The following is a 57,671-nucleotide window of genomic DNA, read 5'->3' as shown; positions in this document are numbered from 1 at the left end:
AGTTAAAGAAGCTGAAAGTACTCCTGCTCATTTTGTTAGAATGGCAGATAGATATGCTGTTCCATTTACTTTAGCAGCTATTTTAATTTCACTTGCAGCTTGGTTCTTCTCAGGCGATCCCCATCGCCTTGCCGAAGTATTAGTTGTAGCCTCACCTTGTCCTTTAATTCTTGCAGCACCTGTTGCTATGGTTTCAGGTATGAGTCGTGCTTCACGTAATGGTATTGTGGTAAAAACTGGTGATGTTTTAGAAAAACTTGCTACTGCCAAAACTGGTGCTTTTGACAAAACTGGTACAATCACTAGTGGACAATTAACTGTACAAGATGTTGTTACAACCTCTTCTATGAAAGTAGAAGAATTATTACAACTAGCCGCTAGTGCTGAACAAGAATCATCACATATTTTAGCTCGTTCACTTGTTGCATATACTGATAATCAAAATATTGATTTAGCACCTGTTAGTTCTTTAGAGGAAAAAACAGGTAAAGGAATTGAAGCTACTATTAATCATAAAAATGTTAAAGTTGGTAAACTTAAATTTGTTGCTCCAAATTCAGAAATGAAACCTTTAGCAACTACTACTATTTATGTTAGTGTTGATGACGAACTTTGTGGTTATGTTACTTTTACCGATCATGTTCGTCCTGAAGCAAAAGAAACTATGAATACTTTGAAAGCTTTAGGAGTCAAAAAATTAATGATGCTAACTGGGGATCAAGAAAAGATTGCTCAACGAGTTGCTAAAGAAGTAGGAATTGATGAAGTAAAAGCTGATTTGCTACCTCAAGATAAGATCACCGCTTTACAAAATATCCCTAAATCTGGCCACCCTACTTTTATGGTTGGTGACGGTGTAAATGATGCTCCTTCACTTGCAACTGTTGATGTTGGTATTGCTATGGGTGCACATGGTTCTACTGCTGCTAGTGAATCAGCTGATGTTGTTATTTTAAAGGATGATCTATCCCGTGTTTCTAAGGCTGTTACTATTTCACGTGACACCATTAGAGTTGCTCGTCAATCAGTTTTGTTAGGGATTGCAATTTGTACTGCATTAATGTTAATCGCAAGTACTGGTATCATCCCTGCTTTCATCGGTGCTATGTTCCAAGAAGTTGTCGATACTGTTTCAATTTTATGGGCTTTAAAGGCTCGTTATTCCCACGAACAATAGTTAATATATATTCAATCAATAGGCGTATAACAGCGTCTATTGATTTTTTATTTGCATAAATTTTGAAAAATCAATTTTTTATTCTATTATTTTTCTGAAAATTACGCTACAATACTAAAAGTTAAAGAAAATATTAAGGAAGGCTGTGGTAATTTTGCCTGCTAACTTTCTCAGGCGTAAAAATAAGCCACCTTGTTTAAATGATTAATAATATGCATAATATCAATCATTATTAACGAGGAGATTTTAAATGTTAGATCAAAAAAAACATTATATGAGCTGGCCAGTTATCGCTTTGCTCGACTTTGTTACAATTATTAGTTTTGAAAATATTTTCTATCCTTTTCAAAATCAAGGATTATCTGTTGTTATTTCATGGATTTTCTTACTTTTTACTTACGTTATTCCTTATGCATTAATTGCTACACAGTTAGGATTAACTTTTGATAATCAAGATGGTGGACTTGCTTCTTGGATTCGTCGTGGTACTCACAGTGATTTATTTGGATACATTACTTCCTGGATGTACTGGACACAAACAATTCCTTACTTAGTGGACGTTTCAAACTCTGTTATTGTTTCTATAAGTTGGATTATTTTAGGTAATAATACTTTAGGACATCACATGTCTACGTTCACTTTCGGAATGTTAACTTTTGTTATTATTTTATTATTCATTATCTTCGAAAATGTTTTCCGTGATTCCTTAGAAGTACTTTCCATCATTGGTGGTGGTGCGATGTTCTTGATTTCAATGCTTTTTGTTTTCATGACTGTATGGGCATTAACACACGGTGCACATATTGCTACACAACCATTTAATCTTCATGCATTTAAGCCTAACTTTAGTTTACACTACTTCTCTACAACTGGTTTATTGATCTTTGCTATGTCTGGTGCTGAATTAGCTGCTCCATACATTAACAAGATGCGTAACCCTAAGCGAGATTTTCCTAAAGCTATGTGGATGTTAGCTTTGATGACTGCTTTCTTAACCATCTTTGGTACTTTATCATTGGCTGTCTTCTTTAACGCTAACCACATTCCTAATGACTTTAAGATGAATGGTCCATACTATGCATTCAAACTTTTAGGTGAACAAGTTGGTATGGGCAAGAGCTTGATGTATGTCTTTGCTGTAGTTCAATTGATGTTTATGTTAGCTCAATTAGCTATTTTAATTGATGCTGCTAGTCGTGTATTCGCTAGTGATACTGCTGCTAAATACATGCCTAGTTGGCTTATCAAGAAGAATAAAGCTGGACGTCCAGTACACAGTTATACTTTAACTGCTGGAATCAGTTTGTTACTTCTTCTTTTAAGTGGTACTTTACCAAATATAAACTCCATCTATAACTGGTTGTTGAACTTAAATGGTATTGTTTCACCATATAAGACAGCTTTAGTATTCGTTGCATTCCTAGCTATTCGTTGGCAAGAAGAACAATTTAAGTCCGATTACGTTTATATTAAGAATAGAACTGGTGCTTTAATTGTTGGTTTCTGGTGCTTCATCTTCACCTTTGTCTGCGCAACAATGGGATTCATCCCTCAAGATGCTGCTCCTGGAACTAAAGCATTTGATCATCAATTATTTATGAACTTTGTAACTGTTGGATTCTTAGTTGTACTTGGTTTCTTATTACCATGGCTACGCAAGCTAGAATTAAAGAGAGCTGCAAAAAAATAAAACATTAAAATTAATACCCTGTAATTTTTTAGGTAGACTACTTGATTACAGGGTATTTTATTATATATAAAAAGACATAGCTTTGCTTAGTAAACAAAACTATGTCTTTACTTTTATCTAGTCTAAATTACGATGCTTTAAACTTGGAAAAACTATCTTGTCAGCTATCCCTACGATTGGTCCTTGACATAATAAAGCGAATATTGTTCCAACATTTATTGCATATATATGATGTGATACAATTACCGAAATAATAATCGCAACAATTGGCGGAGTAAAGGTTACCAATTGAGCAATTGTAGAACTACCTTTGAAATATTTAAAACGAATAATTTGCATCAAATCATCAACCGGATGCAACATCCAATTTATTCTTTGATAAAGTGATATAGCAATAGCAATTAGGACTACTCCTAAACAATCCAAAAAGATTCGCACAGGTAAATTTAAACTATGAATTCCTAGTTTAACTAATTCTGTTGCAAAAATCCCTACTAAAATTGAAAAAGGAGTCATAAAAATTAGATTACCCAATATTCTTTTTAAATTAACCTTTTTCAAAATTATTAGATTAACGATTATTACAATAAAACCAGAAATAAATAGCATCGCACTCAAAGAAATTGGTGTTATTTTAGCTATATTAACTGCTGCTGCAGTCCACAAAGCACTTCCTAAATTTAAAGATACCGTTAAAGCATTGCCTAAACTATTCAAAAATATCGATAGGATAAAATATCCTAATAACAATCCCATTGAAGTCGTTTCTAAATTTCTATTTTGTGTTACTTTCATTCTCTTCTATCCCTACTATCTCATTATCTGACTGTACATCTGCAAACATTCCTAAAAATGCAATGTTGAATGCCATGTCCCATAAATGATTATCAATTGCAGAACTTAATAAAACTAGGATCAAAGCTATAACTAAATTATAATTTCTTTGTTTAATGTTACTTTCGATACTACTAATTATGTAAAACATCGCAACAACAAAGAATACTAAGCCATACATTAATAACGCCCTTACAAACGATGAATCAATGAAAAAGTATGCTTCCCCTGGCTTAATACTACCATTCCCATTTTGATAAACAAATTGACCAAACAAAGGAATAGCATAATCATGATATGCAACTTGCCCGAAGAATAAACGCGCAGAACTCAAGGTATTTATAATACTCCAAATTCTACTATTTGGATTAAACATCAAAGGCAACATCACATTGATAACTGCGTATATCCACAATCCCCATCTAACTTGTTTTAAACTGAATCTTTGGATAAATTTTACCGCATACTTATATCCCCCTGCACATAGGAGTAGTATCAAAATAATCAAAATTTCATCTAGTTTAGTTGCGGTTAATGTATAGACACATATCAACAAGGCTATTCCTGAGATAATCTCCGGTATATTCCATTTAAATCGTTTAAGTAAAGCATATGCTAACATAAAATAAAAAATATGCGCTGCAGCATCTGATGAAGAATAGTTTCCTAAAGCTATTCTAACCGTATTATCTCCTGGTCTTTGAAGAGTTAAATTCAGTATATAATCATTCAGAGCCAACCAGGCACTTACTATAAAAATTGGAATTCCAAAGGTTAAGTACAATTTAAGAATTTTCCTGAAGTCGACATCTTTGGCACCTATCAAAAATACGGTATAGAATAATGGCTCATAAGCACGAGCCCGATAGCAAATATAGGTTATCAGCATAAAGATTAACAATAATTTTATTGTTAGCTTTCGTGGATATTTATCTAGTAATACTATCTTTCCCATCACTAAAAGTGTTACTGCCTGCTCAATTCGAAGGAAAATCAACTTATTAAAATATGTAATTTGATCCACCATTGTTGTGCCATTAATATAAATAGTTATAAAAAATATTGCCAGACAACATAGATAAAACCATTCTGTTAACTGACGGTACTTTTTCCCGGCATCATCAATTAATTTATTATCTATCGGCATAAAAATATTGCTCCTTCAATATTATTTGACAATTATAATGATATGCTAAATCATTAACTCTGACAAATTAAATATCTTTTACAATTAAAAAAAGTGGACTTTTACATCCACTTTTCTTAATAATTATTTTTCATTAACTGGTTTTTTCCAGAAACTCATAATCAAAGCTGCTACGATAGAGCCAACGATTACAGCTAAGAAGTAACCCCAAATGTTTGTTGCTAGAGGTGATACCCAGAAACCACCGTGAGGAGCAGGAATACCAATTCTCATAGCACCAACAATTGCTCCAGAAACAGCAGAACCAATGATACATGATGGAATTACACGACCTGGATCAGCTGTTGCAAATGGAATAGCACCTTCTGTAATGAATGAGAATCCTAAGATCCAGTTTGTAACACCTGCACGACGTTCATCTTCAGTATACTTGTTCTTGAAGAATGCAGTACCGATAGCTGTTGCAAATGGAGGAACCATACCACCAACCATTACGGCAGCCATCAAAATAGCAGCAGTTGTAGACTTAGGATCGTTAGCAAAAGCACCTGAAGCAAATACATAAGCAGCCTTGTTGAAAGGACCACCCATATCAATAGACATCATACCAGCTAATACTAATGTTAATAGAACTAAGTTTCCAGTACCCATACCATTCAAGAAGTGAGTAATCCATAGGTTGATTGTACTGAAGATTGGGTTAACAATGAAGTACATAATCAAAGCAATGAATAGCAATCCGAATACCGGATAAAGAAGCATTGGTTTCATACCTTCAACTGAACGTGGTAATCCTGCAAACATCTTCTTCATACCTAAAATCAAGTATCCAGCAATAAAACCAGCTGCAATACCACCTAAGAATCCAGCAGGTGAAGTTGAGTTAGCTTGGAAGTTAACATGATATGATCCACCTAAGGAAGCATTAGCGATAGAAGCCATGAATCCACCAACGAAACCAGGCATTAAAGCAGGAGTATCACCGATTGATTCAGCAATGTAAGCTGCCAATACAGGTACCATAAATGCAAATGCTAAATTACCTGCACTATTTAAGAAAATAAATGCTGGAGCTTTGGCACCACCCATATATTGTTCAACAATAAATGAGATCGCCATTAAGATACCACCACCAATAACAAATGGTAGCATATGTGAAATACCATTCATTAATTGTTTATAAATGTTACCCCAAACAGTTCCATCAGATTCAGCAGAAGCACTATTATCATCACCTGTTGCATGATAAATAGCTGCCTTTCCATCCAAAACTTGTTGGATTAATTTTTCTGGTTCTTGGATACCAGATTTAACAGGCTTATTTACAAGTGGCTTGCCATCGAAACGGTTCATTTCAACTTTCTTATCAGCAGCGATAACAACACCGACAGCTCTTGAAATTTCATCTGCTGTTAAACGATGTTTGATACCTTCAGAACCATTTGTTTCAACTTTGATATCAACACCTAATTCTTTAGCTTTCTTCTTTAAGTTTTCTTCAGCCATGTAAGTATGTGCAATACCATTTGGACAAGCAGTAACAGCAACAATATATGGACGATCATTATTACTATTTGCAGCTGCTTTTTCCGCTTCTTCTTCAGCCTTGTTTTCAGCTTCCTTCTTAGCTACAGCTTCTGCAAAAATATCTTGAACCTTGTCAGGTGTATCTGCAGCTTTCAATGCTGTTACAACATCTGGGTTCATCAATACTTGTGATAAAGCAGCTAAGGCTTGCAAGTGAGTATTATCTCCACCTTCTGGAGCTGCAATCATGAAGAATAAGTGAGCTGGCTGGCCGTCCATTGAGTCATAGTCAACACCTGCAACACTTCTAGCAAATTGTACAGCTGGTTTCTTAACTGCAGCGTCATGTGCGTGTGGAATAGCAATTCCATCACCCATACCAGTTGATCCTTCTTCTTCACGTTTGATGATATCTTTCTTATATAGATCTTCATCGTCAATGATTCCATGTTCATAATAGTTATGTACCATTTCATCAATTACTTCAGACTTAGTAGTAGCCTTAAGATCCATAATCATGATATCTTTCATTAACAAACTACGAATATCCATATTAAACCGTTCCTTTCCTAAACAATTCTATTTATATTCATCAATAGTAATTTGAGCATAAATTTCATCGATCTTTTCACGAGTTGCCAAATCTTCAGAAAATGCTGTTGCAGATCCAGAAGCTAATCCATAATGGAAAGCTTCAATTGGATCTTTAGTGCTTGCATAAGTACCAACAAATCCTGCTAGCATAGAATCACCAGCACCAACGGAGTTAATAACAGTTCCCTTAGGAGCTAATGATCTCCATACACCTTCATTGGTAATCATCAAGCCACCATCGCCTGCCATAGAAACTAAAACATTTTGAGCACCCATGTCTAGCAATTTACGACCATATTTAACAATGTCGTCTATTCCGTTAAATTCGACACCAAATAAATCAGCTAATTCATGATTATTTGGTTTAACAACTAATGGCTTTTCAGCTAAGGTCTTACGTAAACTTTCGCCAGTTGTATCAATTACAAATTGAGCTCCTTTTGAACGAATGATCTTAATCAAATCAAAGTAGAAATCATCATTTAAACTAGGTACTAAACTTCCAGCAAAAATAACAACATCATCTGATGTTAAATGGTCAAATTTTTCTGTAAAAGTACTGATCTCTTCTTCAGTCAACTTAGGTCCTTGACCATTGATTTCTGTTTCATTTTGAGCTTTGATTTTAACATTGATACGAGTATCAGCTGCAATTGGAGTGAAATCTGTCTTCAAACCTACTTTTTCAAGTTCCTCTTTTACAAAATTTCCAGTAAATCCTCCAAGAAAGCCCCATGCAATATTGTCATGACCTAATTCCTTTAAGATACGAGAAACGTTAATACCTTTCCCACCTGGAAGCTTGTTATCGTAGTCCATACGATTAACTTCTCCCAAGGTGAGCTTGTCTAGTTGCACGATATAATCAATAGATGGATTGATTGTTACCGTATAAATCATAATATAACCTCCTGTATTGTTGCCTGTGAACTATACTGCTTAGCTACACTAGCAGGTAAAGTACTTGTGATAATTGTTGCATCTGTAACATCTGCAACTTTCACAAAAGACACATAACCAAATTTAGACTTATCAGCGATTACATAACCTTTTTCACTTCTTTCAAGTGCAGTCCTTTTAATCTCAGCTTCATCAGGATCTGGAGTTGTTAGCCCATATTTTTCATGAACACCATTGATTCCTAAAAATGCTTTGTTAAATCTAAATCTTTTCAAATCATTTGCTGCTTCAACACCAATAATTGCTTTAGTAGTATTCTTCAATCTACCACCTAACAAGAAAGTCCTAATATTCTTATCGGCTAATAATGAAGCATGCTCAACTCCATTTGTAACAACAGTTAAATGCTGATCTTCAGATAAATAAGGAATGATTGCTATAGTCGAAGTTCCAGCATCTAAATAAATAACGTCATCATCTTGAATATAACTTGCTGCCTTTGCACCTAAACTTTCTTTTTCTTGAGTATTTTGAGTAGATTTCCCCATTACATCAAGTTCTCGTTGCAAAGGTTGCTTCATCTTAGCACCACCATGGACACGAACTAATAAGCCTAGCTCTTCCAATAGCTGCAAATCTCTTCTTCCTGATGATTCTGAACAATGTGTCCTCTCACAGATATCCTGTAACTTAACTACATTGCGCTCTTTTAACATTTCTAAAATTATTCTATGTCTTTCTTCTGCAAGCACTTTCACAACCTCCTCTAGTATAGTAACACTATTCTCAATTAAATTCAATCATAAATAGTCAAAAAAAGTCATTTTCTTTCATAAAAATCCCAAAATTCACCAAATCTCATTCTTATTTTTATGTTTCCGTTTACATTATTATTAAAAAACCTTTACAATCCTTATACCTTACTTAAATTATATTATTAAAGTTGAAATAATAGTGATAACCCACCAAAATATTGCCTTTACACTCAATAATTTACCATTATCGATCATAAACCGTCAAATTAACTTAATAAAAAAGAATAAAACAGATTTTATTTACCTGCTTTATTCTTAATTTGTCTTAAATATTCATTTCAATCGATAGTATTCTTAAATTATTTTCCTGATTATCCTAAAGAGTATCAGCCATTATCATCCAATTTTAGTTTTTGAAACTATGAACAGGTGCTGGAATAAGTCCACCACGATTAATCATATCTGCTGAAGATACCTTATTAACTGCCATAATTGGAGCATGTCCTAATAAGCCACCAAATTCAACTGTTTCGCCAACATCTTTTCCAGGAACTGGAACAACTCTAACGGCAGTTGTCTTATTATTAATCATTCCAATTGCTGCTTCATCTGCAATCATCGCACTGATTGTTTCAGCTGGGGTATCTCCTGGAATTGCAATCATATCTAATCCTACTGAGCAGACAGCTGTCATTGCTTCTAATTTTTCAATATTAAGTGATCCAGCATTAACTGCATCTATCATGCCAGCGTCTTCAGAAACTGGAATAAATGCACCTGATAAACCACCGACATGACTACATGCCATGATGCCACCCTTTTTAACTGCATCATTTAACATCGCTAAAGCTGCAGTTGTACCATGTGTTCCAACTTGTTCTAAGCCAATTTCTTCCAAAATTTGGGCAACAGAATCACCTACGGCAGGTGTTGGTGCTAAAGATAGGTCAACAATTCCAAATGATACGTTTAATTTTTCTGCGGCAATGCTACCTACTAATTGGCCCATTCTTGTAACTTTAAATGCTGTTTGCTTGATAGTTTCGGCTACTACGTCCATAGAAGCACCTTTAACTTTTTCTAGAGCTGATTTAACAACACCAGGTCCAGAAACACCCACATTAATAACAGCATCTGGTTCACCAACTCCATGGAATCCCCCTGCCATAAACGGATTATCTTCAACTGCATTGCAGAAAATAACCATCTTAGCATTTGTCATAAAATCTAGTTCTGAAGCTGCTTTAACAACTTGCCCCATTTCTTTAACTGCATCCATATTGATTCCACTTCTTGTTGAACCAACATTTACAGAAGCACATACTAGATTTGTTTCAGCTAAAGCCTGAGGTAATGATTTAATTAAAGTACGATCCCCATTTTGATAACCTTTTTGCACCAAAGCCGAGTAACCACCAATAAAATCAATACCTAAAGTTTGCGCTGCTCTATCTAAAGCTTTAGCATATTTAACATAATCTTTATCTTTAGAAGCTGCAGCAATCAAACTAATTGGTGTCACTGAAACTCGTTTATTAATAACTGGAATTCCATATTCTGTTGCAATTTGATTTCCAACTTTCACTAAATCTTTAGCTTTAGTTGTTATCTTGTCATAAATTTTTTGACATGCTTTATCACTGTCACTATCAATACAATCAAGCAAAGAAATTCCCATTGTAATTGTTCTAATATCCAAATTTTCTTCTGAAATCATCTTGATTGTTTCAAGGATTTGCGCTGTATCCATGCTCTATCACCTCATCTTATAGTTGATGCATCGCTTGATATAACTTTTCGTTTCTAATTTTAATTTCTACACCCAACTTTTCACCCAATTCATTGAGTTCTGTTGTGATTTTTTCGAAATCTACTTTTTCATCTGGAATTTCTACCATCATCATCATTGTAAAGTATCCATTCATAATAGTTTGAGATACATCAAGAATATTGATTTGGTTTTTAGCTAAATATGTACTTACGCCGGCAATTATACCTGCCTTATCTGCTCCAATAGTAGTTAAGATTGCTCGCATTTAAAACACCATCCTTAATTTAATTAATCTTATTATAACTTATAAATCTGCTTTTTTATCAACTTTATTAGTTGGTGCTACTTTTTATTTTTGATAAAATATACTTAACATTTCTATTTTGAAAGGACGATAATAATGTATAACATGCTTAATTTCATTCCTGATGATATGGGCGAGGTTCAACAAAAGCTATTTTGGCTCAAGGCTAATGGATATCCTGATGCAACTGAACAAGAAGTTATTGAAAAAACTATCCTTGATGGTGTTCAATATATGTTTGATGACGCATTAGAAGGACCTTACTGGACTGTTATTTGGGATGATACTGATAAAAAATTAGCCGTACGTGGAGCTACAAGCGAAATTGTTGGCTATATCATTCCTAGAGAAAATCATTCTACATTCTCTGATGACTTTAAGGAAGCTTCCCCTCTAACTTGGGAAAATCTATCTAAACAAGTAGAAAAACTTATCGGCTCTGATTAATTAAAAAAAAACGGCAGCAAAGTCTTTAAAACTAGGCTTTGCTGCCATTTTTTTTAATGAAATAATTCTTGTTCTATTTTAGGAATTAATTTAGTTGCTACAACCCTACCACCAGCCTGATTGATATGCATATGGTCACCAAAATCATATGCACTTTGTACGCCACATGGCAACATTTCTAAAAGAAGTGATGTGGGCACTGTTTCAGGAATTGTAGCAAGTTTGCTATTTAATTCTTTTCTAAATTTTTGTGCTTGTAGTTCTTTATCATCTGGCCGACCAGTGTGACTTAGTGTAAAGGGCGGTATATCTAGCAAGATTAATTCACTGTTGCGCTTTTCTAAAATTTCATTCAGCCTTTGAACAGCATTAAAAAAATTATCCTTAGTTATTTTTTGTCTTGCAGCTACTTCACTGATCAATGGTAGCATCAAATCGTTTGCCCCAATTGAAACAATCGTCAATTCAGGTTTAAAGTTACTCCTGTTTCTAACCATTCTACTTAATAAACTCTCTCCAAAGGTTTCATAAATAGGTTGATCATGAGGGGCATCATGAATTAAGCGACTTCCAGAAATAGCAGTATTTAGCACTGTTACTTCGTCAGGATGTACAGTCATCAGATATTGCATTAAAGGAGCTGTTATCATCCCCATTTCCATTAGAGAATCACCTGTAATTTCCAAATACTTAGGAGTTGCTTTCGTCCATACATCTACTTCTTCTAAACAAAACCAACCTTTCCTACTTTGCCAAGTATCACTTAACTTAGGTAAGAAATTAGCACTACGAGCAAAAGAGGCATTGGTTAATGATGTTTCATAAGTACACTTAAAATCACAGTATTCTTGTTCCTGTGAAGACTTCATATAGACATAGATTGTTTGTCCAACTTTAATATCTAAGTCTATTGAATCTGTCCAAATTGCTTCTCCTTGTGGAATTACAATCGTATCCTGATACAAAGCTGTTACTCTTTGTTTTTCTTTCATATCAGCTGTTAGAGCTACATAAATTTCATCAAAAATGAGTTCTTCTTTGCCATAGTAATTGGTTAATTTTAGTCGTAATTCTTTGCCTGATAAAAAAGACGTAATTTTTATTAATTGAGATAATTCTCTCATCTTAAATGGCATCGCCGAAAAATCAATATTTTCATAGTACCAGGCAGCTTGCCAAGCAACCATTCCTTTCACCTACTCTCAAAAAAGCACCAATAAGCTTTAATCTTATTGGTGCCAGTATCTTATTCTTTTTTACATTTCCTTAAATTCAGCATCATAAACTCTATCTTGTTTCAAAAATTTATCTCCAGCTAAATTCCGATAAAATGCAGCCTTTGTTGCGCTCATATATGGAATCAACCAAATATAACCTAATCCAAATGTAAGAATTGACACAATATGCCAGCCAATAAAGCTTAAATCTAATAGGAATAGTTCCCACTTATGTCCATTCATCAATTCTCTACTTAAAGTTACATAATCAGGATATTTGTAATTGGCTTTTGCACCACTAGCTTCAATATCTTTGTAGATAAAATAAGTTTGTGAGTATGAATATCCCTTAATAATCCCAGGAATAATGAAAAGTAATGACCATAGGAATTGTAATACCCATTGGATAATATACATCACTAATACTGGAATAAAATATCTTTTAGAAAACACTTGGAACATACTTCTAAAATTGTTTATACTTTCCACGCTTTTGCCACGAAGCCAATCTAAAAAGGTATATTGAATCCCCAGATTTATCATAATTCCAATAATACTTGAAACAACATTGGTACTATAGGCTCCACCATTTCCAGTTGAATTAGCAGTCGCATCATTCGAAATGTTATTAAACACATCTGAATTATTATGCATTACTAACAATAGTACCTGTAAAAATGCTGAAATCGTAAAAACTGTTATTACTGTGAATACAATTGGTATTATTGATAATCCTATCGCTTTTTTCCAATTTCCACGAAAAGCATCTTTTACTTCATTTTTTAGTTCTGCTCTTGTTGCCATTAGCCCCACACTTCCTTCCCATATACAATAATTAATATACTTACATAGTTATTGTAACATATCAGCCTAGTATAAATAAAACTCGCCAAATCGACGAGTTTTACTTTAATTACTATTGTTGTGTTGAGATTAATTCTTTAACATCTTCAGCATCAATTCCAACAAAATATTTATTCAAGTCAAGCTTACCTAATGTTTCTTTTATAGTTGACACATCATACTTCAACCCACGTAAAGCATCTTCGACATCTTTTACATCACCTGAACCAAAGAAATCTCCGTAAATCTTAATATCTTTAATCTTACCATCTTCAACTAAGAAACGAGCATCAATTGTGCCACTAGTAAAGTGTTTACGACGTTTAACTGTGAATTCTGGAGATTTACCATATACCCAGTCCCAGTTTTTATAAAGTTTTTGTTCAACTTCTTCAATACCTTTTTTATCTTCATCATCTAATTGGTATTCATATTGTTGTGCTTCTTCTAAAGTGTCAACACCCCAAATTAGTTTAATTAGTTCATCTCTAAATTGGAATGTATCAAAGTCTTTATATTCTTCACTAACATATGGTTTTAGGTTTGTAACGCGAGAACGTACTGATTTAATTCCTTTAGATTCAATCTTATCCTTAGGAACACGTAAAGCATCAGCAACTGCATCAGTATCAACATCAAACATTAGTGTACCGTGAGAGAAAGTTTTGCCACCACGCGTATACATTGCATTACCAGAGAATTTCTTACCATCGACCACAATATCATTACGTCCGGTTGTTTCTGCACCTGTTACACCCATCTTATGCAAAGCATCTACAACAGGTTGTACTAAAGATTTAAAGTCACCAAATTTTTGATTTTCTGCTGGTACTACGAAACTAAAGCAAAGGTTACCTAAATCTTGGTACATAGCTCCACCACCTGATAGACGGCGTGTAATAGTAATTCCATGTTCTTCACAATATTTTTGGTTGATTTCTTCCATTGTATTTTGGTTACGACCAACAATAATACATGGCTTTTCAATGTAGAATAACATGAATGGAGGTTTTATTTTATCGCTATTCATTAAATATTGTTCTGTGGCCAGGTTTGTTCTAATATCATCTGTTTTCATTACAACGTATTGCATTTTTTCCATAACTTTCATCTTCCTCTACTAATTACTTTTATACAAAGAACCGATATTCACTAATACCGGTCCTTTATTTTAATTATTAAATATTTGTTGGGAATCCAATAGCAACATCAGCAGTATCCATAACAGCTTCACTTAAGGAAGGATGTGGATGAATTGTTAATGCAATATCTTCAACTGTTGAACCACATTCAATAGCCAAAGTTAATTCACTAATTAAATCACTAGCGTTGCTACCAACCATTTGAGCACCTAATAAGACACCTGTTTCCTTTTCAAATACTAAACGGATAAATCCATCTGTTTCACCCATTGAAATTGCACGACCATTAGCTGCAAATGGGAATTGTGCTTTCTTAGCGTCAAAGCCTTTTTCCTTTGCTTCAGCTAATGTCAAACCTGTTGTTGCAATGGATGTATCTGTATAACATACAGCTGGCATTGCATGGTAATCAATAACTGTTGGTTTGCCAGAAATAGCTTCTGCTGCAACCTTTCCTTCGTAAGAAGCTTTATGAGCCAATGCATATCCCTTTGTTACATCACCAATAGCATAAATGTTAGGAATATTTGAACGACTTTGTGCATCAACAGGAATTAAACCACGTTCATCAACACTTACACCAGCTTGTTCTAAGCCCATATTTGAAGTGTTTGGACGACGACCAACAGAAACAATGACATAATCAGCTGTAATTTTCTTTTCTTCGCCATCTACTTCGAAAGTAACAGTTACATCTTTATCTGTTTGTTCTGCATTCTTAGCCATAGCCTTAGTGTAAATATCTACACCTTGTTCACTGAAGTGATGTTCTACAACTTTAACTAAGTCTTTTTCATAGTTAGCTAAAATCATATCTCCACCTTCAAGGATGGTTACATGAGAGCCTAAGTTAGCGTAAGCAGATGCTAATTCAGAACCAATGTAGCCACCACCTACAACAACTAATTCTTTAGGAACTTCTGTTAAGTTCAAAGCACCTGTAGAATCAAGTACACGTCCTTCAAATTTGAAGTTAGGAATTTCGATTGGATGACTACCTGTTGCAATAATCAAGTTATTGAATGTATATGTTTGAGCCTTATCATCATCAGAAATTACTCGTAAACTATGACTATCTTTCAAATATGCATTTCCCCAGATAACATCAATCTTATGTTTCTTGAATAAGGAAGCAACCCCACCTGTTAGACGAGCTACAACGTTATTCTTCCATTCAATTGTTTTATCGAAGTCTAGCTTAGCAGCCGTAACTTGAAGTCCCATTTCTTGAGAATCCATTGCATGTTGGTAATGATGTGCAGCTTCAATCAAAGCTTTAGAAGGAATACATCCAACATTTAAACATACACCACCAATGTATTCACGTTCAATTACAGTAACTTTTTGACCTAATTCTGCAGCATGAATTGCAGCTACATATCCACCAGGTCCAGCACCTACAACAACTGTATCTAAATCTATTGCAAAATCTCCAACTACCATTAGCCTATCATCCTTCCATTAATAACAATTCTGGGTCACTTAATAATTCTTTCAAGCGATTCATTGCACGTTGAGCTGTTGCACCATCAATTACGCGATGATCAAATGCCAAAGATAACTTCAAGACTTTAGCAATCTTTACTTCACCTTCAACAACAACTGGTTCATCAGTAATACGACCCATACCTAAAATAGCAACTTCTGGCCAGTTAATTACTGGTGTAAAGTGACCACCACCTACTGAACCGATATTTGTAATTGACATACCTGTGTGACTCATATCACCGGCTGTTAATTTACCATCTTTAGCTTTAGCTGTGTTTTCAGTAATTTGTTTAGCAATACCAAATAGGCTTGTGCTATCAGCATGTTTTACATTTGGAACAAATAATCCTCTATCTGTATCTGTAGCAATTCCTACATTGATGTAATCTTTATAAACAATTTCATTCTTATCCATATCTACGGATGAATTGAAGATTGGGAATTCTTTCATAACTACGGCTAATGCTTTTACCATATATGCCATGAATGTTAGACGAACATCGCGTTCTGCAGCAAGTTCCTTGTACTTCTTGCGATGTGCCCATAATTTATCAACAATCACTTCATCAAAGACATGCACATGTGGAATTTGAGATACTGAACGTACCATTGCATTTGCTGTTGCTTTGCGAATGCCTGACATCTTTTCACGTGTTTCAGGCCATTGAGCATCTCCAGCAGGTAACTTAGGAGCTGGTTGTGGTGCTGTTTCTTCCACAGCTGGTGTTCCTTCAGGGGCAGCAGCAACTGCACCACCATTAGCTTTAAAGGCATCAATATCACTTCTTAATACTTGACCATGACGACCAGAACCTGGTACTAACTTCAAGTCAATTCCTTGTTCACGTGCATAGCGACGAACTGCTGGCATTGCAAGAACTGGTAAGCTATGATCTGCAACTTGTGGAGTTGGTTGTGTATTTGGTGCTGGTGCAGCTTCCACTTTTTCTTCTTTTTCAGTTTCTGCAGCAGGAGCATCGTCAGCTACATTGCCTTCTCCTTCTGCAACTTCTAATTCAATCAATGGTTGACCAACCTCAGCAGTTTCGCCTTCTTCAACCAATATTTTTGTTACTGTACCTGAAACTGGAGAAGGAATTTCTTCAACAGATTTATCATTTTCAATTTGAACTAAATCTCCATCAACTTCCACCTTGTCACCAGGCTTAACATGCCATTCGCCAATTGTACCTTCTGCAATACCTTCACCGATATCTGGCAATTTAAATTGATATTTACTCATTATTTCACCCTCCAAATTAGAAGTTCACAACTTCTTTAACTTTCTCTACGATATCTTTTTTATTTGGTAACCATGTACTTTCAGCTTCACTAAATGGATATGGTGTATCAGGTGCACTTACACGACCAATTGGAGCTTCCAATGAAAGAATACCTTTTTCTGCAATTAATGAAGCTACCGCTGGAGAAATTCCTGCTTGTGCTTGTGCTTCTTGAACAAGTACCACACGACCTGTTTTCTTAACAGAAGCTAAAATTGTTTCTTCATCAAGTGGAGATACTGTACGTAAATCAACAACTTCAGCGTTAATTCCTTCTTTAGCTAAATCTTCAGCTGCTTTCAAACTTTCTTGAACCATGTAGCCATATGTTATGATGCTTACATCACTACCTTCGCGCTTAACTGCTGCTTTGTCCAATGGTACGATGTATGCTTCATCTGGAACTTCTTCTTTAACTGAGCGATATAATTTCATATGTTCTAGGAATACAACTGGATCATCTGAACGAATAGCTGAAATTAACAGTCCCTTAGCATCATATGGACCAGATGGAATAACTACGCGTAAACCTGGTGTTTGAGCCATCAAGCCTTCTAAACTATCAGAGTGAAGTTCAGGTGTATGAACCCCACCACCAAATGGAGCTCTAAATGTAACAGGCATCTTACGAGTTGCTCCCATACGATAACGTTCACGGGAGATTTGTCCTGCAATTGAATCCATTACTTCAAAAACAAAACCAAAGAATTGAATTTCAGGAACTGGACGAAAACCAGTGAAGGCTAAACCTGCTGCTAAACCACCAATACCAGATTCAGCAAGTGGTGTATCAAACACTCTATCTTCTCCGTAAATTTCTTGAAGTCCATCAGTTGCACGGAAAACACCACCGTTTTTACCAACGTCTTCCCCAAATACTAAGACCTTGTCATCACGCTTTAATTCTTCATCCATTGCCGCTGTAATAGCTTTAATCATTGTTGTTTTAGCCATGGTTATTCAGCCTCCTTCTTTGTGTATTTATCAATTTGTTCTTGAATAGTTGCAGGTGTATCAACAAAGACATTCTTTAGATATTCGCTAACTTTTTGCTTAGGTGCTTTTTCTGTTAGAACCATTGCTTCATCGATTTCCTTGTTTACTTCTTCTGTCCATGCCTTTTCTTTTTCTTCAGACCATAGACCCTTCTTATCTAAGTAAGTACGCATACGAATTAATGGATCTTTTTCTTTCCATTCTTGTTCTTCTTCAGCTGTACGATAACGCTTAGGATCATCACCAGATAAAGTATGTGGTCCGAAACGATATGTTAATGTTTCAATTAATACTGGACCGTTACCAGCTGCTGCATATTCACGTGCAGCTTTCATTACTGAATACATTGCTAGTGCATCCATTCCATCTACTTGAACAAATGGAATTCCAGCTGCCACACCTTTTTGAGCTAATGTTTTAGCAGCTGTTTGTTTTGCACGAGGAACTGAGATAGCGTATCCATTATTTTGTACTACAAAAATTGCTGGAGCTTTAAATGCACCTGCGAAGTTGATACCTTCGTAGAAATCACCTTGAGAAGTACCACCATCACCTGTGTATGTATAAGCTACATTCTTAGAACCCTTTTTCTTCAAACCTAAAGCAATTCCTGCAGCTTGAACATATTGAGCACCGATAATAATTTGTGGTGGTAGTGCATTGAAGTTTTCAGGATATTTATTTCCATCAACATGACCACGTGACCATAAGAATGCTTTGTATAAAGGCAATCCATGTAATACCAATTGTGGAACATCACGGTATGCTGGAAGGATATAGTCTTCTTTTTCCATTGCAAATTCTGATCCAATTTGAGAAGCTTCTTCACCTGCAGTAGGTGCGAAGAAACCTAGACGTCCTTGACGATTCAATTTAGTTGAACGTTCGTTTAGGACACGAGACCAAACCATTTTCTTAAATAATTCAACAATTTGTTCATCACTTAAATCAGGAAATAGATCCTTGTTAACAACATTTCCATCATTATCGAGAACACGAACTGTTTCAAACTTGTCATCAACGATGTTTTTTAATTTATCAAAATCAATACCAGCCATCTTGAAAACCTCCTTAAAAATTAGCGATATTTTCCGAACTTATTTTTATTTTATATAACGCTTACAATTTTATTATACCTTATTTTTTTAAAATGTTAATTTTGTTTTTTTTTGCACAATAGATTTTATGGCATATAATGCCGACTTATCAATATTTATAACTTTAAATTAAGTTCAAAAAAATTTATGAAGATCTATATTTGTTATTGTTATCACAAAATGATTACAAGCTTAACATGCCTATTTAATCAAATTAAAAAAGACTAACCTATTGTTAATCATCACATAATTTTATTAACTTTGTGATTTTTCCAATAAATTAGTCTTTTATAATTATTTAGTTATCACGTTTATTCTTGCGTTTAAATCCGAATAAACCTGCTAAACTCATTAAGATTAATCCTACTAAACTAGTAGTATTATCTTTTTGATCACCAGTTTGTGGTAATGTTTGACTTGATACTTTAGTATTCACTTTATCTTTAGAGTTAATAGTATTTTTGAAATCATTGGACTTCTTAGTTTTAGTTTCTACTTTACTTTCCTTACCGTTATTATCGTTCTTATCAACTTGGTTTGTATTCTTTGTAGAATCTGTACTATTTTTCTCATATACAAAGGTAATTTCTAAAGTCTTACCAAAAATACCATGAACCAATTTGCTCTCAGAAATTAAGTGGTAACCAGCAATTTCTAAGGCTTGAGTAGTAAACTCATTTCCTTCTTTACCAGATACAGTTCCAGTATCGGCAAGCTTATTTCCCATGTTGTCTTCATAATTAATTACCACATTTACGATATTAGCTTTATATATTACAACTTCTGTCGTATTGCTATCATTAATTGTTACTTCTTTAGCTGTTACGCTTGCCTTATCTGGAGTGTAGCCTGCCTTTTCTGGCGTCTTCACTTCGTCGAAGCTTTGACTTGGGACATCTGTGTTCCAAGTTACTTGGTTTGTTACCAGATCTTTATCGCCTGATTGAGTGAACGTTAGACTTTGACTCTTGGTATCTAGTAGATTACCTTTTTCATCTCGGTACTCTATTGTTCTTGTTACCACGTTGTCTTTAGTAACTGTTTCATGTTTATGCTTCAAATGAATTGTTACCACGTTACTTTCATCAGTGCCATCTTCTGGGAAGGTGTAATCCGTTGGATTTCCTGCTACTTCCTCATAATTATCTGGTACTTCTGGAGTAACCTTTACAGTTTCTCCTGTCTTGCCAGATATGCTACCTTGCTTGACTTTTTGTCCACCGTTGTCATCATCCACATATACTACTCGACCGGTTTGTTCATTTGCCTTATATACTACAGTTTCTGTGTAATCTTTAGTATCAAATGTTACTGTTTCACTTGGAACAATAGCTCTATCTGGTGTGTAGCCTGCTTTTTCTGGTGTCTTCACTTCGTCGAAGCTTTGACTTGGGACATCTGTGCTCCAGATTACTTGATCTGTTACTAGATCTTTGTCGCCTGGTTGGGTGAATGTTAGACTTTGACTCTTGGTATTTAATAGATTACCTTGTTCATCTCGATACTCTATTGTTCTTGTTACCACGTTGTCTCTAGTTACTGCTTCATGTTTATGTTTCAAATGAATTGTTACTACATTACTTTCATCAGTACCATTTTCTGGGAAGGTGTAATCCGTTGGATTTCCTGCCATTTCCTCATAATTCTCTGGCACTTCTGGGGTAACCTTTACGGTTTCTCCTGTCTTACCAGATATACTACCTTGCTTGACTTCTTGGCCGTCTTTATCATCATCCACATACACTACTTTGCCTTTTTGTTCATTTGCTCTATATACTACAGTTTCTGTGTAATCTTCAGTATCAAATGTTACTATCTCACTTGGAACAACAGCTTTATCTGGTGTGTAGCCTGCCTTTTCTGGTGTCTTCACTTCGTCGAAGCTTTGACTTGGGACATCTGTGCTCCAGATTACTTGATCTGTTACTAGATCTTTATCGCCTGGTTGGGTGAACTTTAGACTTTGACTCTTGGTATTTAGTAGATTACCTTTTTCATCTCGGTACTCTATTGTTCTTGTTACTGTATTATCTCTAGTTACTGCTTCATGTTTATGTTTCAAATGAATTGTCACTACGTTACTTTCATCAGTACCATTTTCTGGGAAGGTGTAATCCGTTGGATTTCCTGCCACTTCCTCATAATTCTCTGGCACTTCTGGGGTAACCTTTACGGTTTCTCCTGTCTTGCCAGATATACTACCTTGCTTGACTTCTTGGCCGTCTTTATCATCATCCACATACACTACTTTGCCTTTTTGTTCATTTGCTCTATATACTACAGTTTCTGTGTAATCTTCAGTATCAAATGTTACTGTCTCACTTGGAACAACAGCTTTATCTGGAGTATAGCCTGCCCTTTCTGGCGTCTTCACTTCGTCGAAGCTTTGACTTGGGACATCTGTGTTCCAAACTATTTGGCCTGTTACTAGATCTTTGTCGCCTGGTTGGGTGAATGTTAGACTTTGACTCTTGGTATCTAATAGATTACCTTTTTCGTCTTGATACTCTATTGTTCTTGTTACCGTATTATCTCTAGTTACTGCTTCATGTTTATGTTTCAAATGAATTGTCACTACGTTACTTTCATCAGTACCATTTTCTGGGAAGGTGTAATCCGTTGGATTTCCTGCCACTTCCTCATAATTCTCTGGCACTTCTGGGGTAACCTTTACGGTTTCTCCTGTCTTACCAGATATACTACCTTGCTTGACTTCTTGGCCGTCTTTATCATCATCCACATACACTACTTTGCCTTTTTGTTCATTTGCTCTATATACTACAGTTTCTGTGTAATCTTCAGTATCAAATGTTACTGTCTCACTTGGAACAACAGCTTTATCTGTTGTGTAGCCTGCCTTTTCTGGTGTCTTCACTTCGTCGAAGCTTTGACTTGGGACATCTGTGCTCCAGATTACTTGATCTGTTACTAGATCTTTGTCGCCTGGTTGGGTGAATGTTAGACTTTGACTCTTGGTATTTAATAGATTACCTTGTTCATCTCGATACTCTATTGTTCTTGTTACCACGTTGTCTCTAGTTACTGCTTCATGTTTATGTTTCAAATGAATTGTTACTACATTACTTTCATCAGTACCATTTTCTGGGAAGGTGTAATCCGTTGGATTTCCTGCCATTTCCTCATAATTCTCTGGCACTTCTGGGGTAACCTTTACGGTTTCTCCTGTCTTACCAGATATACTACCTTGCTTGACTTCTTGGCCGTCTTTATCATCATCCACATACACTACTTTGCCTTTTTGTTCATTTGCTCTATATACTACAGTTTCTGTGTAATCTTCAGTATCAAATGTTACTGTCTCACTTGGAACAACAGCTTTATCTGGTGTGTAGCCTGCCTTTTCTGGTGTCTTCACTTCGTCGAAGCTTTGACTTGGGACATCTGTGCTCCAGATTACTTGATCTGTTACTAGATCTTTATCGCCTGGTTGGGTGAACTTTAGACTTTGACTCTTGGTATTTAGTAGATTCCCTTTTTCATCTCGGTACTCTATTGTTCTTGTTACTGTATTATCTCTAGTTACTGCTTTATGTTTATGTTTCAAATGAATTGTCACTACGTTACTTTCATCAGTGCCATCTTCTGGGAAGGTGTAATCCGTTGGATTTCCTGCTACTTCCTCATAATTATCTGGTACTTCTGGAGTAACCTTTACAGTTTCTCCTGTCTTGCCAGATATGCTACCTTGCTTGACTTTTTGTCCACCGTTGTCATCATCCACATATACTACTCGACCGGTTTGTTCATTTGCCTTATATACTACAGTTTCTGTGTAATCTTTAGTATCAAATGTTACTGTTTCACTTGGAACAATAGCTCTATCTGGTGTGTAGCCTGCTTTTTCTGGTGTCTTCACTTCGTCGAAGCTTTGACTTGGGACATCTGTGCTCCAGATTACTTGATCTGTTACTAGATCTTTGTCGCCTGGTTGGGTGAATGTTAGACTTTGACTCTTGGTATTTAATAGATTACCTTGTTCATCTCGATACTCTATTGTTCTTGTTACCACGTTGTCTCTAGTTACTGCTTCATGTTTATGTTTCAAATGAATTGTTACTACATTACTTTCATCAGTACCATTTTCTGGGAAGGTGTAATCCGTTGGATTTCCTGCCATTTCCTCATAATTCTCTGGCACTTCTGGGGTAACCTTTACGGTTTCTCCTGTCTTACCAGATATACTACCTTGCTTGACTTCTTGGCCGTCTTTATCATCATCCACATACACTACTTTGCCTTTTTGTTCATTTGCTCTATATACTACAGTTTCTGTGTAATCTTCAGTATCAAATGTTACTGTCTCACTTGGAACAACAGCTTTATCTGGTGTGTAGCCTGCCTTTTCTGGTGTCTTCACTTCGTCGAAGCTTTGACTTGGGACATCTGTGCTCCAGATTACTTGATCTGTTACTAGATCTTTATCGCCTGGTTGGGTGAACTTTAGACTTTGACTCTTGGTATTTAGTAGATTACCTTTTTCATCTCGGTACTCTATTGTTCTTGTTACTGTATTATCTCTAGTTACTGCTTCATGTTTATGTTTCAAATGAATTGTCACTACGTTACTTTCATCAGTACCATTTTCTGGGAAGGTGTAATCCGTTGGATTTCCTGCCACTTCCTCATAATTCTCTGGCACTTCTGGGATAACCTTTACGGTTTCTCCTGTCTTGCCAGATATACTACCTTGCTTGACTTCTTGGCCGTCTTTATCATCATCCACATACACTACTTTGCCTTTTTGTTCATTTGCTCTATATACTACAGTTTCTGTGTAATCTTCAGTATCAAATGTTACTGTCTCACTTGGAACAACAGCTTTATCTGGAGTGTAGCCTACTTTTTCTGGTGTCTTTACTTCTTCAAAGCTTTGACTTGGAACTTTGTTCCAGCTTACCTGATTTGTTACTAAATCTTTATTTCCACTCTGTGTAAAATTCAAACTTTGGTCTACTTGTTTTAATACTTGGCCACTTTCATCTTGATACTGGATTGTTCTAGTTACCGTCTTATTTCTAGTTACCTTTTTATGCTTATGATTCAAATGAACAGTTATAGCTGGATAGCCATTTGTTCCAAATACAATCTCATTTGGAATTTGATTCTCATTTACTATCTCATACTTATCTTTATCTGGATTAGTAATATTAGTTTCTACACTTTCAAATGTTTTACCTGTAATTTCTCGTATAGAACCAACCACTTTTCCAGATAAATCATCGTCCACGTAAGTAACTGTTGTCTTTTGGTCAGCTGCATCATAATACATCTCGTATGATACAAAATAAGTTGCCGTTGAACCATCATCAGAAATTTTACTAATTTTCCCGCCCAACTTATCATCATTAACTGTAATAGCACCATTCTCAGATATCGAAACCACTTGTGCAGGAATCTCTTCCATACCTTGACGAATTACATATCCCTGAATTTCTGGACTAGAAACAGTATCAAACTTATTATTTTCAACTTTCCAATCATGATTCCAAACGTATTTACCTGTTACCAAGTCCAACGTACCTGTTTGAGTAAATGTCACTCTACTTCCAACATCAGTTATATAATCATCTGCAATAGAATGTTTATCATTGTTATTATCAACATAAATATAAGAAATTTTTTCTCTAACAGAAAGCCCGCCCCCAACAACGGTTTTCTTATGAGATAAATGAATAACAAATTTGTTATTTGCATCATCTGCCTGATATTTAGTTTCCTTATTAAAATTATTTTCAACTTGATAATTTTTAGACTTCAACTCATTAATTTCATTGTCCAATCCATCAAAATTAATGAATGTATCGAATTTACCAGTTGCAGATATTTCAAACATCTTTTTTGGCTTACCATCAACAAGCATATCATCATCTAAAATTATCAAGCTTGCATGTTGATCATTAGGAGTATATACAATATCAAAAGTTGAATCTTCACTTTCCTCAGTTATTCCTTCTACCATTGGGGCTCCTTGTCCAGGAGTATAACCACTTGGTGTTGCAACAACATCTTCTGCTTGTACAGCTTCAAAAGTTGTCCCATTCTTAGGTAACCATGGATCATAAGTAACATTCCCATTTAATTCGTCAACAGTTGCCCAACGTTGGAAAAGCAATTCTTGTTTCTTTTCTCTAGTTGTACCGTCTGGCATATGAACAATTATTGTTCTAGTAACTGTATGGTTCAAATCATCCTTACCAACACCAGCTGGATATGGTCTAATTGAATTATCAGGATCCTCTCCTGTATTTGCTTCATGTGGATCATTTGGATCAACTCTAACCGTTGCATGTTCTATTGGAATTTTAAGTTCTGGCGTTCCATCTGGGGTTAAAGTAATTGTTCCAGGAACCACTTTATCTGGATCATCTGGATACTTATATTTCCAACCCTCTGGAGGTTTGATTGGATTACCCTCTCCATCAGTTACTGGAACAGTCTCGCCTGTTTTACCAGTAATTGGATATTGTGGTTCAACAACATTTCCATCTCCATCTACAAAGACAATTTCAATAGTTCGATCTTCAGCATCATATAATACAGTCAAGTTCTTTGCATTTTGTGGCTTTCCTTGAATATCCTTTATTGGAGTCACTTCAGGTACTATTGGCGTTGAAGCATGATATCCCTTAATCTCAGGCACCGTAAATGAAGCAAAATCACCACTGTCTCCATCTTTAGCTACCCAATTACTATAAGTAACTGCAGTATTAGCTTGATTATTATCAGCTAATTTTACTAAATCTATTGTTGCAGTTCTTACATAAGGAACCTTCTGCACAACATTCTCAATCAAGTTTCCATTATCATCAACTGCTTGCTGTCCACTGACATCTGTACCATTACGGTAAACACCTTGATTGTATTTAAAGTCAACTTCACGACTAACCGTAGTATTTAAATCTTGCTCACTTATACCACTTGGATAATTATGTTGATAGCCGCCATCTGGAGTAGTAAGATTTTCATCACTACTATGTGGATCATCAGCTGTAATTTTTACTTTTTTATGTTTCAATAAAACTGTCCAAGTTTGTGATTTAGATGAATCATAGTATTTATCACCAGTTTGATCGGTGAAACCATCATCAACTAACTCATAGCCTTTTTGTTCTAAAGTCTTAATCTCATCAGTAGTAGTGTAATCAATTTTATCACCATGAGATCCATTCAAAGTTTTAGCAAAAATTACACCATTCGCATTGTCTTGATCCAGATAATTTACCACGACTGAAGTTGTATTTGGCACATAGATTACATATACATCTAAAGTTTTGTCCTGTCTATTTGGTGTCAACGCATCTATGGTAGATTGGACCGGTTTATAATTATCAATTTCTGGAGAAGTTACCGCTGTAAATTGATTGTAATTTGGAGTTATTGTTGTGACTCCATTCTGCGTAGTTTCTGATTTCACAGCTTTCCAAGTTCCCAGATAGTTAATATTACCTGTTACTAAATCAATTTGTGCATCTTGATAATAAGTTATCATCTGAATTGTATCATTAAGTCCATTGACTGGCTTTCTGCTAACGTCTACTCCATCAATTTTAGTTCCTATTGCATATACGTGATGAATAATTCGTTTAACAGTGCTAATACTATCTTCTAAATCATATGAATTCTTAGGATAAACTGGACTATTATCTGTGCTATCTACTTTCTGCCCTTCTTGTGGCTTAGTATTAGGGTTAATATTAGCCCATTGATGTTTATAGAAGACATGTTCTTCAAAATTACTTGTAGTTACTTGCACTGTTCTACCAGTAATTATGGTTAGAGTATTACCATTCATATCAACTGCTGGCTGATATCCATATTTAGTTAAATCATAAGGTGTAACATCTCCAAATTTCGCACTTGTAGTATAAGCACCATTAACCAAAATTTCGAAAGCAGAACTTGCATTAGCTGTATCGCTGGTATATGGAATATAGTCTTCCCCAGCTTTAGGGACTAACTTACCATTGACTGATTCCATCTGACTAGGCTTGTAATAGCCTAGAACATTTCCCGTAACTTGATCAATTACTTTATAACGTGTAAACGTAATTGTATCGGTAGTAGTATCTGGATAAGTATCCTTATTAATATTCGCATTAGCAGTATTAATTAACGCGTTATTCTCATCTTTATCATGATAAGTGATTGTACGTGTAACTACTTTATTTTCTGCACTGTATGATATTGGGTCGCTTACATACAAAGTAATTATATTTTTACTGTTATCACTATTAAAGTTTGCTGGTACTTTTAAAACATAATTTCCTTCAGTTCCAGGTTCATCTGTAAAATCAACAAAGTTACCAGTTGTTACATCATAATAGTTAACTCTATTAAGAATATAAGCACTAGGAATTAAGAAATCATGGATTTTCTTATCAAAAGCATCAATTCCTCCATTAACTGTATCGTCTGTCTTTCCGGTCATAAATGGAATTGGATTATCAGCAATCCACTTCTTTTGTGTCGTATTATACATTCTATATGACAAGTTTTGACTATTTGGTGTGTACGCAATCGTCTTATTTAGATCTATTTCACTTCCAGTATTAGCTAGAAATTGATTATCAATATTAAAATTAGTATTGCTTTTCGCATTAGTTATATCAAGTCCATTTGCTGTATAACCCGACAAACTAGGAATTGCTGTAACTCCTGGAATTACAAAGTTACCGTTACTATCAACCGTTAATGCTTCACCAGTTTCATCGTTTACTACGATATATTCCTTCTTTCCAGAAGCTTGATGAGTTTTACGTGTAACAGTATATGTTACGGTTGTTGGAGAAACTTTCTGCCCATTAACAACAATAACGTTATCAAGGTTGGTACCTCCAACTTGATATTTAGCAGAACTAGAGTCATAGATATAGTAAACATTTTGTGTTACTTTCTTAATTTCTGTAGTTACAATTTCTGATAATTCAAATTGCACAATATCCCCATCAAAATAGTATTTAACTAAACTATCAAATTTTGCTGCATTATTTACATCATCTTTATTTATGATAATTAATTGTGGCGAGCCTGATACCTCGTATCCTTTTGGAATCATATCTGCTGGGACACTACTTGCACTAAAGTCACTACTTTTAAGGGTATCAACATTATCTGAATAAGTTTTTGTCATCGCTGGAATATCAATGTACTTGTCAACCCCATTCTCATCTTGATAATGTAGTCGTGCTGTAACAGTCGATGTTCCTTGAATCTTAATTCCACTATTATTGACAGTAAATGGTGAGAAATTATCTCCAGTAAGAGCAGCTTTAATATACCCTATCTTTCCAGCATCTTCTTTGAAAGTTGGATCTGTCCCTTTAACAATGAAACGTCCTACATAATTTTGGCTAGGAATTGACTCATTAAATACAACCATAATTGATTTAATTTGCGACCAATCTGTTACTTGATCAGCAGGTATATATCCTTCTAAACTTGTTTGTGTACCCTTAACTGAAGAATTTGGTAAGTCTTGTGTATTAGTTGAGTATAAAATAGTATACGCATTTTCTGATAAATTACCATAACTCTTATCGTACACAACTGGTCCTGATAAATGAACATCATAGCTACTTGCCCCATCACTCTTTTGTGGTAAATCTATTAACAATCTAGCTGCACTAAGATCATTACTATCATAGTTGGCGATATTAAGGTAGTAACTTAAAGTGTTATCTCCCTTATCATCACTTGTACCTACTAGAACTGACTTAGGATTTTGATTCCCTTGTGATGTTACCGGTACATAAGTGATAATTTGCTTATCAACCACAAAGTAATTTCCATAAATCGTATTTAGTTTATATAAACTTCCTGGAATACTACTTGTCATCACATTTCCAGTATATTGATTTACTAAATCTGTAACATTCGAACTTGTATATTTTGTATTGTAATTAATTAATCCTGTTCGAGTATACATATATACATCATACGGATATTTGCCTGCAACTGCATCTGGATCCATCATAATAAATATCTGATTAGTGGATTGATTTTGAGTATACAAACTATATCCAGTACCTGTGTAGTCAAACTTTATAACCTGTCGCCCATCAACTACGTAGGTTGAATATTTAGGAACTATTACTTTTCCACTATCATCTGTTGTTTTTAATTGAACACCATTCCAACCAAGCCCATAGGAGAAATACTTAGGTAAAACATAGTAGATAATAGGCTCATAGATTCTATCAGTTGTATATCCCGTTCCATAACTGTGAGTATCAAACTTTCCATAATAGTTAGGATCTGTATTTTTTGGATTATACATTGTTTTAGTTTGATATCTCCATGCACCAATTGATGCCTTCAACTGATCCAATCCCTGAACTTTTTGATCAATACTAAGCGTATAGTAGGTATTGTTATTAAAGTCTGGTGAAAATACCGCTAACTTAGTCGTTAATACTGTATCAGGCGGAATTACTGCCATGGTATTCATTGCATCTGATAATGTCCCTAATGCTTCAAAAATATCTGGATCATCTGCTTGTCTGTTTCCGACATTATCTTTAATAATATTATCTACAGCACCGCCATATTTTGTAGAGGCACCTACTTCTACATAATTAGGTATTATATCTACTTTAAGAATGTATTCACCTGTTGGCGCAAGAATTGTCTCTCCTGCATTAACTACACCTGATAAAATTTTGCCACTCTTAGTTTCAATATTATATGCATATGATGTGGTTCCTGGACGCATAGTATTATTGATTCCAGGAGTCTTTACCCCAGTTACATCTAATCCATCTGGGAATGCTGCCTCGATGTGCAAACTATTTGTGTAACTAATAGCTGTAGAATTTTGAAATCCAAAGTAATTTACGACTCTAGTTGGCTGACTTTGAGTAAATTGCTTAGCTGTATTGTTTCCAGCTATTACTACTTCAAATTGACCGTCTTGAGGAGTAAATTTAGGACCAACTAAAGTTACTGTCCACGGATTATTAACTTGTGCGGTTAAATCTTTTTCTCCATTAGTAGTTCTTATTTTTTGATCAACAGTAATTAATCCATTTGCACTGTAATCTCTTTTACCAAATGGCTCTATTGTTTGTATAAACTTACCTACTAAATGATAACCTGTATCGTCCTGGTAATTTTGACTTCCTGAACCAGCCGGAATTGTAATAATTACATCACCGCCAGCTTTATCTTGAGTGAAAGTCACGCCACTGTTAGATCCTAGCTTGCTAGCATCCATACTTGCTTGAGGATCAAGGAGAAAATTGCCAGGTACTGGAACTGTAATTGTTGTTCCTAAGTTCTGAGTATTATTAACCTTATTTGAACCATATCCACTGTCTCCTACCCCTGTAGGCTGATTGATGTCAATTTCAAAATCATATCTCGTGTCTACTCGTAAATTTTTTACATACTTAGGATCTGGCTTAACTTGACGAATAGTTGGGGCCATAGAAGTCTGAACAATTGAAGTAAACTCCAGTGGATAATTATTAATTACCTTACTTGGATCAGCACTGTTTTGATAACTCCAAAATATTTGTCTCTTAATTGGACCATTGGGATCCAAATGATTTGAAGAATTTACATTAGGCTGTCCAGCATAATTATTGCCATCTGGAACTACTATTCTAAGTCCGTCTGTAACTGTATATGATCCACTAGATATTACTTTATATACCTTGTATTTTTCTCCATCAATGATTTCATCAGACTTAACAATTTCAGCCTGACCATTTAATTTTTCAGGTGTATAAGCACTATCATTAATCCCAAAGCTAGTTACTGGGACCTTAATAGTATAGATGTCCCCTGGTTGGAAGGTACCCGTTAATACTATATTTAAATCCTTTCCAGCATCACCATCGTTACCAACAGTTGAACGATTAAGAGATAAAGTAAAGCCATTAGCATCAATTGATGAAGTATCAGTGTGTGTTGGCTCAACAGTTGGACGTACTCCTTGCAAATTAGATGGTGCTTCATTTGCTGTTGGCTCAGCAGTATTTGCGTTAGTTAGACTATTTGTCGTTTTTACCGGTTCAGAACTATCCGTTCTACTATTTACATTTTCTGTACTGATAGAATTCTCAGCAGTGCTCGAAGTATTTGAGAGTGTTTTTATTTCGTCACTCGTTGATTTATCTGTAACATTTGTACTAACAGATGTATTTGTTTCACTTGCATTAATTGCTGAAGTTTCATTTGATTTTAATGTCACTGTTTTTTCTTGATTTACTGTATCAATATTATTTGTATTTTCAGTTTCTTGCACTGTATCTGTTGTATTTGCAGAAACTGTGTGAGCATCAAAAATGATAAATGACATTCCTAAAAGAACTGAAACAGTCCCTATTGATAGTTTTTTCAAACCATAAATTTGTTTTCTATCATAAAGTTTCTCTCTTTTTAATTTTATATTTTTTCTTCCTAACATAAACTCGTCCTCTAATGAATTTTAAAAATTCACCTTTCACTATTATTTGTTCTAAAAAATCACAAATACTAATAAAAAATTAATAGATCACACACCATATACTCATTTATATTTTACCATATTCATTTATTATTTTTCTTGTTTGTTTACTGTCTATTGTAGCACTGCTTCATAAATTTGATATAATATTTCATATCAAGCTTGTAAAGGATGATATTTTTATTGTGAATAACTTGAAGAAGAAAGCTACTATCGCTTTTAGCATTTTACTAATATTAAGCCTCATTTGTATTGGAGTTTCTGCATGGTTAATCATTAGTGAAGCTAGTGCTGTTATTACTTTAGTTATGTTTTTCGTTGATTTTATTGTATTGTGTGCATTATTAACAATAGTATTTACTGCGTATTTCTACAAAAAACGTATGAAACAACTAGAAAAGCAAGAAAAAAAACATAGGTAAACTATTATGGAAAAAATTATTGATAACTTAATCTCAAAAGATGACTTATTTAAAACTTTAGAAAATCGTTTTAATAAAAATATTTATCGTCATCCTAATATAAAATGGGATGAAATCGCGTCTTTATTAGAAAATGATTCCGAGAAGATTTCTAGCTTATCCTACCTTGAAACTAGTGGGGGAGAACCTGATGTTACTGAGATCAATAACCAGATTGTTTTTATTGATTTTTGTAAAGAATCTCCTAAAGAACGCAGAAGCTTGTGTTACGATAAATCTGCTCGTGTTAGTAGAAAAAAATTCCCACCTGTTTCTAGTGTTTGTGAAATTTGTAAGCAATGGCAAGTAGAACTCTTAACTGAAAATGACTATCATGCACTGCAAGAAATCCAAGCTGTCGATCTTAAAACTTCTAGTTGGTTACTTACACCTGATAACATCCGCCAACTTGGTGGTGCAATTTTTGGTGATCGACGTTATGATACAACCTTTATTTATCACAACGGTGCAGATTCCTACTATGCTAGTCGCGGCTTTAGGGCTAAATTAATTTTAAAATAATTCCATTTTCCATATTTGGACACAGGACCAATTTTCTAATTTATGCAAATCAAACGTTTACTTGTATAAATTAGAAAATTGGTCCTGTGTCTAGATTCGACTTTTTTTAAAAAAAGCAAAAAAATTACTGGACCCCAATCAATTGAGATCCAGTAATTTTTAATAGTTCTTAATATTATTTAGCTGGAAGTACTCCACCTTTGAATTCTTTCTTAATCCAATTTTGTGTATCATCAGATTGTAATACTTTTACTAACTTCTTAATAGCTGGCTTGTTCTTGTCAGCTTTACGTACAGCAATGATGTTAGCATATGGAGAGCTCTTCTTTTCTAGAGCAATTGCATCTTTAGAAGGATTTAAACCTGCTTGTACAGCATAGTTAGCATTGATTACATAAGCAGCATCCTTACCTTCTTTGTATAAACGAGGCATTAACTTAGCTTCAAAAGAGTGCTTGAATTTCAAATGTTTCTTGTTTGTAGCAATATCATTAAAGTTAGCTGTTTCAATATTTGTGCCCTTCTTTAATGTAATTAATCCTGCATCCTTAAAGATTGTCAAAATACGACCATAGTCAGATACATTAGAGGAAACATTAACTGTTGCTCCCTTAGGTAAATCCTTCAAACTCTTGTACTTCTTGGAGTATACACCGATTGGTTCCAAGTGAATATTACCAGCTGAAACTAATGTACCGTTGTTCTTCTTGTTCCAGTTATTTAAAAATGGTGTGTGTTGGAAGTAGTTAGCATCAATTTCCTTGTTAGCCAAAGCCTTGTTAGGAATAATGTAGTCGTCATACTTCTTAATCTTTAAGTCAATGCCTTCCTTCTTTAATTCAGGCTTTACATGTTCCAAAATTTTAGCATGGGGAGTTGGAGATGCCCCAACTGTTAAAGTTGTATCGGCATTTGCCTTAGAAACGCCTGTAAATAAGAAAGCAGCTGCTGCAACTGATGTAATTAAACCAAAAACTGTTTTTTTCTTCATAATCCATTCACCTCATAATTTTATTTTTCTATAAACTACCTTTTTGATGTAGAGTTTAACATCCTTTAATTAACGTTTATCAATCTTCTTAACTGTTGAGTCGCCTAACCATTGGAAAACAAACACGATTAAAACGATAATTACAGTTGCGACTAATGTTATCGCATTGTTGTAGGATTGGAACCCATCAGTATAGGCAAGTTGTCCTAAACCACCAGCACCGATTGCTCCAGCCATGGCAATATAACCAATCAACGCAATTGTTGAAACTGTTATCCCTGAAACTAGTGCAGGTAGTGATTCAGGAATTAACACTTTGTATAAGATTTGCCATTTGTTAGCCCCCATCGCTACTGCTGCTTCAATAACACCTTTGTCTACTTCGTGAAATGCAATTTCAACTAGACGAGCATACATTGGGGAAGCACCGATAACTAAAGCTGGAATTCCGGCCTTAGCTCCTGTAATAGAGCCAACCAAAACTTGTGTTAATGGTAACAGTAATACGATTAAAATGATAAATGGGATGGAGCGGAAAATGTTAACAAATACTCCAACAATAACATTCAAGATCTTAACCGATAATTTATCACTACCTGAAGTTTCAAATAATAGCAGACCTAATAATAATCCTAAAATTGCGACGATAGCGATTGATACGACTGTCATCCAAATCGTTTCCCAAGTTGCACTCCACATATCTGGCCAGTTAACATTCTTAAACTGGAAATATGACTGTATACCTTGATTATTCATTACTTATCACCCTCACTTCCACTCTTAAAGTTTCAAGGAACTTCAAAGCTTCTTGAATATCTTCATCGCTACCAACTAACTGAACAAATAACGTTCCAATTGTTCGAGCTTTGTCGGCCAACTGATGAATTGATCCTTCCAAGATACTTAACTGCACTTCTGGAAATTGTCTGACCAATTCCGAAACTACTGGTAATTGAACTTGGTCTCCATGGAATCTCAATTCTATTAATTGACCATGTGGATATTTTTCTAAAAGTTGATTTACAACTTCCTTAACATCAGGTGTATTATTTGTATCGACTTCTGCATTAACGAAACGTTTCGTTAAGTCTTGTTGAGGATGAGTAAATACTTCTGAAACAGGTCCTTCTTCAATAACTTTACCTGTTTCCATTACTGCCACCTTATCAGCCAAACGTCTAATAACGTGCATTTCGTGAGTAATAATTACAATTGTTAGATTTAACTTTCGATTAATATCTTCAAGTAAATCCAATACTTCTTCAGTAGTTTGTGGATCCAAAGCACTTGTAGCTTCATCTGAAATCAAAATTTCAGGATCATTAGCCAATGCTCTTGCAATACCAACTCTTTGCTTTTGTCCCCCAGATAATTGGCTAGGGTAAGCATGTAATCTATCACCCAATCCTACTAATTCTGCTAATTTCTTAGCTTTATCAATTCTTTTGCTCTTAGGAACTCCTGCAATCTCTAACGGAAAAGTAATATTTTCCAAAACTGTTCGTGACCAAAGTAAATTGAAATGTTGGAAAATGATTCCAATTTTCTTTCTTTGTTCACGCAAGTCTCTTCCGGCAAGATTATCTACTCGCTTACCATGAATAAGAATTTTACCTTCCGTTGGTTTTTCTAATCCATTTAACATTCTAACTAATGTACTTTTCCCTGCTCCAGAAAAGCCGACAATTCCAAATACTTCACCGGATTTGATTTCAAGATTTACATTCTGTACAGCCTTGACTTCATTATCAGCCGTTTGGAATGTCTTTGAGATGTTTTCAAACTTAATTGCTGGTGTATCAACCATCTCCTATCAACCCCTTCTCTAAAAATAAAAAAGCGGTTCTCACCCAAATATAAGGGCGAAAACCGCGGTACCACCTTAGTTCGTTGTTAATTAAAACAACCTCACTAGCTTAATAGCTTAAATTATATCGTATTCTAACGGAGTAATGGCTTGCACCATTTACTCTAACTCCGAGACCATTCTCACTGACTCCGTATACTTCCTTTCACCTTACGAAGCTCTCTTATAATACTTCTGTCAGATCTCTTCTCATCATCGTTTATTATGTCTTATTCAATTTGTACTTAGATATTAACGTGCTTTTTCTCATTTGTCAATGAATATATGAGAAAAATCTAAGAAAAAATTTAATTTAATGTAAATGTTTAAATTAGCCCAACTAATTAATAAATTTATTTTTGCTTGGAAAATTCCAGCAAAGTGATAATATTAAGTTGCTTAATTTTGAAGTAAGAAAGGAGTAGTTACAATGGAAACAAGCCATATAGATTTGGCAATTTTAAATTATGCTGCAAATAATATATGCTTAGATGCCGATAGAGGTGAGGCCTCAACCTTTATTTATTGTTTTGATTCAATAGCTACACAAATTGCAGCATTACTAGAAAAACTAGGTTTTACTACTGAAATAAAGGAACACAATAGTTATGTAATAAAATCTATCGAAGGCACTATGGTAAAACTAAATATCGACTTTACCACACCTAAGCAAAATAAAATTACCTCTTCTCTACCAATAGAGATATTAACAGCAACAGAAGCTAAAAAGTTAGCTGATGACAATAAAGTTAACGCTGAAGCTATCAAAAGCATAGAAAAAGAGAGAAACAAGGGTTTTGAAACACATGATGTTAGATTTCTAACTTTGGATAGAGATAAAGTCCATCTTAATTCTGGATTTTTAGACTACCTTCTTAACACAGAGGTAGGACCATATGCAGATGATAAAACCGTTACTTTCAAAATTAAAAATCGTTCTGCTTATGATTATTAATAGGTTTAAGAACAATTCGATAAAATAAAAAGCGACACAAAAATGTCGCTTTTTATTCACTATAACACAAATCCTTGAGCCTTTGTTACCCCAGTATCTTTATTCAAATACACACCTTGAATTTCTGGATCAAATCCAGGGAATTTGTCAATAGCACCCATTAATATCTTAAAGTAATCCACATCAATCTTTTGCCATTTTTCACCTGGAGCTACAATGAATACTCCTGGTGGATATGGTAGCGCACCTTCAAGAGCTACTCTTCCTTCAATTTCATCTAAATCTACTAACTCTCCTTCATTCTTCATAAATAACTTATCTGCTTCAGCAGGTGTCATTTCATAATCTTGGAAGGTCTTCTTTAAAAACAAATCTTGTTGAAGTTTGTAGATTTCATTTTTAGCATAATATTCATGCATTTCTTGGCAAAGTTGTTTAATTGTATAACCTCGATAGCGTTTAGGATTTTGTTTAACTAATCGTGGTAACACCTGTTCCAATAGTGCATCGCGCAAGTAATATTCTTCAAATTCTAAAAATGAGGTTAACAGTGCTTCTAAATCAGCATCTCTTTCTCCAGGAGTTAGCAAGAATAATGTTGAATACAAATCAGACTTACATGTAATTACTCTCTTCTCTATTAAATACTCTCCAATAACTTTTCCAGGTATTCCTGTTTTTTCGTATTTACCAGTTGCTAAGTTAATTCCAGGACAAACCACAGTTAATTTTAATGGGCTAATGATTGCTTCATCCTTAGCTATTCCTTTAAATCCATGCCAATCATCTGTTTCTTCCATCTTCCAGTAAGATAGGTTATCCATTAATTCTTGTTCTGACTTTTCATTTATTTCTTGGGCATTTAAGGTCTTAAATAATTTAGATTTTCGATTCAAAGCTTTTCTAAATCTTATTCCCTTCTTCATAGCTTCTTCCCACCATTTTTTAGGTGCTTCACCCTTAGCCAAAGCTGTATTCACTGTCAATGATGCATAAATTGGATAGGAATAAGAAGTTGTTACATATTTCAAATAAGCATTATTGAAATGTTTATGGTCTACATAACGTTTTTGCCCTTTGATATGTGCATCTTTCTTCAAGATTTGCGAAGTTTGAGCTAAACCTGCTTGTTGTTTATGAATAGATTGTGTCACTAATATTCCGGGATCATCAGCTGTATATTTATATTGTAGTGGTGATAGTTGTTTCATGATATTTACAAATTGTTCGTAACCACCCCAAGCACAGTCAAAGAGAACATAGTCACAAAGTTTGCCAATCTTATCTAATAGCCACTTTGCATTATAGAAAACACCGTCAAATGTTTCGAGTTGTAAAACCGCCATTCTAAATGGTCTTTTAGCTTTAGCCCTTTCTGGATCAACTTTAGCAATCTCAGCCCTAATTTTTTCTTCATCCAAGTCATCGCTAATTACCGGACCAATTAGTCCCAAAGGATTTCGACTTGTTGGAAGATATACAGGTTTAGCTCCAGTCATAATAAGGGCACTATTGTATAAAGATTTATGATTATTTCTATCAAATAAGACCAAGTCTCCTTCTGATAAAACTGCATTGGCACAAATTGTATTTGAACTAGTTGTTCCGTTTGTTACATAGTAAACTTTATCAGCATTAAATGCTTGTGCTGCCTCTTGTTCAGAATCAAGTGGCGTTCCACCATGAGTTAAGGTGTCGCCTAATTCTGCCACTGTATCACTTACATCAGCTCGTAACATATTATCTCCAAAGAACTTTTTGAATACTACACCAGCTGGATGTTTTTCATAAAATTGTCCGTTGTGATGCCCTGGAGTTGTATAACTAACTGGTTTTTCATCAGCAAAATTGATTAAATCTCTTAAAAAACCAGGTACATTTTCTTCTTCATAATGTTGTGCCACTTGAGCTACCTTACTTTGCAAATCCTCTTTTGATAAATCTTCACTAGCATCTACCCAAACGATTGGAACTTGTAAACTATCCTTTTCCATTAACTCTTGAGCCTTTTGAAATGCAACTTCATCTGCTTTAGGCAACACAAAAGCTGCTAATTCGGCTGCTGTAATTCCACTATAAATATTACTTGGTAACCATGGCAGTGGTACATACATTTCTGTTGTTGAAGTTGTTCCTATTTTTAATATTTTATTTTTCATTTCTACTTTACCTCATCGTATTTTATCTGTTCCTGCTCACTTAATTGTAAGACTTAAATTTAGAAATTACCAAAAAAATTAGGCAGAAAATTTTGACTATTATCATAAATTTTGCAACGATTTGTCAAATCGAGTCAGATTTTATGACTCAATTTCTATAATCGTGTCATATTTTGTGATTCGATTATGGAATCGTAGCAAATTGATTTGATTCAAAAAAATAATACTTTGTGCAAAATTTAACTTGAAATATTGTGAAAACGTTCTATAATTAAATAGTGTAAAATATATTTTGAAGGAAGATGATTACATGAAAGTTATTGTTGTAGGTTCATCACACGGTGGTTATGAAGCGGTTGAAGGTTTATTAAAAGATTATCCTGACGCAGAAATCCAATGGTATGAACAAGGCGACTTCCTTTCATTCCTATCTTGTGGCATGCAGCTATTTTTGGAAGGCAAAGTTGATAGTGCTGATAAAGTACGTTATATGACTCCTGAAGCCATTCGAAGTCGTGGTGTAAGTTTGTTCGAACAAACACAAGTAATTGCCTTACATAGTGCAGACCACGAAATCGAAGTTAAGGATTTACAAACAAGTGAAGTTAGAACTGAAAGTTATGATAAACTAATTCTCAGTCCTGGTGCTGTTCCAATGGAATTAAACGTTCCTGGTAAAAATCTTGAAAACGTCTACTATATGCGTGGCCATGATTGGGCAGTTAAACTTAAAGAAAAAGTTCTTGATAACAATGTTAAAAATGTTGTTGTTATCGGAAGTGGATATATTGGTATCGAAGCTGCTGAAGTATTTGCTAAGGCAGGTAAATCGGTTGAAGTTCTAGATATGTTACCACGACCATTAGCTACATATCTCGATAAGGAATTGACTGATGTAATTGAACCTGAACTTACTCAAAACAATGTACACGTTCATGGCAATCAACTCGTTCAAGAATATTTAGGCGAAAATACCGTTACTGGTGTGAAAACGGATAAGGGTGAATATCCTGCAGATTTAGTTATTGTTGCTGCTGGTGTTAAACCAAATACAGCTTGGCTGAAAGGCGAACTTGCAATGTATCCAAATGGAATTGTTAAGACTGATAACTTTATGCGTTCAAGTGCGGATGATGTATTTGTAGTTGGCGATGCAACATTACTTAAATACAATCCAGGAAATACTTTATTGAACGTCGCTTTAGCAACTAATGCTCGTAAGCAAGGTAGATTTGCAGTTAAGAATTTAGAAGCACCTCTCCATCCTTTCCCTGGAGTACAAGGAACTTCTGCATTATCAGTATTTGATTATAAATTTGCTTCAAGTGGATTGAATGCCACAACTGCTCAAAAATTAGGTAAGCAAGTACGTTCAGTAGTAGTCGAAGATGATTTCAGAATGGACTTTGTTCCTAAAGAAGAAAATGCTCACGTTTGGTTCAAGTTAACTTATGATCCAGATACAAAAGCTATTTTAGGTGGTCAAATTCTTTCCAAGCATGACTTAACAGCTTATATCAATGTTATCTCACTTGCAATTAAAACTAAGCAAACAATTTATGATCTAGCTTATGAAGATTTCTTCTTCCAACCTGGCTTTGATAAACCTTGGAACATCTTGAACTTAGCTGGTTTAGCTGCTGAAAAACAAGAAGATGAAGATTAGAAAAATAGTATCAGAAGAAGTGATAATGTATCCTTCTCTGATACTATTTTTATGCTTTTAAACTTTCAAAAAATCTGCTGATTCATAAGCTGGATGTGGATACTTGTAGAATCCTTCACCAGCTTCAATGCCGTAATGACCTTCATCAATCATTTGCTTCAATTTATCAGCAATTGCTTTAGCTGCTGCATCTTCAGCATGTGCATTAAAGATCGCATATGTTGTCCTTAAGCCAATTGCATCCAGTGACATGAATGGTCCCATCGGCGAACCTGTAGCTTTCATCCAATCTTTATCAATCGTCATTGGATCTGCAACTCCTTTAGCCCACAATCCTAGAGCAGCGTTCAGATACGGTACCGATAAGGAATTCATAATGTATCCCCGTTGTTCTTTCTTCAAAACAATTGGTAGCATGTTAATTTCTTTAGCGAATTCCACCACTTTATCAATAACTTCTTTATCCGTTTTTTCATTACCCACAATTTCAGAAGTATTAAATTTCCAAATGTGATTTGCAAAATGCATATGCAAAAATTTTTCTGGTCTATCAACAAATTTCACTAGTTGACTAGGTACTAAAGTTGAACTATTACTTGCTAAAATTACATCTTTTGGTAGTACCTGACACATCTTTTGGTAAAAGATTCCTTTTATTTCTAGATTTTCTGGAACTGATTCAATCACATATTCTGTATTTTTAGTAGCAATTTCCATATCATTAGTAATCTCAACGATATTCTTCATCGCTCTTTTTACATCACTATCCGTAATCCCCATCTCTTGTTTATACATCTTCTGAACTTTATTCAATCTTCTAATTGCACGATCTGGATGCGGATTCCAGATAGATACTGTAAATCCATAGAATGCGGCTTGAAATGCAATTTGACTACCTAATGTACCTGCTCCGGCAATTGTAATTTTCTTAAAACTCATAATCTACACCTTCTCGTTAATCTTGCTTAGTTACGAAAGTTCTATCGTAGTGTCCAGTAATCAAGTATGGAGCAATTTCTTCTGGATTAAGAGAGTCTAGCTTTAGAGTCTTATGCATAACGGAATAGTCCATCTTGTAATGTGCGCCACCAACTGGCTTAAGTACTTCTAATTCAGCTAAAGGATCATCTTCGCTGGAAGTAAGTTTTATATCTATTTTTCCAATTTCCATATCAGTAGTTAAGCCTGTACTTTGAGTTGCAATTAACTCAGTATCTACAAACTTATTAGATCCATCATCTTGTTGTTCAATATCGTAATTAATGAAGAAACTTGCCATTTCTGATGGTTCACCTAATTTCACTTGGCTACCAAACATTTTCTTAACTGTTTCAATATCATTAGGCACTCCAGCTTCCCACTTTAAGTTCAAAATTTCTGTACCATGTCTGATTATTTTAGCTTGTACTTTATTTTCTGATTTTTCTATTTTAATATCATCTGCTAATTTTTTAGGCATACATGCGCCTTCACGACCAGCAATCATCGCCTCCTCTGCACCTTCACCACTTAGATATAAGACAAATGGGTAGGCTCCCATTATCTTATCTTGGTAACTAACAAACGCATACAATACAGCTTCATCATATGGAGCAGCAAAAGTTGGATCTCCCATATGGGTGACGTAGCCCATGATGACAGGTGCTACAACTTTCAAAGGTTTAGGCACCACTTCAGCTAACTTCTCAGCTGAAGTTACATAGGCAAACATTATTCCATCTTGCTTCTTCATGTTAGGACGACAAAGAAAGTTTCTTACCTCTTCCTCATTAGCAACAAAACTACTCATGAAAATCACTCCATTCTTTTAAAACGTTTTCATTTGTATTATAGTTCTTTTATTTTGCAATAAAAAGAAACAGTTTTATCATTTTGAATTTTTTTCTATAACTATTTTAGTGATATAATATTATGTGAAAACGATTACTATTATAGAACCAAAGGAAGCGAATTATCATGACTAATTTCAAAAACAATGATTTCGAAAGTGTAATGTTAGGTCGTCATTCAGTACGTAAATTCGATACTTCTGTAAAAATTCCTCGTGAAGAATTGAAAGAAATGGTTGCCAATGCTATTACGGCTCCTTCTGCATGTAATTTACAAGCATGGCATTTCATCGTAGTTGATACTCCAGAAGGAAAAGATAAATTACGTTCATTCTTCATGAAGTTCAATTTACCACAGTTAGAAACATCTTCTGCTATTGTAATGCTTTTCGGTGATACGCTAGCTTTTAAGAAATATCGTGCTTTATGGGAAAATATTTACGAACAAAAACAAATTAGTAAGGAAGAATTAGATCGTATCCTTAATACTTTCTTACCACTGTATGAAAATGCCGATAAACAATTATTAACTGCTGATGCTATGGTTGACAGTTCTTTAGCTGCTATGCAATTCATGCTAGCTGCTCGTGCTCATGGCTACGACACTAATCCAATTGCTGGATATGATGCTAAAAAAGCTGCTACTGCTTTAGGGCTAGATCCAGAACGTTATGTCCCAGTTATGGCAATTGCTGTTGGTAAAGCAGATAGTGAGTCCACTGACATTAAATCTACTCGTTATAGTGTTGACGATGTTATTGAATTTCAATAAATAATAATTAAGGGTTGGAAAAGGCGACAATTATCTTTTCCAACCCTTATTTTATTCAAAATATCTCAATATTATTTGTTTGTAAATTTCTACCAATGCTAAATAACTAGAAATTGTTGTATATTCATCGATCTGATGACTTACATTACTTTCACCAGGTCCTAAAATTATAACAGGTAAATTAGTGTTATCTTTTACAAAAACAGATGCATCAGTAGCCCCATTCATTGTTATCAATTCTGGTTGCTTACCTTCAACATAATTAGAGAATACTTCTTGACTAACAGTTAATGCTGTCTGTACAAAATCATCTTCTGGATTTGAAACAACAGGATACCAGTCATGAATTAATTCAAAAGTGAGTTTAGCCCCATTTTTATCATTCACTTTATCTACCGCTGATTTTAAACGTTCAATTATTTGTTTATTATTAAAAGCACTAGTTGGACGAATATTTCCATAAAGTTCCCCTTCATCAGGAATTGTGTTAACTTGTTCACCCACATTTAAAATAGTTACACTATGTTTTAGTTCACCTAAATATGGGTCGCGAGGAACATCATCAAAAAGTGTACGTTCTATAGCAGCAAAATCAACTAAAGCATCTAATGCATTATTTCCCAATTCTGGTGTTGATGAATGAACGGATTTTCCATGACTTACGATGCGATAATTAAAACTTCCAGAGTGTGCATATATTATATCTCCATTAGTTGCTTCACCCACAACTAATGCATCTAGATCTTTAGCTACTCCTAAATCTCTTAGCCTGTTAGCTCCTGGTGTACCATACTCTTCGCCAGCAGTTGCAATAAATCTAATATGTCCTGGTATTTTTTCCAAATCTGATAATTCAATAATTGCTATTGCTAAAGCTGCCAAGCCGCTCTTCATATCAGCTGCTCCACGTCCATATAATCTGTCACCATCAATTTTAGCTTCTAATGGGGGATAGCTCCATTTATCTTCATTTCCTAATGCAACAGTATCCATATGTCCTGTAAGTCCTAGTACTTTTTCGCCTTGTCCAACATCTAGTACTAAATTAGCTCTTCTATCACCAAATTCATCAACCTTTGATTCTAAATTTGATTTTGCAAAAAGCTTGTGTAAATATTTTGCTATCTCTAATTCATTCCCATTAACTGAATTAATTTGGATTAAATCCTGTAAAATTTTAATTTTTTCTTTGTCTTCCATAAATCTAGCCTCGATTCTTAGGTTTTATCAGATTTTGAAAACTATCTCTTTTGATGATTTAATATGTTTGCCAAAAAATCTCCTACTAATTGGATTACTATAACTATCAATAGGACTAATAATGTCGCTACAATAGTTATGTCGTTATTGAAACGATTATATCCATAAGAAATAGCCGTATTACCTAAACCTCCAGCACCAATCGCACCAGCCATCGCTGTTAAACCAACTAAACTGATAAGAGTTACTGTTGAAATTCTAACGAGTTCTGATCGCGCTTCTCGAAGGTATACATCTAGGATAATGTCTGTATTAGTTGCTCCTAAGGCCTGTGCTGCTTCAACTTTACCGTTATTTACACTTTCTAATGCTACTTGAACTTGTCGAGCATAGAATGGAAAAACTCCCAGTGATAAAGGAACAATTGCTGCCGTTGTTCCAATTTGTGTACCAACAATTAGTTTAGTCACTGGGGCAATAACAGCTAGTAAAATAATGAATGGAACAGCTCTAAATAGTGAAACTAATTTATCACAGATACTAAACCAGAGCTTGCTTTCTAAAATTCCTTTGGGCTTAGTTACTACTAAGATGATTCCAAAAATCAATCCTAAAATTCCACCAAAAATTGCAGGCCATAAAGTCATATAAAGTGTTTGAATAATTGAAGTCCACCAACCACTATCACCGGTCCAGCCCAAGTTTGCTACATTGGGTAAATATTTTTCAATAATACTAGTCATTCCAAATCCCCCGTTCATCAATTCTTGTTACTTCAACATTTTCTTTTTTCAAATAATCTGCAACCTTATCGAGTTTATCCGGTTCTCCCTTAGCCAAAATAAACATAGTTCCTACAGGTTCACTCTCTAAAACTTCAATATTTCCATACAACATTGACACGTCTAATCCTAGCTCTTTATACAATTCAAGAATTATTGACTTTGTAACATTTGCTGCAGAAAAGACAAGTTGAAATAATTTTTGATCAGGTGATAGGTTACCCAAATTGAATGCCTTCAAAGTTTCGATAGCTGCGAGTGATCCTCCCACAAATTGTCGACTCAATTCTTCTTTAGGACGAAGATATACATCGCGCAATTTCCCTTTTTCAATTATCACTCCATGTTCCATAATGGCTATTTTATTAGCTATTCTTTTTACAGCATCCATTTCGTGGGTAATCAAAACTATGGTCAAACCTAATTTTGCATTGAGTTCTTTTAAAAGATCTAAAATCTGATTTGTCGTTCGTGGATCTAACGCAGAAGTTGATTCATCAGAAATCAATATTTCAGGATCATTTGCCAAAGCTCTTGCAATTGCCACTCTTTGCTGTTCCCCACCAGATAATTGAATAGGATAAAACTTTGCTTTATCTTCTAATCCTACTAGTTTCAATAAGTTTAAAGCTTTCTCTTCAATTTCTTTATCAGATAAAGAACTATGACGTAAAGCAAAAGCAACATTATCTACTACTGTTGTTTCGTTTAAAAGATTGAAATGTTGAAATATCATTCCGATGTTTCTTCTTTGTTTTTGAAGTTCTTTATTACTAATTTGTTGCTTATTATCTGCAAACAATAACGTTCCATTCACTTTTACAGTACCTGAAGTTGGCTTTTGAAGTAGATTAATTGTACGTACTAGTGTAGATTTGCCTGCACCTGAATAACCCACTACTCCAAAAACATCTCCCTTTTCAACATTTAAATTGACATTCTTAACAGCATTAACGACTTGCTTTCCTTGTTTAAATGTGACATCTATATTTTCTAATGTAATAATATCCGTCATACATCATAGTCCCCTTTACTTCTATTTTAGTTTTAAATTCCAAGCTGTAACTTCACTGTTACCATAAGCTTTGTGGATTAATTTCTTTACAGCATCTGTTTGATAAGATTTAACCACTGCTTTATATGCTTCGTTATCCTTGTCTTTCTTATTAGCTACGATGACATTAATCCATTGTTCTGAATCTTTATTTAATGGCTCAGTATAAATTGTTTGTTTATCACCTAATTTTGCTGGAACAGCGTAAGTATTATTTACTACAGCGGCATCTACGTCATTTAGAGAACGAGCTGTTTGCTCAGCTCCCAATTCTTTGATCTTTAAATCTTTTGGATTCTTATCAATATCGGCAATTGTTGCTAATTTTCCTGTACCCTTCTTAAAACTGATTAACCCTGCATTTTTTAATACATATAATGCTCTGCTTTCGTTTGATGCATCATTTGGAACTGCAATAGTTGCATTTTGAGGCAATTCTTTAATACTCTTGTACTTATATGAATATAATCTAATAGGTGCAATAACTGTATTTCCAATTGGAACTAAGGTACCTTTATTGGCTTTATTCCACGCATTTAGGAAAGCTTTGTGTTGGAAACTATTCAAATCTATTTCGCCATTTTGTAGAGCTTTATTTGGCTGATTATAATCTGTAAAGTTTTTAATTTTAACTGTTACTCCATACTTTTCTTTAGCTGTTTTCTTTACTTGATTCCAAATTTTTTCATCTTGGTTAGTTTGTCCAACTACACCTACTGTTACTGTCTTCTTAGCTTCAGTCTTTTTATGACCAAAAGTGAAAAATGCTGCAACTGCAATTACAATAATTACTGCAATAAATCCTAATAAACCTTTTCTTCTCATAATATCGTCTCCTTATATGTAAAATACTTGGTAATTCTTAAATTTCTAGATTATTTCCAAACTTCTTTAGCAGTTTCTACTACTAATCTGATCTTTGCTTCTTGATCTTCTTCAGTCAGCTTGTTTCCTTCTTCTGTTGAGGCAAATCCACATTGTGTACTTAAAGCTAGATTTTCTAAATCAACATACTTAGCAGCTTCTTTGATTCTTTGCTTCAATTCTTCTTTATCTTCTAATTCTGGTTTCTTACTTGTAATAATTCCTAAGACCACCTCTTTACCTTTTGGAACAAATCTCAATGGCTCGAAGCCTCCAGATCGTTCATCATCAAACTCTAAATAAAATGCGTCAACATTTTCTTTAGCAAAAACATGTGCTGCAACTGGTTCATAACCTCCCTTAGATGCCCAAGTCGAATGATAGTTTCCACGACAAATGTGTGTCGTTATTCTTAAATCTTCTGGCAGATCTACTAAAGCACCATTATTTAATTCAAGATATAAATCTTGTAAACCATCTCTTGTATACTTTCCGTCTTCTGAGAAAACATTCCAAAAATCGTCATCAACGATAACTCCCCAAGTACAATCATCGAGTTTAATATCACGACAACCATGGTTATACAAATCAAGAATTAACTCACGATAAGCTTTAGAGATATCTGCCACTAATTCTTTGTGATCTGGGTAAAACTCATTTGTAATTTTCTTATTATGCTCATCTCTGAAAAGTTCTACGTATAATTGCGCTGGAGCTGGGATACTTTGACGTGCAGTTACGTCATCATCATCCTTAATTAATTCTTTTAGATATGAAAATGCTTGTACATCAGGATGATTTTCTACATAATGAATTTTTCCTGAAACTGTTGCTGAATCCGCTCTTGTTTCTTCACCATGGAAAAAGTATCCATGTTCTGGAATGGTATGTTCAATCCCACCAAATCCCCAAAAAGTATCTAGATGCCAATAACTTCTTCTAAACTCACCATCAGTTACTACTTTTAATCCAAGTTGCTTTTCCTTCTCAACTAAATCAGCAATTGCCTCGTTCTCAACAAATTTTAATTTTTCTCTTGAAATTTTATTTTCTAAAAATTCTTGTCGAGCTTGCTTTAATTTTTCTGGTCTTAAAAAACTTCCTACAGTATCGTAATGTAATACATCTTTTGTCATAAAAATCTCTCCTATCTTCTTTTTTGGCATAAAAAAACGCCCCTAGAACAACTTTTGTCATTCTAGGGACGTGTTATCATCTAATTCACGTGTTACCACCCATTATTCGATACTACCTCACAGTAATATCCTCACTAAGTACACTATACAAGCTATACTCGTTCGCTATAACAGGCGACCCCTGTTATCTGCTTGCCATGGCTCACAGATAATCTAGCTCCAAGACCATCTTCATTAAGCTTTCAACACATCGCATCTCACCATTCACGACTCTCTTTAGTGATACTCACATTAATTACTCATCTTTTCTTAGCTATTTTTAATTATTATGCCATAATAATATGTGATACAGGATATAATGTCAACACTAAATTTGAAATTAATAAAAAAATACCACTATATATTTTTGATATAGTGATATTTTTCAAAATCATTTAGTCTTTTACTTCCAAATTTCCTTAGCAATTCCAAATGCTGACCAAGCTTTAGGCCAACCTACATAAAATGCTAATTGAGTTATAATTTCAGAAATTTCTTCTTTTGTGATGCCATTTTCTTTTGCTTTATTCATATGATATTTTAATTGTTCAAAAGCACCTTGAGAAATTAAAGCAGTTACTGTTAAGAAACTTCTATCCCTTGGACTTAACTTATCTTCACGTGACCACACTTGTCCAAATAATACATCATCATTTAATTCCGCAAATTTAGGTGCAAAATCTCCTAAATTATCGCGTCCAGCAGTTTGTTTTTCAACCATTTTATTTTCCCCTATCCTAATTTGTTATATTCTTCATCGCTAACAGGTTCAAGCCATTCACTGTTACCTTTAGTAATTGCAACATGATTAAACCAACTATCTTTAGTTGCACCATGCCAATGCTTTACATCTTCATGAATTACAACTACATCGCCAGCTTTCAATAATTGAGCTGGTTTTCCTTCCTCTTGATACCAACCTTTCCCATCAGTTACCAACAAAATTTGATAACCATTATGATGAATATACCAGTTATTACGACATCCTGGTTCAAAGCTGACATTACCCACATTTACATCGATGTCAGCTTCTCCAACTAGGGATTTTAAGTAGCTTTCACCTACAAAATACTTCGCATAATCAACATTCTTACCACCAAAGCCAAATATATTATTCTTTACTTCTTTTTTCAAAATTTGCCATTATTTTTACCTCATCTTACTTAAAATTAATATCTCGTAACCAATTTTCAACATCTTTTTTAGAACTCAAAACACGGCCAGGCTTAACATCGGATCCAATTAACTCATTCATTACTTTCTGTGCTTGGTCATAAGTCGACCCACCTGATGTAGAAAAGGTTGCGATTTCTTTTCCACTCAAATCAAGCTTTTCAATTACAGTATTAATTATACGTGGAGGAATTCCCCACCACGTAGGATGTCCAATAAGGATTCTATCGTATTTTGTAAGATCTGGAAGTTGTCCTGCAAATTCCGGACGACTATTATTATCTTCTTGTTCGCGATTAGCACGACTATTATTGTTATGCCAATTCAAATCTTCAGAAGTATATGGTTGCTTAGCTTGAATGCGATATGTATCAGCACTTAGTTCTTGGGCAATCATCTCTGCTACTTTTTTAGTATTATTTGTCATTGAAAAATATATCACTAAACTTTTAGTCATATGCCATCCTTCCCTTCATCACTAACATACACCTTTGAGTTAACTCCAAGTCAATTCTTTTTTATTAATCAAATTTTGTTTATAGTTAATAATTAATGTATACTTGTAATATCTTTAAAGGAAAAGGGTGCTTTTATGAAAAAAACATTATTTGTCATTAAGACATTATTACTTGCTTTCTTACTTTTGAGTTTAGCAAGTATTCCAGGAGGTTTTGTCATGGGATACAGTTCCACATCAAATCCTGGTACTTCCACTGATACTCCTGTATTTCTAACTATCACTTTAATAGGTGAGATTATTGTTCCTATCTATCTCTTTATTTATTATCGTGCTAAAAATAATTTAGATGCACTTGATATTGTTATGCCATTTAAGAAAGATAAAATTACTCAAAAATTTGGCATAGGATATCTCATAGGTTTTCTAGCTTTTGCTATAATTTTCGCCATTGCTGTTTTTGGTGGAGGTTTTACTACTAAGATTGTATGGTCAAGTAAAAATATTGTTTTATTTGTATTAATGCTTATTGGATTTCTCATCCAAGGAACAACTGAAGAAATTATTTGCCGTGGATATATTCAAGGAAGGATTACTGAAAAATTAGGTGTATTTTGGGCAATTACTCTTAGTGCCCTCTTCTTTGCAAGTGGTCACTTAGGAAATGCTGGTGTTTCACTCGAAGGGTTCGTCGGTCTGCTTGCATTCGGTATTCTAACAGCCTTGCTTCGTTTTTATACAGGTGATCTTTGGCTATGTGGTGCTCTCCATGGTGCTTGGAATTTTGCTGAAGGCCCATTCTTTGGTACTCCAGTTTCTGGAATTAGTGGGACAGAACTATTATTTAAGTCTACTTCTGTACCTCACCATCCTTGGTTAAATGGTGGTGCTTTCGGTATTGAAGCTAGTCTTACTTGCATCATCGTATTAATCTTATTGTCATTTTTAACTGTTTACCTAGGTCAAAAATATTCAGATAATAAATTGGACCTAAACTAGTTTTTCTATGTTAAAATTTATAATAGATTAAATTTAGAGAAAGGTTTTGTATTCAATGGCATTTACAATTTACATGGTTCGTCATGGACAAACATTTTTAAATAAGTATAACCGTCTCCAAGGTTGGTGCGATTCCCCACTAACTCCTAAGGGAATGGAAGATGCTCATAGTGCTGGACGTCATCTAGCTCATATCAATTTTGATCATGCATATCATTCAGATACAACTCGTGCTATGAGAACATGTCGTTATATTCTTGAAGAAAACATTGCATCTAATGATATTACACCTAAAGAAATTCGCAATTTCCGTGAACAAAGCTTTGGTTATTTTGAAGGCAATGACTCTTCACAAGTTTGGACAATGTTAGGTGCTCAACATGGTGGCTATCGTTCATATAACGAACTTATTGCAAACTATAGTTTAGGTAAAACTCGCGACTTTTTAAATGAAATTGACCCATTCAAAGATGCAGAAACAGATGAACAATACTGGGCTAGAATCAATGCTGGCTTTGATCATCTTCGTCGTCATCGCCAAGATGGTGAAAACATTCTTCTTGTTAGTCACAGTATTACAATTAGAAGTATTGTAGATCGTTTTGCCCCAGAATTGGGAGCAGCTGAACTTGGACCTAGAAATGGTTCAGTTACTAAATTAATTGTTTCAAAAGATGATATTAAGGTTGAGTATTACAATCATTATTTAGATAACGAAACTTACTAATATCAATAAAAAAAGTTTTATACCGACGTATTGGTATAGAACTTTTTTGTTATTTTTAGGTAAATTTATCTAGGTCATTTTTAATAAAAAATAAATTCTTATATATAAAAAAACTCCATGGTCAACAACAGAAAAACCATGGAGAAAAAGGAGTTATATGTTATATCACCTTATAGTTTTATTTAATTGGGGGAGAAAACTATAAGGTATGAGAAAAAATGAAAAAGTCTAATAATAAATGGGGTTAATTTATCATTAGCTTATGTTTATATAATACCTTTTAATTATGAAGAAAATATGAATTTTCCCGACAAATTTTTTCAAAATGTATAAGAAAAAGTAAATTTATGCTAATCGTCGACTCTAGCAATCTTTCCTTGTTCAATATAAACAGCTAAAATGGATAAGTCAGCTGGATTTACCCCTGAGATACGTCCAGCTTGTGCTAATGTTTCAGGTTGAATCTTAGCTAATTTTTGTTGAGCTTCAGTAGCAATTCCTTCAATACGAGAGTAATCAATTCTTGCTGGAATCTTCTTAGCTTCCATGCGCTTTAGTTTTTCAACTTTAGCATATTCTTTCTTGATATATCCTTCGTACTTGAATTGTATTTCAATTTGTTCAATTACACGTCTATCTAATGGTTCAGCAGGTGCTGGGATGAATTTCAATAGATCTTGATAAGTTACATAAGGTCTTCTTAAGAATTCAGTTGCTAGCACACCATCTTTTAATTCACGATCACCATGAGCTTCCACAAAGGCATTAACTTCAGCATTTGGCTTAATTCTAATCTTTGATAGTCTTTGCTTTTCAGCTTCAATTTGTGCTTTCTTTTCTTCAAAAGCAGCATAGCGTTCATCCGAAATCAAACCAATTTCATGACCTAATTCTGTTAAACGTAAATCTGCATTATCATGACGCAAAATTAACCGATATTCTGCACGTGAAGTTAGAAGACGATAAGGTTCGTTTGTTCCCTTTGTTACCAAATCATCAATCATAACACCGATGTAAGCATCACTACGTTTCAAAGTGATTTCTTCTAGTCCCTTAGCACGACGACCAGCATTTACACCAGCAATAAAGCCTTGACCTGCAGCTTCTTCATAACCAGAAGTACCGTTAGTTTGTCCAGCTGTGTATAGTCCCTTGATCAACTTAGTTTCCAATGTTGGTCTTAGTTGATATGGTGAAACAACATCATATTCAATTGCATAACCTGGACGCATCATTTCAGCATGTTCTAAGCCATCAATAGAATGTACCATTTCTTGTTGAACTTCTTCTGGTAAAGATGTTGATAAACCTTGAACATAGTATTCATCGGTATTACGTCCTTCAGGTTCCAAGAACAATTGATGACGAGGTTTGTCAGAAAAACGTACAATCTTGTCTTCGATTGATGGACAGTAACGAGGTCCAACCCCTTCAATAACACCAGTAAACATTGGTGCTCTGTCTAAATTATCTTGAATAATTTTATGTGTATATTCGTTAGTATATGTTAACCAACATGATAATTGATCCTTAACTTTTAAGTAATCTTCATCCTTAGATTCATAACTAAAGTGGTTAGGTTCCACGTCACCTGGTTGTTCTTCAGTCTTGTCGTAATCAATAGTATTTCCATCGACACGAGGTGGAGTACCTGTCTTAAATCTCTTCAATTCAAATCCTAATTTAGCTAAGTTCTTAGATAGTTCTAAAGCTGGTTGAGTATTATTTGGACCAGAAGAATACATTAATTCACCAATGATAATCTTTCCACGAGCAGCTGTACCAGTTGTTAAAACTACTGATTTCGCACCATAGCAAGCACCAGTATTGGTTACTACACCTTTAACTTCACCATCTTCAATAATCAAGTCATCAACAATTCCTTGACGCAAAGTTAAATGTGGTGTTTGTTCAATTGTATGTTTCATTTCAATAGAATATTGACGCTTGTCAGCTTGGGCTCTTAAAGCACGTACAGCAGGTCCCTTACCTGTATTCAACATTCTCATTTGAACGTAAGTCTTATCAATATTACGTCCCATTTCGCCACCCATGGCATCAATTTCTCTAACTACAATACCTTTAGCTGGTCCACCAATAGATGGATTACATGGCATAAATGCAACCATTTCAAGGTTAATCGTAATTAATAAAGTTTCATTACCCATTCTAGCTGAAGCTAAGGCTGCCTCACATCCGGCATGTCCTGCCCCAACAACAATTACATCATAGTCTTTAGCTTTATATCTTTTTCCGAATTCCATGATTTCCCTCTTTGTTCTTTTTCTTATTTTCCTAGACAGAATTGACTAAACAACTGTGTTAATAATTCATCTTGGTAAGAATCGCCCGTAATTTCACCTAGTTCATCCCAGGCATTTGTCATGTCAATTTGGCATAAGTCAACTGGCATTCCTGAATCTAATCCTTGTAGAACTGCATCTAAAGAATCTTCTGCTTGATTTAATAAAGCAATATGACGAGCATTTGTTACCATAATTGTAGATTGTGAATTTTCTATTCCACCGAAGAACAGTTCTGCAATCTTTTCTTCTAACTTATCTACCCCTGTTTTCTTTAAGACAGATGTCGTAATAAGTTCATCTTCTGGCACTAATTCACGCACTTCATCCATATTAAGCTTTTGTGGTAAATCTGTCTTATTTAAGATAACAATTCTCTTTTTACCACTCGTAGCCTGAATTAATTCTTTATCTTCATCAGTTAACTCTTCGCTAGCATTTAAAACTAACATAACTAAATCAGCTTGTTCGATTGCCTTTCTGGAACGTTCAACCCCTATCCTTTCAACTTTATCTTCAGTTTCTCGGATTCCGGCTGTATCGATCAATTTCAAAGGAACGCCTCTTACATTAACATATTCCTCAATTACATCGCGTGTTGTTCCAGCAATATCTGTTACGATTGCTTTGTCTTCATGAAGTAAATGATTCAATAGACTAGATTTCCCAACATTTGGTCGCCCTACAATTGCAGTTGCCAAGCCTTCACGTAAAACTTTTCCTTGCTTAGCAGTTGTTAACAATTGTTGAATACTCTTCTTAACTTCAATTGCTTTTTCACGTAACATCTTAGTGGTTAGTGTTTCCACATCGTCGTATTCTGGATAGTCAATATTAACTTCAACTTGAGCCAAAACATCTAAGATATCTTGACGTAAGTTTCTAATTAAATGTGATAAATTACCATCTAATTGATTTAAAGCCACTTTCATTGAACGATCAGTCTTAGCTCTAATTAAATCCATTACAGATTCTGCTTGAGTTAAGTCAATTCTTCCATGTAAGAAAGCACGCTTTGTGAATTCACCAGGTTCTGCTAATCTTGCTCCATTTGATAATAGTAATTGTAGAATTTGGTTAGTTGGAACAATCCCTCCGTGACAATTTATTTCAATAACATCTTCACGAGTAAATGTTCTAGGTGCTAACATCACTGACACCATTACTTCATCAAGTTCTTCATTAGTTTTAGGATTAACAATATGTCCGTAATTAATGGTATGTGTTGGAACTTTTTCTAAATTTTTTCCTTTAAACACCTTATTTGCAATCTTAACAGCATCTTCTCCACTTAAACGAACAATTGAAATCGCCCCTTCTCCAGGTGGAGTTGAAATTGCAGCGATTGTATCAAATTCTGTTGGTACCATTGTAGCCATGCCCTTACCTCCTTACTTCTTTACAATACATAAATTTAAACAAATAAAAAAGTGCCTACACCACGCCCCATAAATTAAAATAGGGAACGTGGACAAAGCACTTTGACTACTTCATCTAAGTTCAGATAAGAATGATTACTTATAATATATATTCTTGTATAAAAAATGTCAATATTGACTATTTTACGATAAACATAGTAGAAAATTTATTTATATCTACGCTTTTCACGTTTTGTTAAACTACTTTGAACTAACAATAAAATACCAATTAAAGCTGTTAGCCCTAAAATATCTGCAGTAATTATTTCACTCACTTCTCTCTTACTAACATTTTATAAGTAAATACTATACAGCGACTACTTCATAGTGTCAATTATTTGCTATTGGAATTTAAAATTTTTCTTATTATAATTATCCCTATAAATTACAGAGAGGTGATAACATGCCCAAAATATATTTCCAAAAGATGACACCAAATGGTTATAAACAAATTGAAGATGAAATTGAACAGTTAAAACTTGATCGCCCTGCCAAAATAAAACAACTTCAAGAAGCTAGAGCTTTAGGCGATTTATCAGAGAATGCTGAATATAGTGCCGCTAAACGTGACTTACGTCATTTAGAAAGTCGATTACGCTACTTAAATAAACAACTTCAATATGCAGAAATCATAACTCCTAAAAATGCTGATAGTGTAGATATTGGAACCACTGTAACTATCCAATTCGATGATGATGAAAACGACCTAGAAACATATCAGATCGTTGGAAAGCAAGAAGTTAATGTTGATGATAACAAAATCTCTTTTGTTTCCCCTATAGGTAAGGCTATTATGCACAAAAAAGTTGGTCACACAGCTACTGTTATTGCTCCAGCTGGCTCTTACACTGTCAAAATCATCTCTATTTCGATATGAAAAAAGCTAGGACCTTTTCCTAGCTAAACCGTATAATATAGAAACTACAGTATAACATGTATTTTTTGAAAATACAATACTCTTACAAAATTATTAAGTTTTGTCAACTTTATCTGCTTATTTTTGACTATTAATCTGCTATACGTTAAATTAGTATAGAGAGAAAGGGGTGCTAGTTTTGCCTTCTAGATCTGAAAAATTTAGCAAAAGAAAATATCAACAGAATTTTTTCAAATTTCTACTGATACTTGTCGTAATTGCCGTTGGTGGTTACAAGTTCCTTTTTAATTATGCTAAAAATACAGCTAGTCAAAATATTAATTCGAGTAGTTCCAGTGTTGAAACTGTTGTTACTCACCAAGCATCTAAAGTAGATTGGCAAAGTCCATCTGAGAAAAAACCATATCCAGATGTTAATGCCTATCCCAATATGTGGGTCAAAGTTTCAACTAGCAAGCATCGCGTCTACCTTATGAATGGTAATAAAGTTTTATATACTATGTTATGTTCTACTGGCTCCAAGGGTCAAGAAACACCTAAGGGAACTTTCGAAATTCAAGCTGAGCGTGGCGATCATTTCTACAACGCTCAGTCTGGTGAAGGTGCAAACTACTGGGTATCTTTTAAAGATCACGGAATTTATCTTTTCCATACAGTTCCAGTTGATGCTAACGGTAATTATGTCGTTTCCGAAGCTGAACAATTGGGAAAATCAAGTAATTCTCATGGTTGTGTACGTTTGTCTGTCGCAGATGCTAAATGGTTTTATGAAAATATTAAAACAGGAACAAAAGTTGTTGTTGAATAAAAAGCTACCGGTTTAAAAAACCAGTAGCTTTTTTTGCTTAGTTTGCGAAATATTTTAATACATCTTCTTCAGTCAACTTTTCTCTTTCTGCACCCTTAGCATCTAGCACAACCTTACCATCATTTAAAATCACAGTTCGATTACCATACTTTAGTGCATCTTTCATTTGGTGAGTAATCATGATACATGTTAAATTTTCTTTTTCTACAACTTCATTTGTTAATTCTAACAATTGGTGACTCGTATTAGGATCTAAAGCTGCAGTATGTTCATCCAATAATAACAATTCTGGCTTTTGAATTGTTGCCATTAAGAAACTTAGTGTCTGTCTTTGACCACCAGAAAGGCTACCAGCAAAAGTATTCAGTCTATCTGATAAACCATTTGGTAATTGAGCAGTTTCTTCTTTAAATTTCGCTAAATGTTTCTTCAGACCTCTAAGTCTTAACCCTCTTTTTTGGCCACGTTTAGTAGCTAATAATAAATTTTCAGCAACCGTCATTCTTGGAGCTGTTCCCATCTTAGGATCTTGAAATACCTGAGCGATATATTTAGCGCGTTTAACTTCTGATAACTTGGTCAAATCATGATTATTTAGAACTACTTGACCAGAAGTAGTATTCAATGATCCATTGATTACATTCAATAAAGTTGACTTACCAGCACCATTTGTTCCTAGTAATGTTACGAAATCACCTTTCTCTAAAGTTAAGTTCAAATCCTTTAAAATTCTTTTTTCTTCAGGTGTTCCAATATTCACAGTAGTATTAATGTTCTTTAATTCTAGCGCTACTTGGCTCATGGACGTTCAACCCCTTTCTTCAAAACTTTATTAACGTGAAATTTCTTTTGTAATAGTGGTAGCATTAAGCAGAATGCCAAAATTATTGCTGAAAGTAATTTGTAGTCATTAGTGCTGAAGCCTAGTTTCAAGACAATTAATAGCACGAAA

45 protein-coding genes (2 of these 45 running past the window's edge) are annotated in these 57,671 nt (G+C 34.5%); 12 read left to right on the top strand and 33 right to left on the bottom strand.

Features of this window, described 5'->3' with window-relative positions:
* Both PTA89_RS00915 and PTA89_RS00910 read left to right on the top strand, forming a co-directional pair.
* A protein-coding gene (locus tag PTA89_RS00915) for a heavy metal translocating P-type ATPase (protein WP_003704955.1) crosses the window boundary here: on the top strand, window positions 1-1,177 show its 3' portion. 638 nt of this gene lie to the left of the window's left edge; only the last 1,177 of its 1,815 coding nucleotides appear in the window; the start codon falls outside the window, past its left edge; the stop codon is at window positions 1,175-1,177.
* Between the two features lie 250 nt (window positions 1,178-1,427).
* A complete protein-coding gene (locus PTA89_RS00910; RefSeq protein ID WP_003704100.1) occupies window positions 1,428-2,867 on the top strand; it encodes an APC family permease in 1,440 nt (479 codons plus the stop codon).
* Between the two features lie 117 nt (window positions 2,868-2,984).
* On the opposite strand, the gene PTA89_RS00905 is transcribed toward PTA89_RS00910, so the two are convergent.
* The 7 genes from PTA89_RS00905 to PTA89_RS00875 form a co-directional block, all read right to left on the bottom strand.
* On the bottom strand, window positions 2,985-3,662 hold the full coding sequence (locus PTA89_RS00905; protein WP_081537344.1) for a hypothetical protein: 678 nt from the start codon (window positions 3,660-3,662) through the stop codon (window positions 2,985-2,987).
* Window positions 3,643-4,848, bottom strand: a complete 1,206-nt coding sequence (locus PTA89_RS00900; RefSeq protein WP_324177259.1) for a polymerase — start codon at window positions 4,846-4,848, stop codon at window positions 3,643-3,645. Before PTA89_RS00900 ends, PTA89_RS00905 begins: the two co-directional genes overlap by 20 nt.
* 123 nt (window positions 4,849-4,971) lie before the next feature.
* Window positions 4,972-6,927, bottom strand: coding sequence for a PTS fructose transporter subunit IIABC (locus tag PTA89_RS00895; protein ID WP_324177258.1), 1,956 nt, complete (start codon window positions 6,925-6,927; stop codon window positions 4,972-4,974).
* A 27-nt stretch (window positions 6,928-6,954) separates the two neighbouring features.
* On the bottom strand, window positions 6,955-7,869 hold the full coding sequence (gene pfkB / locus PTA89_RS00890; RefSeq protein ID WP_161022995.1) for a 1-phosphofructokinase: 915 nt from the start codon (window positions 7,867-7,869) through the stop codon (window positions 6,955-6,957).
* The gene (locus PTA89_RS00885) at window positions 7,866-8,621 is read right to left on the bottom strand and encodes a DeoR/GlpR family DNA-binding transcription regulator (protein WP_161022996.1); all 756 of its coding nucleotides are present in this window, start codon (window positions 8,619-8,621) and stop codon (window positions 7,866-7,868) included. Before PTA89_RS00885 ends, pfkB begins: the two co-directional genes overlap by 4 nt.
* 409 nt (window positions 8,622-9,030) lie before the next feature.
* Entirely contained in the window at window positions 9,031-10,374 is a 1,344-nt protein-coding gene (locus tag PTA89_RS00880) for a PFL family protein (protein ID WP_161022997.1), read from the bottom strand.
* 16 nt (window positions 10,375-10,390) lie between these two features.
* Window positions 10,391-10,660 (bottom strand): ACT domain-containing protein, encoded by a 270-nt coding sequence (locus PTA89_RS00875; protein ID WP_003703119.1) that lies wholly within the window; start codon window positions 10,658-10,660, stop codon window positions 10,391-10,393.
* Window positions 10,661-10,795: 135 nt separating this feature from the next.
* Here PTA89_RS00875 and PTA89_RS00870 point away from each other — a divergent pair, with 135 nt between their 5' ends.
* On the top strand, window positions 10,796-11,146 hold the full coding sequence (locus PTA89_RS00870) for a hypothetical protein (protein WP_003703122.1): 351 nt from the start codon (window positions 10,796-10,798) through the stop codon (window positions 11,144-11,146).
* Window positions 11,147-11,199: 53 nt separating this feature from the next.
* On the opposite strand, the gene PTA89_RS00865 is transcribed toward PTA89_RS00870, so the two are convergent.
* The 8 genes from PTA89_RS00865 to PTA89_RS00830 form a co-directional block, all read right to left on the bottom strand.
* Window positions 11,200-12,333 carry an SGNH/GDSL hydrolase family protein gene (locus tag PTA89_RS00865; RefSeq protein ID WP_161022999.1) on the bottom strand — a complete coding sequence of 378 codons (1,134 nt, stop codon included), beginning with the start codon at window positions 12,331-12,333 and terminating at the stop codon, window positions 11,200-11,202.
* Window positions 12,334-12,402: 69 nt separating this feature from the next.
* On the bottom strand, window positions 12,403-13,176 hold the full coding sequence (locus tag PTA89_RS00860; RefSeq protein ID WP_003704969.1) for a DUF975 family protein: 774 nt from the start codon (window positions 13,174-13,176) through the stop codon (window positions 12,403-12,405).
* Window positions 13,177-13,279: 103 nt separating this feature from the next.
* The gene (locus PTA89_RS00855) at window positions 13,280-14,299 is read right to left on the bottom strand and encodes a lipoate--protein ligase (protein ID WP_253005988.1); all 1,020 of its coding nucleotides are present in this window, start codon (window positions 14,297-14,299) and stop codon (window positions 13,280-13,282) included.
* 85 nt (window positions 14,300-14,384) lie between these two features.
* Window positions 14,385-15,791, bottom strand: a complete 1,407-nt coding sequence (lpdA, locus tag PTA89_RS00850; RefSeq protein ID WP_003704973.1) for a dihydrolipoyl dehydrogenase — start codon at window positions 15,789-15,791, stop codon at window positions 14,385-14,387.
* Between the two features lie 7 nt (window positions 15,792-15,798).
* Complete coding sequence (locus PTA89_RS00845) at window positions 15,799-17,079, bottom strand: 2-oxo acid dehydrogenase subunit E2 (RefSeq protein WP_324177257.1); 1,281 nt, start codon at window positions 17,077-17,079, stop codon at window positions 15,799-15,801.
* Window positions 17,080-17,095: 16 nt separating this feature from the next.
* Window positions 17,096-18,073 carry an alpha-ketoacid dehydrogenase subunit beta gene (locus PTA89_RS00840; RefSeq protein WP_003700827.1) on the bottom strand — a complete coding sequence of 326 codons (978 nt, stop codon included), beginning with the start codon at window positions 18,071-18,073 and terminating at the stop codon, window positions 17,096-17,098.
* Window positions 18,074-18,075: 2 nt separating this feature from the next.
* The gene (gene pdhA / locus PTA89_RS00835; RefSeq protein WP_003700825.1) at window positions 18,076-19,173 is read right to left on the bottom strand and encodes a pyruvate dehydrogenase (acetyl-transferring) E1 component subunit alpha; all 1,098 of its coding nucleotides are present in this window, start codon (window positions 19,171-19,173) and stop codon (window positions 18,076-18,078) included.
* A 337-nt stretch (window positions 19,174-19,510) separates the two neighbouring features.
* Window positions 19,511-31,642 carry a mucin-binding protein gene (locus PTA89_RS00830; protein WP_324177256.1) on the bottom strand — a complete coding sequence of 4,044 codons (12,132 nt, stop codon included), beginning with the start codon at window positions 31,640-31,642 and terminating at the stop codon, window positions 19,511-19,513.
* Between the two features lie 224 nt (window positions 31,643-31,866).
* Here PTA89_RS00830 and PTA89_RS00825 point away from each other — a divergent pair, with 224 nt between their 5' ends.
* The gene (locus PTA89_RS00825; RefSeq protein WP_003704979.1) at window positions 31,867-32,103 is read left to right on the top strand and encodes a hypothetical protein; all 237 of its coding nucleotides are present in this window, start codon (window positions 31,867-31,869) and stop codon (window positions 32,101-32,103) included.
* 6 nt (window positions 32,104-32,109) lie between these two features.
* Window positions 32,110-32,664, top strand: coding sequence for a DUF4256 domain-containing protein (locus tag PTA89_RS00820; protein ID WP_250200812.1), 555 nt, complete (start codon window positions 32,110-32,112; stop codon window positions 32,662-32,664).
* A gap of 175 nt (window positions 32,665-32,839) precedes the next feature.
* On the opposite strand, the gene PTA89_RS00815 is transcribed toward PTA89_RS00820, so the two are convergent.
* From PTA89_RS00815 to PTA89_RS00805, 3 genes are all read right to left on the bottom strand, one after another.
* A complete protein-coding gene (locus tag PTA89_RS00815) occupies window positions 32,840-33,655 on the bottom strand; it encodes a MetQ/NlpA family ABC transporter substrate-binding protein (RefSeq protein WP_081540499.1) in 816 nt (271 codons plus the stop codon).
* A gap of 69 nt (window positions 33,656-33,724) precedes the next feature.
* Window positions 33,725-34,411 carry a methionine ABC transporter permease gene (locus PTA89_RS00810; RefSeq protein ID WP_003700817.1) on the bottom strand — a complete coding sequence of 229 codons (687 nt, stop codon included), beginning with the start codon at window positions 34,409-34,411 and terminating at the stop codon, window positions 33,725-33,727.
* Entirely contained in the window at window positions 34,404-35,462 is a 1,059-nt protein-coding gene (locus PTA89_RS00805) for a methionine ABC transporter ATP-binding protein (protein WP_161022833.1), read from the bottom strand. Before PTA89_RS00805 ends, PTA89_RS00810 begins: the two co-directional genes overlap by 8 nt.
* Before the next feature lie 469 nt (window positions 35,463-35,931).
* Here PTA89_RS00805 and PTA89_RS00800 point away from each other — a divergent pair, with 469 nt between their 5' ends.
* The gene (locus tag PTA89_RS00800; RefSeq protein WP_253005963.1) at window positions 35,932-36,456 is read left to right on the top strand and encodes a hypothetical protein; all 525 of its coding nucleotides are present in this window, start codon (window positions 35,932-35,934) and stop codon (window positions 36,454-36,456) included.
* A gap of 59 nt (window positions 36,457-36,515) precedes the next feature.
* Here the strand turns inward: PTA89_RS00800 and PTA89_RS00795 are convergent, their stop codons facing one another.
* Window positions 36,516-38,615 (bottom strand): putative ornithine decarboxylase, encoded by a 2,100-nt coding sequence (locus PTA89_RS00795; protein WP_324177255.1) that lies wholly within the window; start codon window positions 38,613-38,615, stop codon window positions 36,516-36,518.
* A gap of 310 nt (window positions 38,616-38,925) precedes the next feature.
* Between PTA89_RS00795 and PTA89_RS00790 the strand changes: the two genes are divergently transcribed.
* Entirely contained in the window at window positions 38,926-40,281 is a 1,356-nt protein-coding gene (locus PTA89_RS00790) for an FAD-dependent oxidoreductase (RefSeq protein ID WP_255906633.1), read from the top strand.
* 57 nt (window positions 40,282-40,338) lie between these two features.
* Here the strand turns inward: PTA89_RS00790 and PTA89_RS00785 are convergent, their stop codons facing one another.
* Window positions 40,339-41,220, bottom strand: a complete 882-nt coding sequence (locus PTA89_RS00785) for a 3-hydroxyacyl-CoA dehydrogenase (RefSeq protein ID WP_273779600.1) — start codon at window positions 41,218-41,220, stop codon at window positions 40,339-40,341.
* Window positions 41,221-41,236: 16 nt separating this feature from the next.
* Window positions 41,237-42,070 (bottom strand): acetoacetate decarboxylase family protein, encoded by an 834-nt coding sequence (locus PTA89_RS00780; RefSeq protein ID WP_273779599.1) that lies wholly within the window; start codon window positions 42,068-42,070, stop codon window positions 41,237-41,239.
* A gap of 167 nt (window positions 42,071-42,237) precedes the next feature.
* Here PTA89_RS00780 and PTA89_RS00775 point away from each other — a divergent pair, with 167 nt between their 5' ends.
* Complete coding sequence (locus tag PTA89_RS00775) at window positions 42,238-42,882, top strand: nitroreductase family protein (protein WP_081537694.1); 645 nt, start codon at window positions 42,238-42,240, stop codon at window positions 42,880-42,882.
* A 51-nt stretch (window positions 42,883-42,933) separates the two neighbouring features.
* On the opposite strand, the gene PTA89_RS00770 is transcribed toward PTA89_RS00775, so the two are convergent.
* The 8 genes from PTA89_RS00770 to PTA89_RS00735 form a co-directional block, all read right to left on the bottom strand.
* The gene (locus PTA89_RS00770) at window positions 42,934-44,082 is read right to left on the bottom strand and encodes an ArgE/DapE family deacylase (RefSeq protein WP_324177254.1); all 1,149 of its coding nucleotides are present in this window, start codon (window positions 44,080-44,082) and stop codon (window positions 42,934-42,936) included.
* Window positions 44,083-44,123: 41 nt separating this feature from the next.
* On the bottom strand, window positions 44,124-44,825 hold the full coding sequence (locus PTA89_RS00765; protein ID WP_003700804.1) for a methionine ABC transporter permease: 702 nt from the start codon (window positions 44,823-44,825) through the stop codon (window positions 44,124-44,126).
* Window positions 44,818-45,879: a methionine ABC transporter ATP-binding protein gene (locus PTA89_RS00760; RefSeq protein WP_069468748.1), complete on the bottom strand. Its 1,062-nt coding sequence runs from the start codon at window positions 45,877-45,879 to the stop codon at window positions 44,818-44,820. Before PTA89_RS00760 ends, PTA89_RS00765 begins: the two co-directional genes overlap by 8 nt.
* Window positions 45,880-45,900: 21 nt before the next feature.
* Window positions 45,901-46,743: a MetQ/NlpA family ABC transporter substrate-binding protein gene (locus PTA89_RS00755; protein WP_324177253.1), complete on the bottom strand. Its 843-nt coding sequence runs from the start codon at window positions 46,741-46,743 to the stop codon at window positions 45,901-45,903.
* Between the two features lie 50 nt (window positions 46,744-46,793).
* Window positions 46,794-47,918 carry a 5-methyltetrahydropteroyltriglutamate--homocysteine S-methyltransferase gene (locus PTA89_RS00750; protein WP_324177252.1) on the bottom strand — a complete coding sequence of 375 codons (1,125 nt, stop codon included), beginning with the start codon at window positions 47,916-47,918 and terminating at the stop codon, window positions 46,794-46,796.
* Window positions 47,919-48,360: 442 nt separating this feature from the next.
* Window positions 48,361-48,678: a carboxymuconolactone decarboxylase family protein gene (locus PTA89_RS00745; RefSeq protein WP_034982273.1), complete on the bottom strand. Its 318-nt coding sequence runs from the start codon at window positions 48,676-48,678 to the stop codon at window positions 48,361-48,363.
* Between the two features lie 11 nt (window positions 48,679-48,689).
* Window positions 48,690-49,091, bottom strand: coding sequence for a cupin domain-containing protein (locus PTA89_RS00740; RefSeq protein WP_324177251.1), 402 nt, complete (start codon window positions 49,089-49,091; stop codon window positions 48,690-48,692).
* A gap of 25 nt (window positions 49,092-49,116) precedes the next feature.
* Complete coding sequence (locus PTA89_RS00735) at window positions 49,117-49,587, bottom strand: flavodoxin (RefSeq protein WP_324177250.1); 471 nt, start codon at window positions 49,585-49,587, stop codon at window positions 49,117-49,119.
* A gap of 135 nt (window positions 49,588-49,722) precedes the next feature.
* Here PTA89_RS00735 and PTA89_RS00730 point away from each other — a divergent pair, with 135 nt between their 5' ends.
* Both PTA89_RS00730 and PTA89_RS00725 read left to right on the top strand, forming a co-directional pair.
* Window positions 49,723-50,586 (top strand): CPBP family intramembrane glutamic endopeptidase, encoded by an 864-nt coding sequence (locus PTA89_RS00730; protein ID WP_324177249.1) that lies wholly within the window; start codon window positions 49,723-49,725, stop codon window positions 50,584-50,586.
* Window positions 50,587-50,641: 55 nt separating this feature from the next.
* Window positions 50,642-51,313 (top strand): histidine phosphatase family protein, encoded by a 672-nt coding sequence (locus tag PTA89_RS00725; RefSeq protein WP_003705011.1) that lies wholly within the window; start codon window positions 50,642-50,644, stop codon window positions 51,311-51,313.
* Between the two features lie 350 nt (window positions 51,314-51,663).
* On the opposite strand, the gene mnmG is transcribed toward PTA89_RS00725, so the two are convergent.
* Together mnmG and mnmE are read right to left on the bottom strand one after the other, a co-directional pair.
* On the bottom strand, window positions 51,664-53,577 hold the full coding sequence (gene mnmG, locus PTA89_RS00720; protein WP_081533484.1) for a tRNA uridine-5-carboxymethylaminomethyl(34) synthesis enzyme MnmG: 1,914 nt from the start codon (window positions 53,575-53,577) through the stop codon (window positions 51,664-51,666).
* A gap of 23 nt (window positions 53,578-53,600) precedes the next feature.
* Window positions 53,601-54,995 carry a tRNA uridine-5-carboxymethylaminomethyl(34) synthesis GTPase MnmE gene (mnmE, locus tag PTA89_RS00715; protein ID WP_003700790.1) on the bottom strand — a complete coding sequence of 465 codons (1,395 nt, stop codon included), beginning with the start codon at window positions 54,993-54,995 and terminating at the stop codon, window positions 53,601-53,603.
* A 442-nt stretch (window positions 54,996-55,437) separates the two neighbouring features.
* Between mnmE and greA the strand changes: the two genes are divergently transcribed.
* A complete protein-coding gene (gene greA / locus PTA89_RS00710) occupies window positions 55,438-55,911 on the top strand; it encodes a transcription elongation factor GreA (protein WP_011475533.1) in 474 nt (157 codons plus the stop codon).
* A gap of 178 nt (window positions 55,912-56,089) precedes the next feature.
* Entirely contained in the window at window positions 56,090-56,719 is a 630-nt protein-coding gene (locus PTA89_RS00705; RefSeq protein ID WP_324177248.1) for a L,D-transpeptidase, read from the top strand.
* A gap of 37 nt (window positions 56,720-56,756) precedes the next feature.
* Here the strand turns inward: PTA89_RS00705 and PTA89_RS00700 are convergent, their stop codons facing one another.
* Both PTA89_RS00700 and PTA89_RS00695 read right to left on the bottom strand, forming a co-directional pair.
* Window positions 56,757-57,521 carry an ABC transporter ATP-binding protein gene (locus PTA89_RS00700; protein WP_003707192.1) on the bottom strand — a complete coding sequence of 255 codons (765 nt, stop codon included), beginning with the start codon at window positions 57,519-57,521 and terminating at the stop codon, window positions 56,757-56,759.
* Window positions 57,518-57,671: the 3' end of an ABC transporter permease gene (locus PTA89_RS00695; RefSeq protein ID WP_003700784.1), read on the bottom strand. 743 nt of this gene lie beyond the right edge of the window; 154 of the gene's 897 nt are visible here — the last part of the coding sequence; its start codon lies beyond the right edge, outside the window; its stop codon occupies window positions 57,518-57,520. Before PTA89_RS00695 ends, PTA89_RS00700 begins: the two co-directional genes overlap by 4 nt.

The organism is Ligilactobacillus salivarius (genome assembly GCF_035231985.1).
Lineage (GTDB): Bacteria > Bacillota > Bacilli > Lactobacillales > Lactobacillaceae > Ligilactobacillus > Ligilactobacillus salivarius.
This window is presented reverse-complemented; position numbering and strand designations above follow the sequence as displayed.

Bases quoted from the DNA above. Each gene is read 5' to 3' on its own strand.
- PTA89_RS00875 (WP_003703119.1), bottom strand. From the start codon at position 10,660: ATGCGAGCAATCTTAACTACTATTGGAGCAGATAAGGCAGGTATAATT.
- PTA89_RS00895 (WP_324177258.1), bottom strand. From the start codon at position 6,927: ATGGATATTCGTAGTTTGTTAATGAAAGATATCATGATTATGGATCTT.
- PTA89_RS00870 (WP_003703122.1), top strand. From the start codon at position 10,796: ATGTATAACATGCTTAATTTCATTCCTGATGATATGGGCGAGGTTCAA.
- PTA89_RS00790 (WP_255906633.1), top strand. From the start codon at position 38,926: ATGAAAGTTATTGTTGTAGGTTCATCACACGGTGGTTATGAAGCGGTT.
- PTA89_RS00865 (WP_161022999.1), bottom strand. From the start codon at position 12,333: ATGGTTGCTTGGCAAGCTGCCTGGTACTATGAAAATATTGATTTTTCG.
- mnmE (WP_003700790.1), bottom strand. From the start codon at position 54,995: ATGGCTACAATGGTACCAACAGAATTTGATACAATCGCTGCAATTTCA.
- PTA89_RS00765 (WP_003700804.1), bottom strand. From the start codon at position 44,825: ATGACTAGTATTATTGAAAAATATTTACCCAATGTAGCAAACTTGGGC.
- PTA89_RS00755 (WP_324177253.1), bottom strand. From the start codon at position 46,743: ATGAGAAGAAAAGGTTTATTAGGATTTATTGCAGTAATTATTGTAATT.
- PTA89_RS00830 (WP_324177256.1), bottom strand. From the start codon at position 31,642: ATGTTAGGAAGAAAAAATATAAAATTAAAAAGAGAGAAACTTTATGAT.
- PTA89_RS00900 (WP_324177259.1), bottom strand. From the start codon at position 4,848: ATGCCGATAGATAATAAATTAATTGATGATGCCGGGAAAAAGTACCGT.
- PTA89_RS00745 (WP_034982273.1), bottom strand. From the start codon at position 48,678: ATGGTTGAAAAACAAACTGCTGGACGCGATAATTTAGGAGATTTTGCA.
- PTA89_RS00750 (WP_324177252.1), bottom strand. From the start codon at position 47,918: ATGACAAAAGATGTATTACATTACGATACTGTAGGAAGTTTTTTAAGA.
- PTA89_RS00780 (WP_273779599.1), bottom strand. From the start codon at position 42,070: ATGAGTAGTTTTGTTGCTAATGAGGAAGAGGTAAGAAACTTTCTTTGT.
- PTA89_RS00730 (WP_324177249.1), top strand. From the start codon at position 49,723: ATGAAAAAAACATTATTTGTCATTAAGACATTATTACTTGCTTTCTTA.
- PTA89_RS00840 (WP_003700827.1), bottom strand. From the start codon at position 18,073: ATGGCTAAAACAACAATGATTAAAGCTATTACAGCGGCAATGGATGAA.
- PTA89_RS00880 (WP_161022997.1), bottom strand. From the start codon at position 10,374: ATGGATACAGCGCAAATCCTTGAAACAATCAAGATGATTTCAGAAGAA.
- PTA89_RS00700 (WP_003707192.1), bottom strand. From the start codon at position 57,521: ATGAGCCAAGTAGCGCTAGAATTAAAGAACATTAATACTACTGTGAAT.
- PTA89_RS00770 (WP_324177254.1), bottom strand. From the start codon at position 44,082: ATGGAAGACAAAGAAAAAATTAAAATTTTACAGGATTTAATCCAAATT.
- PTA89_RS00795 (WP_324177255.1), bottom strand. From the start codon at position 38,615: ATGAAAAATAAAATATTAAAAATAGGAACAACTTCAACAACAGAAATG.
- PTA89_RS00815 (WP_081540499.1), bottom strand. From the start codon at position 33,655: ATGAAGAAAAAAACAGTTTTTGGTTTAATTACATCAGTTGCAGCAGCT.
- PTA89_RS00785 (WP_273779600.1), bottom strand. From the start codon at position 41,220: ATGAGTTTTAAGAAAATTACAATTGCCGGAGCAGGTACATTAGGTAGT.
- PTA89_RS00845 (WP_324177257.1), bottom strand. From the start codon at position 17,079: ATGAGTAAATATCAATTTAAATTGCCAGATATCGGTGAAGGTATTGCA.
- PTA89_RS00725 (WP_003705011.1), top strand. From the start codon at position 50,642: ATGGCATTTACAATTTACATGGTTCGTCATGGACAAACATTTTTAAAT.
- PTA89_RS00905 (WP_081537344.1), bottom strand. From the start codon at position 3,662: ATGAAAGTAACACAAAATAGAAATTTAGAAACGACTTCAATGGGATTG.
- PTA89_RS00775 (WP_081537694.1), top strand. From the start codon at position 42,238: ATGACTAATTTCAAAAACAATGATTTCGAAAGTGTAATGTTAGGTCGT.
- PTA89_RS00855 (WP_253005988.1), bottom strand. From the start codon at position 14,299: ATGCAATACGTTGTAATGAAAACAGATGATATTAGAACAAACCTGGCC.
- PTA89_RS00820 (WP_250200812.1), top strand. From the start codon at position 32,110: ATGGAAAAAATTATTGATAACTTAATCTCAAAAGATGACTTATTTAAA.
- PTA89_RS00810 (WP_003700817.1), bottom strand. From the start codon at position 34,411: ATGAATAATCAAGGTATACAGTCATATTTCCAGTTTAAGAATGTTAAC.
- pdhA (WP_003700825.1), bottom strand. From the start codon at position 19,173: ATGGCTGGTATTGATTTTGATAAATTAAAAAACATCGTTGATGACAAG.
- pfkB (WP_161022995.1), bottom strand. From the start codon at position 7,869: ATGATTTATACGGTAACAATCAATCCATCTATTGATTATATCGTGCAA.
- PTA89_RS00735 (WP_324177250.1), bottom strand. From the start codon at position 49,587: ATGACTAAAAGTTTAGTGATATATTTTTCAATGACAAATAATACTAAA.
- PTA89_RS00910 (WP_003704100.1), top strand. From the start codon at position 1,428: ATGTTAGATCAAAAAAAACATTATATGAGCTGGCCAGTTATCGCTTTG.
- mnmG (WP_081533484.1), bottom strand. From the start codon at position 53,577: ATGGAATTCGGAAAAAGATATAAAGCTAAAGACTATGATGTAATTGTT.
- PTA89_RS00800 (WP_253005963.1), top strand. From the start codon at position 35,932: ATGGAAACAAGCCATATAGATTTGGCAATTTTAAATTATGCTGCAAAT.
- greA (WP_011475533.1), top strand. From the start codon at position 55,438: ATGCCCAAAATATATTTCCAAAAGATGACACCAAATGGTTATAAACAA.
- PTA89_RS00805 (WP_161022833.1), bottom strand. From the start codon at position 35,462: ATGGTTGATACACCAGCAATTAAGTTTGAAAACATCTCAAAGACATTC.
- lpdA (WP_003704973.1), bottom strand. From the start codon at position 15,791: ATGGTAGTTGGAGATTTTGCAATAGATTTAGATACAGTTGTTGTAGGT.
- PTA89_RS00760 (WP_069468748.1), bottom strand. From the start codon at position 45,879: ATGACGGATATTATTACATTAGAAAATATAGATGTCACATTTAAACAA.